The organism is Trichococcus sp. ES5 (assembly GCF_900067165.1).
Taxonomy (GTDB): Bacteria; Bacillota; Bacilli; order Lactobacillales; family Aerococcaceae; genus Trichococcus; species Trichococcus flocculiformis.
On the sequence record NZ_FJND01000016.1, the window covers coordinates 1 to 57,671 of the forward strand.

Annotated in this window: 53 protein-coding genes, 1 rRNA gene, 1 riboswitch and 1 other annotated feature (1 of these 56 running past the window's edge); of the genes, 10 read left to right on the forward strand and 44 right to left on the reverse strand. The window is 47.9% G+C overall.

Annotation, left to right across the window (positions count from 1 at the left end):
* The 14 genes from TES5_RS11205 to TES5_RS11275 all read right to left on the reverse strand — a co-directional run.
* Window positions 1–191, reverse strand: a 16S ribosomal RNA gene (locus TES5_RS11205); the annotation flags it as partial.
* A gap of 517 nt (window positions 192–708) precedes the next feature.
* A complete protein-coding gene (gene msrA, locus TES5_RS11215; RefSeq protein ID WP_218587628.1) occupies window positions 709–1,251 on the reverse strand; it encodes a peptide-methionine (S)-S-oxide reductase MsrA in 543 nt (180 codons plus the stop codon).
* A gap of 74 nt (window positions 1,252–1,325) precedes the next feature.
* Entirely contained in the window at window positions 1,326–2,627 is a 1,302-nt protein-coding gene (serS, locus tag TES5_RS11220) for a serine--tRNA ligase (RefSeq protein WP_068562088.1), read from the reverse strand.
* A gap of 52 nt (window positions 2,628–2,679) precedes the next feature.
* Window positions 2,680–2,912 (reverse strand) — a binding site (T-box leader).
* Between the two features lie 99 nt (window positions 2,913–3,011).
* Window positions 3,012–4,355 (reverse strand): serine hydrolase, encoded by a 1,344-nt coding sequence (locus TES5_RS11225; RefSeq protein WP_083546512.1) that lies wholly within the window; start codon window positions 4,353–4,355, stop codon window positions 3,012–3,014.
* 116 nt (window positions 4,356–4,471) lie between these two features.
* Window positions 4,472–5,611, reverse strand: a complete 1,140-nt coding sequence (locus tag TES5_RS11230; RefSeq protein WP_072763777.1) for a sensor histidine kinase — start codon at window positions 5,609–5,611, stop codon at window positions 4,472–4,474.
* A gap of 49 nt (window positions 5,612–5,660) precedes the next feature.
* Complete coding sequence (locus TES5_RS11235; RefSeq protein WP_068562090.1) at window positions 5,661–6,353, reverse strand: response regulator transcription factor; 693 nt, start codon at window positions 6,351–6,353, stop codon at window positions 5,661–5,663.
* 180 nt (window positions 6,354–6,533) lie between these two features.
* Window positions 6,534–8,018 (reverse strand): IMP dehydrogenase, encoded by a 1,485-nt coding sequence (gene guaB / locus TES5_RS11240; protein WP_068562091.1) that lies wholly within the window; start codon window positions 8,016–8,018, stop codon window positions 6,534–6,536.
* A 274-nt stretch (window positions 8,019–8,292) separates the two neighbouring features.
* Window positions 8,293–8,979 (reverse strand): DUF1129 domain-containing protein, encoded by a 687-nt coding sequence (locus TES5_RS11245; RefSeq protein WP_083546513.1) that lies wholly within the window; start codon window positions 8,977–8,979, stop codon window positions 8,293–8,295.
* Window positions 8,980–9,680: 701 nt separating this feature from the next.
* Window positions 9,681–10,781, reverse strand: a complete 1,101-nt coding sequence (gene ychF, locus TES5_RS11250; protein ID WP_068562092.1) for a redox-regulated ATPase YchF — start codon at window positions 10,779–10,781, stop codon at window positions 9,681–9,683.
* A 51-nt stretch (window positions 10,782–10,832) separates the two neighbouring features.
* A complete protein-coding gene (locus TES5_RS11255; RefSeq protein WP_086988996.1) occupies window positions 10,833–11,039 on the reverse strand; it encodes a DUF951 domain-containing protein in 207 nt (68 codons plus the stop codon).
* Window positions 11,040–11,076: 37 nt separating this feature from the next.
* Window positions 11,077–11,970, reverse strand: coding sequence for a ParB/RepB/Spo0J family partition protein (locus TES5_RS11260; protein WP_068562094.1), 894 nt, complete (start codon window positions 11,968–11,970; stop codon window positions 11,077–11,079).
* On the reverse strand, window positions 11,960–12,724 hold the full coding sequence (locus TES5_RS11265) for a ParA family protein (protein ID WP_068562095.1): 765 nt from the start codon (window positions 12,722–12,724) through the stop codon (window positions 11,960–11,962). Before TES5_RS11265 ends, TES5_RS11260 begins: the two co-directional genes overlap by 11 nt.
* A gap of 316 nt (window positions 12,725–13,040) precedes the next feature.
* Complete coding sequence (gene rsmG / locus TES5_RS11270; protein ID WP_068562136.1) at window positions 13,041–13,757, reverse strand: 16S rRNA (guanine(527)-N(7))-methyltransferase RsmG; 717 nt, start codon at window positions 13,755–13,757, stop codon at window positions 13,041–13,043.
* A 135-nt stretch (window positions 13,758–13,892) separates the two neighbouring features.
* Window positions 13,893–14,555 (reverse strand): HAD family hydrolase, encoded by a 663-nt coding sequence (locus TES5_RS11275; protein WP_068562096.1) that lies wholly within the window; start codon window positions 14,553–14,555, stop codon window positions 13,893–13,895.
* A 351-nt stretch (window positions 14,556–14,906) separates the two neighbouring features.
* Between TES5_RS11275 and TES5_RS11280 the strand changes: the two genes are divergently transcribed.
* Window positions 14,907–15,263: a GIY-YIG nuclease family protein gene (locus TES5_RS11280; protein WP_068562097.1), complete on the forward strand. Its 357-nt coding sequence runs from the start codon at window positions 14,907–14,909 to the stop codon at window positions 15,261–15,263.
* Window positions 15,264–15,299: 36 nt separating this feature from the next.
* Here TES5_RS11280 and thiD read toward each other — a convergent pair whose 3' ends face one another.
* From thiD to TES5_RS11310, 7 genes are all read right to left on the reverse strand, one after another.
* A complete protein-coding gene (thiD, locus tag TES5_RS11285) occupies window positions 15,300–16,082 on the reverse strand; it encodes a bifunctional hydroxymethylpyrimidine kinase/phosphomethylpyrimidine kinase (RefSeq protein WP_068562098.1) in 783 nt (260 codons plus the stop codon).
* Between the two features lie 7 nt (window positions 16,083–16,089).
* Window positions 16,090–16,731, reverse strand: a complete 642-nt coding sequence (locus TES5_RS11290) for an HAD family hydrolase (protein WP_068562099.1) — start codon at window positions 16,729–16,731, stop codon at window positions 16,090–16,092.
* A complete protein-coding gene (thiE, locus tag TES5_RS11295; RefSeq protein WP_068562100.1) occupies window positions 16,728–17,369 on the reverse strand; it encodes a thiamine phosphate synthase in 642 nt (213 codons plus the stop codon). Before thiE ends, TES5_RS11290 begins: the two co-directional genes overlap by 4 nt.
* Window positions 17,356–17,904, reverse strand: a complete 549-nt coding sequence (locus TES5_RS11300; RefSeq protein ID WP_232309365.1) for a hydroxyethylthiazole kinase — start codon at window positions 17,902–17,904, stop codon at window positions 17,356–17,358. Before TES5_RS11300 ends, thiE begins: the two co-directional genes overlap by 14 nt.
* On the reverse strand, window positions 17,876–18,181 hold the full coding sequence (locus tag TES5_RS15615; RefSeq protein WP_232309366.1) for a hydroxyethylthiazole kinase: 306 nt from the start codon (window positions 18,179–18,181) through the stop codon (window positions 17,876–17,878). The genes TES5_RS11300 and TES5_RS15615 overlap by 29 nt, the downstream gene beginning before the upstream one ends.
* 73 nt (window positions 18,182–18,254) lie before the next feature.
* Window positions 18,255–18,361, reverse strand: a riboswitch (TPP riboswitch).
* Window positions 18,362–18,424: 63 nt separating this feature from the next.
* The gene (locus TES5_RS11305) at window positions 18,425–19,972 is read right to left on the reverse strand and encodes a prolyl oligopeptidase family serine peptidase (protein ID WP_068562101.1); all 1,548 of its coding nucleotides are present in this window, start codon (window positions 19,970–19,972) and stop codon (window positions 18,425–18,427) included.
* Between the two features lie 169 nt (window positions 19,973–20,141).
* Window positions 20,142–20,990, reverse strand: coding sequence for a helix-turn-helix domain-containing protein (locus TES5_RS11310; RefSeq protein ID WP_068562102.1), 849 nt, complete (start codon window positions 20,988–20,990; stop codon window positions 20,142–20,144).
* 335 nt (window positions 20,991–21,325) lie between these two features.
* Between TES5_RS11310 and TES5_RS11315 the strand changes: the two genes are divergently transcribed.
* Window positions 21,326–21,730 (forward strand): hypothetical protein, encoded by a 405-nt coding sequence (locus TES5_RS11315; protein WP_068562103.1) that lies wholly within the window; start codon window positions 21,326–21,328, stop codon window positions 21,728–21,730.
* A gap of 73 nt (window positions 21,731–21,803) precedes the next feature.
* On the opposite strand, the gene mnmG is transcribed toward TES5_RS11315, so the two are convergent.
* The 15 genes from mnmG to purE all read right to left on the reverse strand — a co-directional run bounded on the left by mnmG (window position 21,804) and on the right by purE (window position 40,216).
* Entirely contained in the window at window positions 21,804–23,699 is a 1,896-nt protein-coding gene (gene mnmG / locus TES5_RS11320) for a tRNA uridine-5-carboxymethylaminomethyl(34) synthesis enzyme MnmG (protein ID WP_068562104.1), read from the reverse strand.
* A gap of 192 nt (window positions 23,700–23,891) precedes the next feature.
* Complete coding sequence (gene mnmE / locus TES5_RS11325; protein ID WP_068562105.1) at window positions 23,892–25,283, reverse strand: tRNA uridine-5-carboxymethylaminomethyl(34) synthesis GTPase MnmE; 1,392 nt, start codon at window positions 25,281–25,283, stop codon at window positions 23,892–23,894.
* A gap of 255 nt (window positions 25,284–25,538) precedes the next feature.
* Window positions 25,539–26,531: a zinc-binding dehydrogenase gene (locus TES5_RS11330; protein WP_232309367.1), complete on the reverse strand. Its 993-nt coding sequence runs from the start codon at window positions 26,529–26,531 to the stop codon at window positions 25,539–25,541.
* A 96-nt stretch (window positions 26,532–26,627) separates the two neighbouring features.
* Window positions 26,628–27,902, reverse strand: coding sequence for a phosphoribosylamine--glycine ligase (gene purD, locus TES5_RS11335; protein WP_068562106.1), 1,275 nt, complete (start codon window positions 27,900–27,902; stop codon window positions 26,628–26,630).
* A gap of 300 nt (window positions 27,903–28,202) precedes the next feature.
* Entirely contained in the window at window positions 28,203–29,744 is a 1,542-nt protein-coding gene (gene purH / locus TES5_RS11340; RefSeq protein ID WP_068562107.1) for a bifunctional phosphoribosylaminoimidazolecarboxamide formyltransferase/IMP cyclohydrolase, read from the reverse strand.
* A gap of 374 nt (window positions 29,745–30,118) precedes the next feature.
* On the reverse strand, window positions 30,119–30,691 hold the full coding sequence (purN, locus tag TES5_RS11345) for a phosphoribosylglycinamide formyltransferase (protein ID WP_068562108.1): 573 nt from the start codon (window positions 30,689–30,691) through the stop codon (window positions 30,119–30,121).
* Window positions 30,688–31,737: a phosphoribosylformylglycinamidine cyclo-ligase gene (gene purM, locus TES5_RS11350; protein ID WP_068562109.1), complete on the reverse strand. Its 1,050-nt coding sequence runs from the start codon at window positions 31,735–31,737 to the stop codon at window positions 30,688–30,690. The genes purN and purM overlap by 4 nt, the downstream gene beginning before the upstream one ends.
* On the reverse strand, window positions 31,737–33,197 hold the full coding sequence (gene purF, locus TES5_RS11355) for an amidophosphoribosyltransferase (RefSeq protein ID WP_068562110.1): 1,461 nt from the start codon (window positions 33,195–33,197) through the stop codon (window positions 31,737–31,739). The genes purM and purF overlap by 1 nt, the downstream gene beginning before the upstream one ends.
* On the reverse strand, window positions 33,173–35,401 hold the full coding sequence (gene purL / locus TES5_RS11360; protein WP_068562111.1) for a phosphoribosylformylglycinamidine synthase subunit PurL: 2,229 nt from the start codon (window positions 35,399–35,401) through the stop codon (window positions 33,173–33,175). Before purL ends, purF begins: the two co-directional genes overlap by 25 nt.
* Window positions 35,401–36,081: a phosphoribosylformylglycinamidine synthase subunit PurQ gene (gene purQ / locus TES5_RS11365; RefSeq protein ID WP_068562112.1), complete on the reverse strand. Its 681-nt coding sequence runs from the start codon at window positions 36,079–36,081 to the stop codon at window positions 35,401–35,403. Before purQ ends, purL begins: the two co-directional genes overlap by 1 nt.
* Window positions 36,081–36,332, reverse strand: coding sequence for a phosphoribosylformylglycinamidine synthase subunit PurS (gene purS, locus TES5_RS11370; protein ID WP_068562113.1), 252 nt, complete (start codon window positions 36,330–36,332; stop codon window positions 36,081–36,083). Before purS ends, purQ begins: the two co-directional genes overlap by 1 nt.
* Window positions 36,333–36,398: 66 nt before the next feature.
* Window positions 36,399–37,109 (reverse strand): phosphoribosylaminoimidazolesuccinocarboxamide synthase, encoded by a 711-nt coding sequence (gene purC / locus TES5_RS11375; RefSeq protein ID WP_068562114.1) that lies wholly within the window; start codon window positions 37,107–37,109, stop codon window positions 36,399–36,401.
* A gap of 192 nt (window positions 37,110–37,301) precedes the next feature.
* Entirely contained in the window at window positions 37,302–38,600 is a 1,299-nt protein-coding gene (gene purB, locus TES5_RS11380) for an adenylosuccinate lyase (RefSeq protein WP_068562115.1), read from the reverse strand.
* Window position 38,601: 1 nt separating this feature from the next.
* Window positions 38,602–39,744 (reverse strand): 5-(carboxyamino)imidazole ribonucleotide synthase, encoded by a 1,143-nt coding sequence (gene purK / locus TES5_RS11385; RefSeq protein ID WP_068562116.1) that lies wholly within the window; start codon window positions 39,742–39,744, stop codon window positions 38,602–38,604.
* Entirely contained in the window at window positions 39,728–40,216 is a 489-nt protein-coding gene (gene purE / locus TES5_RS11390) for a 5-(carboxyamino)imidazole ribonucleotide mutase (protein ID WP_068562117.1), read from the reverse strand. Before purE ends, purK begins: the two co-directional genes overlap by 17 nt.
* A gap of 355 nt (window positions 40,217–40,571) precedes the next feature.
* On the opposite strand from purE, the gene treR reads away from it, so the two are divergent.
* A complete protein-coding gene (gene treR, locus TES5_RS11395) occupies window positions 40,572–41,288 on the forward strand; it encodes a trehalose operon repressor (protein WP_068562118.1) in 717 nt (238 codons plus the stop codon).
* Between the two features lie 328 nt (window positions 41,289–41,616).
* On the opposite strand, the gene TES5_RS11400 is transcribed toward treR, so the two are convergent.
* Complete coding sequence (locus TES5_RS11400; protein WP_068562119.1) at window positions 41,617–42,747, reverse strand: GerMN domain-containing protein; 1,131 nt, start codon at window positions 42,745–42,747, stop codon at window positions 41,617–41,619.
* A gap of 183 nt (window positions 42,748–42,930) precedes the next feature.
* On the opposite strand from TES5_RS11400, the gene TES5_RS11405 reads away from it, so the two are divergent.
* Complete coding sequence (locus TES5_RS11405; RefSeq protein ID WP_083546514.1) at window positions 42,931–44,439, forward strand: DUF438 domain-containing protein; 1,509 nt, start codon at window positions 42,931–42,933, stop codon at window positions 44,437–44,439.
* Window positions 44,440–44,600: 161 nt separating this feature from the next.
* Window positions 44,601–44,762, forward strand: coding sequence for a hypothetical protein (locus TES5_RS15255; protein WP_157080410.1), 162 nt, complete (start codon window positions 44,601–44,603; stop codon window positions 44,760–44,762).
* Here the strand turns inward: TES5_RS15255 and treC are convergent.
* The 7 genes from treC to rpmH form a co-directional block, all read right to left on the reverse strand.
* On the reverse strand, window positions 44,755–46,410 hold the full coding sequence (gene treC / locus TES5_RS11410; protein WP_068562120.1) for an alpha,alpha-phosphotrehalase: 1,656 nt from the start codon (window positions 46,408–46,410) through the stop codon (window positions 44,755–44,757). The genes TES5_RS15255 and treC overlap by 8 nt on opposite strands.
* A gap of 79 nt (window positions 46,411–46,489) precedes the next feature.
* Entirely contained in the window at window positions 46,490–47,935 is a 1,446-nt protein-coding gene (treP, locus tag TES5_RS11415) for a PTS system trehalose-specific EIIBC component (RefSeq protein ID WP_068562121.1), read from the reverse strand.
* 229 nt (window positions 47,936–48,164) lie between these two features.
* Entirely contained in the window at window positions 48,165–49,175 is a 1,011-nt protein-coding gene (locus TES5_RS11420) for an oxidoreductase (RefSeq protein ID WP_068562122.1), read from the reverse strand.
* 158 nt (window positions 49,176–49,333) lie between these two features.
* Window positions 49,334–50,155, reverse strand: coding sequence for an RNA-binding cell elongation regulator Jag/EloR (gene jag, locus TES5_RS11425; protein WP_068562123.1), 822 nt, complete (start codon window positions 50,153–50,155; stop codon window positions 49,334–49,336).
* A 35-nt stretch (window positions 50,156–50,190) separates the two neighbouring features.
* Window positions 50,191–51,021 (reverse strand): membrane protein insertase YidC, encoded by an 831-nt coding sequence (gene yidC, locus TES5_RS11430; protein ID WP_068562124.1) that lies wholly within the window; start codon window positions 51,019–51,021, stop codon window positions 50,191–50,193.
* Window positions 51,022–51,052: 31 nt separating this feature from the next.
* A complete protein-coding gene (rnpA, locus tag TES5_RS11435; RefSeq protein ID WP_068562125.1) occupies window positions 51,053–51,397 on the reverse strand; it encodes a ribonuclease P protein component in 345 nt (114 codons plus the stop codon).
* Window positions 51,398–51,622: 225 nt separating this feature from the next.
* Complete coding sequence (gene rpmH, locus TES5_RS15025; RefSeq protein ID WP_072763781.1) at window positions 51,623–51,757, reverse strand: 50S ribosomal protein L34; 135 nt, start codon at window positions 51,755–51,757, stop codon at window positions 51,623–51,625.
* 570 nt (window positions 51,758–52,327) lie between these two features.
* On the opposite strand from rpmH, the gene dnaA reads away from it, so the two are divergent.
* The 5 genes from dnaA to gyrB form a co-directional block, all read left to right on the forward strand.
* Window positions 52,328–53,659: a chromosomal replication initiator protein DnaA gene (dnaA, locus tag TES5_RS11440; protein WP_068562126.1), complete on the forward strand. Its 1,332-nt coding sequence runs from the start codon at window positions 52,328–52,330 to the stop codon at window positions 53,657–53,659.
* Between the two features lie 177 nt (window positions 53,660–53,836).
* The gene (dnaN, locus tag TES5_RS11445) at window positions 53,837–54,988 is read left to right on the forward strand and encodes a DNA polymerase III subunit beta (RefSeq protein ID WP_068562127.1); all 1,152 of its coding nucleotides are present in this window, start codon (window positions 53,837–53,839) and stop codon (window positions 54,986–54,988) included.
* A 363-nt stretch (window positions 54,989–55,351) separates the two neighbouring features.
* Window positions 55,352–55,618, forward strand: coding sequence for a S4 domain-containing protein YaaA (gene yaaA / locus TES5_RS11450; RefSeq protein ID WP_068562139.1), 267 nt, complete (start codon window positions 55,352–55,354; stop codon window positions 55,616–55,618).
* A complete protein-coding gene (gene recF / locus TES5_RS11455) occupies window positions 55,615–56,736 on the forward strand; it encodes a DNA replication/repair protein RecF (protein WP_068562128.1) in 1,122 nt (373 codons plus the stop codon). Before yaaA ends, recF begins: the two co-directional genes overlap by 4 nt.
* A 4-nt stretch (window positions 56,737–56,740) precedes the next feature.
* Window positions 56,741–57,671, forward strand: the start of a protein-coding gene (gene gyrB, locus TES5_RS11460; protein WP_068562129.1) for a DNA topoisomerase (ATP-hydrolyzing) subunit B. Its footprint extends 1,007 nt past the window's final position; 931 of the gene's 1,938 nt are visible here — the first part of the coding sequence; the start codon lies at window positions 56,741–56,743; its stop codon lies off the right edge, out of view.

Here is a 57,671-nt window from a genome sequence, read left to right on the forward strand (position 1 = left end):
AAAACTATGCGGTATTAGCACCCGTTTCCGGATGTTATCCCCCTCTTATGGGCAGGTTACCCACGTGTTACTCACCCGTTCGCCACTATCTTCTCAGTGGAAGCAAGCTTCCATAGAAAAGACCGTTCGACTTGCATGTATTAGGCACGCCGCCAGCGTTCGTCCTGAGCCAGGATCAAACTCTCATGTAATGTGGGCTCTTGTACAGAAACCCTCATGAAAAGCTGAATAGCTCTTAATTTCTTGCTGACTTTATGTTTGCGATACGATGTATCGCCTTCGTTTGCTTCGACCGAAGTCTAAGCTCCCTGCACATTTGGTTCGTTCATTCTTCATTCAGTTTTCAAAGGTCTAATTATGTCGCACGTTCTCACATGACAACTTCTATATGATACCACTTGCGCAACCAGTTTGTCAACAACTTTTTTAAAAATGTTATTAATGAATTGGCCTGGAAGTTCATACTGTCATCAACGACCTTGGATACTTTTGCGGTTGTCCATTTGATCTGCCAACGAATAACAATCTTACCTGTTTCAGAGCTTTTTGGCAAGTCTTTTTTTGATTGAATATATTTTTTTATTGCATAATGACGGCAAAAGCTCTCTGCAATAGGATAAAACATTCATTTGCAGCAAAAAAGAAGGTTCACTCCAAAGTCATTTCTTCGGAATGGACCTTCTTTCCATTATAGTTTCAGCACATTTTCTACTTTTTCCAATGTGATTCGATATACGAATCTCGTCCTGAATGCGAACGGTATCCGTGATAATGCGCACTGCTTTTTTTGTAGAAATCCTGATGATATTCTTCTGCGGCATAAAACGGTTGTGCCGGTTCAATGGAAGTCACGATTGGTTTAGTGAATTTCCCACTGTCCTGTAAAGCTTGTTTCGATGCTTCCGCTATCTCTTTTTGTTCCGCTGTATGATAAAAAATTACCGGACGATAAGAAGTGCCGCGATCTACGAATTGACCCATGGCATCAGTTGGATCCGTCTGCTGCCAGTAGACCTCCACCAAGTCTTTGTACGGGAACAAAGCTGGGTTAAATGTGATTTGAACAGCTTCCGTATGCCCGGTCGTTCCGGAACACACTTCTTCATAAGTAGGGTTTTCTGTGTGTCCGCCCGTGTACCCGGAAACGACTGATTCGATGCCTGGTAGACTGTCGAACGGCTTGACCATGCACCAAAAACAGCCTCCAGCAAAAGTAGCTTTTTCCAATTTTGATTCGCTCACTATCCTCATTCCTTTCGTATGCGTTTACGTATGAAATGATTGTATCATATACCCAGAAGCTTACGCGCATATCTTGCTTATGATCAGCGTTTGTTGCTTGCGTTCTCTTTGGTTATTTTTGTGATGCCGCCCATATATGGCACAAGTGCATCAGGGATTGTGACGGAACCGTCTTCGTTTTGGTAATTTTCAAGTATCGCAGTTACAGTGCGGCCGACAGCCAGCCCTGAGCCATTCAACGTGTGCACAAATTCCAGTTTCCCTGTTTCTTCGTTACGGTAACGGATTTTCGCGCGGCGGGCTTGGAATGCCTCGGTATTTGAACAAGAACTGATTTCCCGGTAGGTATCTTGAGCCGGGATCCAGACTTCTATATCATACGTTTTGGCTGCGGAGAAGCCCATGTCGCCCGTGCATAACGTGATCGTACGGTGCGGCAAGTTCAAGCCTCTCAGCACCGCTTCAGCATCGTCCGTCATTTTTTCCAACTCTTCATAGGAAGTTTCCGGTTTGCTGAATTTCACCATCTCCACTTTATGGAACTGGTGCATCCTGATCAGTCCTCTTGTGTCGCGTCCTGCGCTTCCGGCTTCAGAACGGAAAGACGGACTCATCGCTGTGAAATAGACCGGCAAATCTGCTTCATTCATGATTTCATCGCGATAATAGTTCGTCAAAGGAACTTCCGCCGTAGGAATCAGCGTAAAGTTGCGTTCATCCGTCAATTGGAAAACGTCCTCTTTGAATTTAGGGAATTGTCCCGTACCGAACATGGATGCTTCATTCGCCATGTATGGCGGAATCATTTCCGTATAGCCATGCTCTTCGGTATGCAGATCCAGCATATAATTGTAGCAAGCGCGCTCCAAGCGGGCTCCCAGGCCTTTATAGAAGACGAAACGGCTGCCGGTCACTTTAGCGCCGCGTTCGAAGTCCAGAATATCCAATGCCTCGGCGATATCATAGTGGGCTTTTGGTTCGAAATCGAACGCGCGCGGCGTCCCCCATCTTCTTACTTCCACGTTATCCTCTTCATCTGCACCGACAGGAACGGAGGCATGCGGCAAGTTAGGCAATCTTGTTGCGATGAAAGTCGTCTTCTCTTCGATTTCATTCAGTTCTTCATCCAATGCTTTGATTTTGTCGCCGACTTCTTTCATTTCGGCAATCTTATCATCCGCATTCTCTTTGTTGCGTTTCAATTGCGCAATTTCCTGGGAAACGCCATTGCGGTATTGCTTCAGGTTTTCCGTCTCAACGATTTTCTCCCGTCGTTGCGCATCCAATTCCTTGAATGTCACCAACTCTTCCGTTTTAACGCCACGTGCAGCCAATTTCTCTGCAGTATCTTCAAATCCATCCCTCAAAAATTTTACATCCAACATATGCTTTCCTCCTCATTATTTGTACAAAAATAGCCACTCCATCCCTAGAATAATCTGGGACGAAATGGCTTTAACGTTCGCGGTACCACCCAACTTCAGCCAGTCCCGATCAGGTCTGGCTGCGCTTCATTGCGTTAACGGACGGATCCGGAACAATTTAGTCAATTTCTTGTTTTCATTGTTCGCTTCATGTGGGGATTCAACAGGTGAAGGGTCAGTTCTCACCGAACCACTGACTCTCTGGGGCGCTTCACATCATTTACTGGTCACATGCATGGCTTTCTCTATTCAATTGGTCTAAGCTTCGATACCCTCATTTTACTGAACAAACCCTGTGCTGTCAATAATGCGACGGTTTTCCGTTAAACCCTCAGCTCTTCAGGATCAGTCAAAAAACCCTCCGACAAAATCGGATACTGTTTGCCAAGCTTTTCCGAACAGGTCTCCGACAACACGACCGCCGCGCACAAATATATTGGCTTTTTCAACGCTGCTTGCCACTGCGACTTTGACACCCTCGGAGGTCGCGCCGTCCAGATAACCAAACTCATCACCTTCGACCGTCACAGCGACGGACCCGACTTCAGTTCCTTTTTCGATAGGCGCTTCAATCTCGCCGTCCTCATTCAGGCTCTCTTCCGCCGGTGTGAAAACAGTTGTGAGCGCGAGCTCTTCCGCACCTTTTTCGGTAACGGTCACCAGGTCTTCGTTGTAGACAAGCCCGACCTCTGTTTGCTTCCCTTTGGCCACGGTAATCGGTTCTTGCGTGGAAACAGCCTCGCCTTTTGTCGCTACCGTCGTCTTCTCAAAGGTTGAGAAGGCATAGTCCATCAAGCGCCCCGTTTCCTTAAAGCGCTTGGTGCTCTCATCAGCACCGATGACCACGGTGATGATCCGCATATCATCCTGAACGGCTGTACCAGTAAAGGATGCACCCGACTCCAGTGTTGTTCCGGTCTTCAGACCGTCCACACCTTCACGATAATAGAACATGCCAGGCAACATCAAGTTATAGCTGTGCATCATGATTTCGTCGGATGTTCCCGCTTGGAAAGCCAACTCCGGCACGGCAGTTGTTTCCAAAACTTCAGGGTAATCATCGATCAGATGATCCGCAACCATCGCTACCCCGCGCGCAGTCATTTTATTGTATCCATCAGACGATGCACCCGGATAAAGATGCTCTTCCGGCATATCGCTGTTCGACAAGCCTGTGACATTATAAAGTTCATAATTATCTACGCCCCACTCATCCAACTGAGCCTTCATCAAATCAACGAACTTCGCTTCCGAACCAGCCAAAGCTTCCGCTAAAGCGATCGTCGATCCGTTTGCGGAATAGATTAATGCGGACTGATAAAGTTCTTCCACGGAATACGTGATGTCCTGACGCAAAGGCACATTGGAAAAGTTGTAGTTCTGGCTGACTTTATAGACGTAATCGCTGACGGTGATTTGCTTGTCCCAAGCCAATTTGCCTTCTTCGATGGCTTCGAGTATCAAGTAGATACTCAGCATTTTTGTCATTGAGGCAATGCCCAGTGCCTCATCCCCATTTTGGTTCATAAGTACTTTATCTGTTTCATCTTCTATTACGAAAGCGGCTTTCGCATCGATAGAAGGTTGTTCAGCAGCCAAGGCAACCGGTGCAACAAACAAGCTGTTCACCAATACCGAGGCCGCCGAAATTGTTCCCATGATCATTTTTCTGTTTTTTATAGTTATCATTGTTTGTAGTTATCTCCAATCAGTCATTTCGTTCGGTTGATATACCCTTCTATGTTAGCGGAAATGGCATAAAAAGACAACCAAAAAAAGGAACGTACACAGAAAACGTACGTTCCTTATTCCTTGGCAACTGGAGTCTGTTTCAAGGGGAGATGCAGCACGAATTTGGTTTCCACCTCATCCGATTCCGCATAGATATATCCGCCGTGCAGTGTAACAATGCTTTGAGCAATCGCCAACCCCAGCCCGGTCCCGCCTGTCTCCTTCGAACGGGAATTTTCCACCCGATAGAAGCGCCCGAACAATTCCTGCAGCGATTCTTCAGGGATGCGCTCTCCGTTATTTTTTACGGCAACGATCACTTCAGAACCTATCTTTTCGGCTTCGATATGTACCCAAGTGCCGCCATGCGCATATTTCAGGGCATTGGAAATCAGATTGTTGAAGACACGGGCCATTTTATCGACATCCATTTCAATCATCAACGGATCCGTCTTCATGATAACCTCAATCTCCATATGGCGTTTGCGTGACTCCAGTTCATAATCCGCGACGATCTGCTCCAAAAAGTTCCCGATGTTGATCGTCTTCAACAACAGCGGTGTCGTCGGTTGTCGCACTTTCGTGTATTCGAAGAGATCATCGACAAGCACCTTCATCTGCAGCGCTTTTGTGTAAGCGATATGGATATATCGCAAAGCATCCTCTTCACTTGTGAATTGCTTATCCTCTATCAATCCCAGGTAACCGATGATGGAAGTCAAGGGGGTCCGGATATCGTGACTGACGTTCGTGATTAATTCATCTTTCGATTGTTCGATTTTCCGTTCCTCTGCCATCGCTTGGACCGTACTTTCCACCAGCGTATTGATGCTGTCCACAACATCAACATAGCTACCGGCATTGTTCGCATCGATCCGATGATCGAAGTGCCCCGCTGCGATATAATGCAATTCGTCCAGAATATGCGTCAGCTGCATCTGCTTGTATCTCCTGGCCAAACGCCAGCCAGTGAAGATGGCCGCAAAAATGGCCGCTATCCATTGAAAAACATCATCGTAAATAGTCAAGAACGCATCGACTACCATCACGAATCGCCTCAAGGAGGGAACTTCCCTCAAAATCATCGGAGGGTTTGCGACCAGTCGGTTGAACATCAGCTCCATCCCGATGTAGAGCAGATAGACGATACCCAGCGTCAACGCCCCTTCAAAAACGAGTTCACTCAGTTCTTTTTTTTTCAACTTGTTAAACAAAGCTGCAGCCTCCCAGCTGTTTTTTTTGCCAATGTGCCTACAGGCTTGCTTATTCGCCGATCTTATAGCCTACACCCCAAACGGTCTGGATGACCTTCTCGCCCCCTGTAGCCTCTTCAATTTTATCGCGGAGATGACTCACATGCACCATAACGGTCTTGGCCGATACGATACTCTCTTGTTGCCAAACACGTTCAAAAATTTCATCGGCACTGAAGACGCGATTCGGATGGCTCGCCAATAGGTGCAAAATACCAAATTCCAGCGCGGTCAACTGGATACTTTTCCCGTTCAGCGTCTTTACCTCATGGGAATCTTTCTTGATGATCAGCGGACCTATTTCGATCGAATCCACCTCTGCTGCATCTGCCTGCATAGTGGTCCTGCGCAAGAGCGATTTGATGCGAGCCATCACTTCCAGTGGATTGAACGGCTTGGAAACATAGTCGTCCGCACCTGTCGTCAACCCTTGGATTTTATCCATATCGGCGGATTTTGCGCTCAACATCAGAATCGGGATCGGATTGTTCTGTTCCCGCAGCTCCCTCACTACCGAGATGCCATCCTTCTTCGGCATCATCACATCCAAAATGATCAGTTGGATATCCGCATTCTCCTCAAGCTTGTGGAAAGCGTCCACGCCGTCATAGGCTTTTATCGGATCGTATCCTTCATTTTTGCAATAAATGCTCAACAAATCCACGATTTCCCTGTCGTCATCGACGATCAAAATTTTACTCATATCGGACAACCCTTTCCCCAAAATATGTATTTTTCCCCATCGTACCAAAGTGTTCTAAATTTTTGCTTAAGGAAGCATAAAGAAATTCCATTTTAATTATATCAGAAAGCCCCAGCAAACTGCGAACATAAGAAAAAACGCCCGAGAACAGTGTCCCGGGCGTTTTGGTTTCTTGCCTGTTTATCTATGGATGGAGTAGTTTGGTGCTTCTTTAGTGATTTGGATGTCATGCGGATGGGATTCGATCAATCCGGCACCGGACATCTTGATGAATTGTGCATTTTCGCGAAGCTCCTGCAGATTGCCGGCACCAACATAACCCATACCGGAACGGACACCGCCGAGCAGTTGGAAGATGATATCGCTGGCTGCCCCTTTATAAGCGACACGGCCTTCGATACCTTCCGGAACCATTTTCTTCGCTTCATTCACCCCGCCTTGGAAGTAGCGGTCGCTGGAGCCTTTTTCCATTGCCGCCAGACTGCCCATGCCACGGTATGTCTTGAAACGACGGCCTTGGAAGATTTCGAATTCGCCCGGAGACTCATCCGTACCAGCCAACATACTGCCCAACATGACGGCATGTCCACCAGCAGCCATCGCTTTGACGATGTCTCCCGAATACTTGATTCCGCCGTCAGCGATAATTGCTTTGCCGTATTCTCTCGCCACACTTGCAGCATCATAGATGGCTGTGATTTGCGGAACACCAACACCGGCTACGACACGGGTCGTACAGATCGAGCCCGGTCCGATTCCGACTTTGACTACATCGACTCCGACGTCAAACAAAGCGCGGGTTCCTTCTGCAGTCGCTACATTTCCGGCAATCAAGGTTGCGTCAGGGAACTGATCGCGGATTTCTTTAATTTTGCGGATAACGCCGGCGCTATGGCCATGCGCTGTGTCGATGACGATTGCATCTGCACCGGCATCCAATAAGGCTTGGGCACGTTCGAACGTATCGCTTGTCACACCTACTGCAGCCGCAACGATCAAACGGCCGTGTGCATCTTTTGCGGAGTTGGGAAACTCAATTACTTTTTCGATATCCTTGATTGTGATCAGACCAGCCAGACGGCCACTGTCATCAACTAGAGGTAATTTTTCGATTTTATATTTTTGCAGGATGGATTCGGCATCCTTCAAAGAAGTCCCTACAGGAGCGGTAACCAAGTGTTCTTTTGTCATCACATCGCCGATCGGAACTTGGTAGTCTGCAATGAAGCGCAGATCGCGGTTCGTCAAAATCCCTACCAACTTGCGATCTTCCATATCATTGACAACAGGCACACCGCTGATACGGTATTTACTCATGAGATTCTCTGCTTCAGAGACCAAGTGATCCGGGGTCAGGAAGAATGGGTCGATGATGACGCCACTTTCGGAACGTTTTACTTTATGCACTTCTTCAGCCTGCGCTTCGATGGTCATGTTTTTATGGATGACGCCCAACCCGCCTTGGCGGGCCATTGCGATTGCCATCGCCGAATCGGTAACTGTGTCCATACTTGCGCTTATGATAGGAATATTCAAGTGTAAATTTTTAGCTAAATCAATCGATAAATCCACATCGTTAGGTAATACATGGCTTTCAGCCGGGACTAATAATACATCATCAAAAGTAAAACCTTCTCTAGCGAATTTTGTTTCCCAATTTGACATTTTCGATGAACACTCCTTTTTATTTATGCTGATTTTTTATCATCTAAAATACCACCCTCAACAACCCACGTCAAGCGCAAAGCCCCCTTTATCATACAATTCTCATATAGCAGCGCTTTTTATCGAATGCTATTTATTTAAATCTGACGTAACGTTCGGAATTAACGCGTTCGGTTATGTCCTTTGATTCGTTTTCAGTTTTTTCTCTATCAATATACGAAAATAGCCGAGATACAAGTATTCCTTTGCATCTCGGCCTCCACCAATTGACGGGCTACAATATGCCGCCCATGATATGATATTTTTTCTTCAAATATACTTTTGCAGCAAAACCTATCCCAGCGATTCCAAGGTATATCCACGCAGGTAGCGCGATATTAATGCTTGCTGGAATAAGCATCATGGAAACAGTCATGATGAGCATCCAAAGCAGCATAGCACCTGTCGTCGCAAAGATATATTTCCCAAAGCCTTTTTCGCCTTTTGGAGCGTCTGGATTCGGCGTGTATTTAGAGATGACGAGCATGGCGATACCGCCCACAACAAAGTTCAGAATCAAGCTGATCAGACCCATTCCGATGACATCTTCGCCACTGTTGGTCAGCAAGGAAATCCCCGAAATCATCGCGAAAAGAGACCCTAGCAATAAACCGCCATCCAAAGCGATCAGCCAATCAGACGAACGTACTTTCACTTCGTTGTCTGACGGATTCACCAGGATATTCGAGGCGCACTCAGATACTGTGCCATATAATTGGCGGGCGGTTTTACCGGTTTTTTGGGCTTCCAGCAACTCCCGCATCATTTTATTGTAGATTTCCTCTCTTCGTTCCTCTTCCAGGTTTGCAGCTCTCAAGGTCCTGTCCAGCCCCATCATGTATTGTTCATTTCTTTTTGTCAAACTCTGCCATAAAGCTTTGTTTTCGACTTTCATTTGTGCAACACTCTTCGTTTCTTCCAATGATAAATCCTCCCTTGATTACATGCGGCACCCTTGTCAAACGTGTTGTGAATCCCTAAATCTGAAATAAAGAGAGATTCATCACACGCTCTTAGTTGAACTCTGAATCCCAGAAACCTCCGCCTAAGTTGCCAAACACACACGGACAAAAAGCGTCCGCTTTGTGCTTGGCCCCTTAGTGCTCGGTTTCTACCCGGGATTCATCGTATCCTTTTAGTTGAACTCTGAAATGCAGGGGATTCCGCCTAAGCTGACATTACGTCACGGCCAAACTGCGGCCGTTCTCGTAATATCCTCTTAGTGCTCATCCCCTCCCGCATTTCATCGTATCCTTTAGTTGAACTCTGAAATGCAGGGGATTCCGCCTAAGCTGACATTACGTCACGGCCAAACTGCGGCCGTTCTCGTAATATCCTCTTAGTGCTCATCCCCTCCCGCATTTCATCGTATCCTTTAGTTGAGTTCTGATTCGCAGATACCGCTCCCGTTTCACACCCAGCGTAGTGAACAAAAGAGGTTCACTTCGCTGGGTGCTCCAACGTCCGGGTATCTAAACGCGAATCATCACATCCTGTTATAGAACGGTTCTGAATCCTAGAGTTCTCCGCCTAACGCTGTTCAGGCCCACTCAGCCAAAACCGGGCTGCTTGGTCCTGAACAGCGTTAGTGCTCAAACTCTGAGCTCAGGATTCATCACACTCTTATACGTTAAACCTGAATTCCATTACGTCGCCGTCTTGGACTACGTAGTCTTTTCCTTCTAGTCTGACTTTCCCTGCTTCTTTGGCGGCTTGCATGCTGCCGTAAGCCAACAGGTCAGCGTAGGAAACTGTTTCGGCACGAATGAAGCCGCGCTCAAAGTCGGTATGGATGATTCCTGCCGTTTGTGGTGCTTTCATCCCTAGTCTGAAGGTCCAGGCACGAACTTCTTTTTCGCCTGCCGTAAAATATGTTCCCAGACCAAGCAACGTGTAAGCTTTACGGATCAGTTGATCCAATCCGGATTCTTTGATGCCCAACTCCGCCAGGAATTCAGCTTTTTCTTCGTCATCCAGTTCAGCCACTTCTTCTTCGATTCGGGCGCAAACGGTAACGACCTCCGCGCCTTCTGTCGCCGCAAAATCACGGACAGCTTGAACCATTTCATTGTCTCCGCCGGCTATTACGTCCTCTTCGGAGATGTTTGCGACATACAGAACAGGCTTTGTCGTCAAAAGGAATAAGCTCTTCACAAGCGGTTCTTCTTCGGGTGTGAATTCAATCGTACGCGCGGATTTGCCTTCTTCCAAAGTCGTCTTGATTTTTTCCAGGATTTCCAGTTCGCGCACAGCATCTTTGTCTTTTGTGCGGGCAATTTTGCTGATGCGTGTATAGCGTTTCTCGATGGACTCCAAGTCGGCAAAAATCAGTTCCAGGTTGATGGTTTCGACGTCATCCAAGGGATCCACTTTACCGCTTACGTGCGTGATGTTATCGTCTTGGAAACAACGGACAACATGACAGATAGCATCCACTTGGCGGATGTTGGCCAAAAATTTATTCCCCAAACCTTCCCCTTTGCTGGCGCCTTTTACGATGCCGGCGATATCCGTAAATTCAAAAGTTGTCGGGACGGTTTTTTTAGGTTTCACTAATTCTGTTAATTTATTCAAACGTTCATCGGGAACTTCGACTACTCCAACATTGGGGTCGATCGTTGCGAATGGATAGTTTGCGGCTTCCACTCCCGCTTTGGTGATGGCGTTGAATAAAGTGGATTTCCCGACGTTCGGTAACCCTACGATTCCTGCTGTTAATGACATTTCTTCACACTCTTTCCACTTATATTGCTTTTCATTTGTTCGTTCAAAGACCTATTCGACAGTTTCTTCTGCCTTAGTCAGTACTTTTTTCATTTTTTTCTCGAATTCGCGGCGCGGCATCATGACCATCTGCCCACATTTCAGGCATTTGATGCGGATGTCCATACCCATTCGGATGATTTCCCATGAGTTGCTTTTGCAAGGATGCGGTTTTTTCATTTCGACCACATCATGCAATCCATAATCTTGTTGTACCAAGGCCAAATGCACCTCTTTCTGATGTCTTCGTCTATTCTTAATCGTCCAGCGAAATTTGCAGGATATCCAAAATCCGGGTCAGGTCGGCTGGAGAAAGGTATTCGATCTCGATTTTGCCTTTTTCACCCTTACTGGATATTTGTACGGATGTCCCGAATTTGTCCATCAAACGTTCTTCACTCTCTTTGATGTATACCGGCTTCGTTTCTTTTTTCTTTTTATTTTTCTTTTTGGCGACATCACCGGGATTATTCAATTGTTGAACCAACAATTCCAAGTGTCGGACCGTGATGCCTTCTTCGGCAGCTCGTTTTGCCAGTTCGCTGATCAACGATTCATCGTTCAAACCCAAAAGCGTACGGGCTTGCCCCATAGAGATCACTCCCTCTTGCAGCATCCCCTTGACGTCCTGAGGCAGATTCAACAAGCGCAGATGGTTGGCGATGTACGGGCGGCTCTTGCCTAACCGTTGGGCGACATCCACTTGCGTAAGATTCAGCTTGTTCATCAAGGTTTGGTAGCCTTCTGCCTCTTCCAGCGGAGTCAAATCTTCCCGCTGCAGATTTTCCAGAATGGCGACTTCGATCATGGCTGTTTCGTCAAATTCACGGACGATTGCCGGGATTGTTGTTTTGCCGGCCAAACGGGACGCGCGGACGCGGCGTTCGCCTGCAATGATTTCATAACCCTTCACACTGGATTGGCGCAGGATGACCGGCTGGATGACACCGTTCAGCATGATCGAGTCAGCTAATTCCCGCAAAGTCGAATCATCAAAGGTTTTTCGTGGCTGATAAGGATTGGGACGGATCTCATCTAAAGGGATCTCCTGTACCTTCTCTGTCTTTTCATCGATTTTTTCGATATCTTCAAAGTTGCTGAAGAGCGCGTCGATGCCGCGTCCTAGCCCTTTGCTGTTTTTATTCGCCATCTGCTAACACTTCCTTTGCCAACTCAAGATAAACTTCCGCTCCTTTTGAACGGATATCATAGTCAACGATTGATTGTCCATAGCTTGGCGCTTCCGATAAACGGACATTGCGCGGAATGATTGTCTTGTATACTTTCTCTTTGAAATACTTTTTGACCTCATCCACGACCTCAAAGCCGAGGTTTGTCCGAGCGTCCAGCATCGTCAACAATACCCCTTCCAATTTCAGATCCTTATTGAAATGCTTCTGAACCAAGCGGAAGGTGTTCAACAGTTGACTCAACCCTTCCAAAGCATAGTATTCGCACTGAACCGGAATCAAAACCGAATCACTGGCGGTGAAGGCATTGATCGTCAAATGTCCCAGTGAGGGCGGGCAATCAATAAAAATGAAGTCGTATTCCTCACGCAATGACTGCACTGCCTCATAAAGGCGCGCTTCACGATGCGGCTGATTCGTCAACTCGATTTCGGCGCCTGCCAATTGGATGGTTGCCGGTACGACCCATAAATTTTCCCGTGAGGATTCTCTGATGACGTTCGCGATAGGCTCTTGGTTCACTAATACATCATATATATCTTTTTCAACATCCGCTTTTGAAATACCTAGTCCGCTCGTGGCGTTCCCTTGGGCATCACTATCTATCAATAACACTTTCTTGCCTAAGTAGGCCAAAGACGCTGCTAAATTGACGGTAGTCGTCGTTTTTCCGACGCCGCCTTTCTGATTTGCGACTGCAATAATCCGTGCCATCTGTTCTCCTCCACTTTCTGTCTTTCATTTGAAGCTACTGTGCCGCCGTTCTACTTTTTTGCCTAAAAAAAGAGAAAAAACGATACCTGCGCCTTTTCTCCTACGCATTTCTTCAAAATGAATCATCATTTATCGCTCAATATGTCTATTTATAAAAAAGGCTATAACTTTACCAGACTATTGTAACAAAAAAGTTCAGAAAAATATAGGATAGATAAAGTCTCTGCGGGAAAATCAATTCAAGATCGTCCTTCCCACTAAAAACGACCCGGCCATCCTGCAGATCAACAGGTGGCCGGGCCGTTCCTTTTCCGGTTTACAACGGATTCTTATTCGGTGTCCCGGCTTTTCTCGGGTAGGTTTTGGGTGTTTCTTTCGTTTTCTTGATTTTTACGATATGGCGTTCGCCTGCATCATTCGGCAGTTCAAAGAAAATATCCTCTTCGATTTTGCCGCCCAGTGTTGCGATGGCGCGATCTGCATCGCGAAGCTCTTCTTCCGTGCTGGCTGCTTTCATCGCGACGAAAGTGCCACCTTTTTTGACCAAAGGCAGACACAGTTCGCTCAAGACACTCAGTCTTGCAACCGCACGTGCCGTCACCACATCAAATTGGGCACGGAATTTCTTGTTCTGTCCGAAAGTCTCCGCACGGTCATGGAAGCAGGACACCCCCGTCAAACCTAATTCGGAAACCAAAGTCTCCAGGAAAGTGATCCGTTTGTTCAACGAGTCCACGATCGTCACCTGCAATTTCGGGAAAGCAATTTTGAGCGGGATACTCGGAAAACCGGCACCGGCGCCGACATCACAAAGGGTGACTTCCGCTTGGGTAAAATCCATATGGAAGCCCAGCGAAATGGAGTCATAGAAATGCTTCAGATAGACTTCATCCGGCTCAGTGATGGCGGTCAGGTTGATTTTCTCATTCCACTCGCGCAACAGGTGCAAATAAGTTGCGTATTGTTCGAGTTGCGTTTCATTCAAAAGGATCCCCTTTTCGGCAAGGGCTTGGGCAAATTGTTCTGGATTCATATTGTTTCCTTTCATCGTTGGCTTGGTGTGTTTTTCTACCTCTCTACTTTATCCTGAAAGTGCAGTCTGTACAAGGGCTAAATCAACTTTAAAGCCGCTGTCCAGAATAAAGGACAACGGCTTTTTCCAATCTATTTAAGCATCAAGCAGGCTTGTAAGAATGATTTCCAGTTCAACGAAGGAATTGGCGATGCGATTCGGATTTTCAGTACGCAAGGTTTGGGCGGAACTTCCCCCCCAAGTGATGCCGACGGTCTTAACGCCTGCCATTTTCCCCATCTGCATATCATAAATGGTATCACCGATCATCACGGTCTCTTCTTTCGCCATCGGGACTTTCTCGCAAGCGGTGAAGATGCCTTCCGGATTCGGTTTGTGTTGATTCATGTTATCCAATCCGATGACCACTTCCATCAGGTCCAACAGATCCACTGCAGCAAGGCTGCGCAACAAAGCCTTGGTTGCTTTGTTGGAAATCACGCCCAGATGATGTCCGTTCCCTTTCAGCTCCATCAAGGACTCCCGCGACAGATCGTATGGTTCCAACAGCATATTTTCATACTTCTCATATTTGTCCCAAAAAACTTCCATCAGCTTATCCAGCTCGACCGGAGATAGAGCATATTGCTTTAGATAGCCGGTAAACTTCACAAAATGGGGCTTTCCTCTATCCTCACGCAGTTGCTCAGGGGTTGGAGCGGGATAGCCGAAATGTTCAAATGTATCCATTGTAGCCATTTCGCTAATTTTGCATGTTTCTGCCAATGTACCGTCAAAATCGAATAATAGTAATCCCATCTTCCATCTTCCCTTCGATCGCAAATATGAACCGGATGCGGACCATAGAGGTGACCTCTACTTTCAACGCAGACGCTCAAAAATTCTGAATGTTCACTATAATCAAAATTATAACAAACAAAAACGACAGAATAATGAGGTTTTATTTAGAATTTGGAAAGAAATACCTATTTTTAACCCTATAAAACCAGATATTCACGAACATTAGAAGGAAAGATAATTATAAACGTACTGATTTTGAACCTCCAATGCTTACCCGTTGTGGTCTCCATCTGTGGACAGGGGTAATTGACGGAATATCAAAATTTGCGTATGCTTTTGAGTAAATCCAGAAAGGGAGTTGGAAGCGAAATGGCACAGAAAAAAGAACTGCGACGCCAATTTGAAGCGGTCCCGGTTGAAGCCGGTATCTACGAAGTAAAGAACACGGAAAATCAAAAGATTTTCATCGGCAAAACCCCGAACCTGAAGACCTTGAACGGCATGAAACATATTTTGAACATGGGGGCGAACAACAATAAGGAACTCCAAGCCGATTGGAACCAATTCGGGCAGGAAGCCTTCACCTTTACGATTTTGGAAGTGCTAGAAAAGAGCGAGGACCCTTCCTTCAACGAGAAGAAGGCCTTGGGACAACTGGAGGGAAAATGGCTGAGCGACAAGCAACCTTTCGGGGAACGCGGCTACAACCGCAAACCTAAAGCCTAAAAAAGAAAACAAGCGCGCTCGCGCCTGTTTTCTTTTTTAGTTGATGCGGTAAGCGTGATTGAGCGGGCCGCTGCCCTTGCCCAGATCCAGTCCGTCACGCAGTGCGCCGGTGATGTAGGCTTTGGCTTGGCGGATACTCGCTTCCATTCCGTGACCTAAAGCCAGATTCGCGGCGATGGCCGAGGAAAGCGTACAGCCGGTGCCATGCGTATTCGAGTTTTTGATCCGTTCCGACTCGAACCAACTAACTTTCCCGTCCATAAAGAGCAGATCGTCGGCGCTGTCCTTGAGATGGCCGCCTTTCAGGAGCACGCTAGTCCCCGCTGCTGAAGCGATGCGCTCCGCCGCAGCCAGCATATCCGCCTTCCTCTCGATTTTGACACCGCTCAATGCCTCTCCTTCCGGCACATTCGGGGTGATCACATCAGCCAACGGCAACAGCAGCGTCCGCAAAGCTTGGCTGGCATCGTCCTGCATCAGGCTGCTGCCGCTTGTGGCCACCATGACCGGGTCCACGACGATATTTTCCGCTTTGTATTCGAACAGCTTCTCCGCAATGACTTTGATGATTGCGGCGTTCGACACCATGCCGATCTTCACCGCATCCGGCCGGATATCCTTGAAGACGCAATCCAGCTGTTGCGCCACAAATTCGGGTGTCACTTCCATGATTCCGGCCACGCCTGTTGTGTTCTGTGCCGTCAGCGCTGTAATCACGCTCATCCCATAGACTTTATGCGCCATCATCGTCTTCAGGTCCGCTTGGATGCCCGCTCCGCCGCTACTGTCCGACCCGGCGATCGTCAATACTGTTTTCATGTTTTTATCATCCTTTCCAATCCGAAAATGAATAGATGTACTTCTCCGTCAACGCTTCGATGCGCTCCCTATCCTGTGCCGCCGTCTCATCATAGACGCCGACTACCCGAAAACCGGCTGCCGTTGCCGTTTCGATGGCGTGCAGGGCATCCTCAAAGATGACGGTCTTCGTGAGGGGAGCCCCGAGATGTTCGAACGCCCGCTGATAAATGAGCGGATTGTCTTTGCCCGTCTTTACTTCACTGCTGGTCAGGATAGTGCTGAAATAGTCCCGGATGCCCAAACGTTCCAAGGCGCTCTCGGCTAAATTTCTTTCGGTCGCGGTGGCGATGCACATTTTCACATTCTGCTCCTGCAAGGTCTGCAGATATTCCGCGGCGCCGGCTTTAAGCGGGACTTCATGACGGTAAAGATCCGCAATCAGCATCTCGATTTCCGTAAGGATCGTCGCTTCGGTTTCATGCAATCCGTATGCTGCACGAAATTGTTGTGCAGCTTGCGTGAGGCTCATCGTCTTCAAGGCATCCTGCAAGCCAGGAGCCGGCTGCAGCTTTTTCTGAAGCAAATACTTTTCTCCCAATCCTTGCCAAATCGGCATGGAATCCAGCAACGTCCCGTCCAGATCGAAGATGACTGCTTCCAGTTTCATGGTTGCACCATCGCTTCGGCTAACGGGCGCAGTCTCTTCACAGCCGCGGTTATATCCGGCTGCGCAAAGATGGCGGATACGACGGCAACCCCGTCGATGCCGCTGCCGTTCAGATTGAGGATATTCCCTTCAGCAATGCCTCCGATCCCCACAACGGGTATGCTCACCGCCTGGCAGATCTGCTGCAGCGTCTCGATCGATAGCGTATTGGCATCCGGCTTCGTTGCTGTACCGTAGATGGCACCGACGCCCAGATAATCGGCCCCGTTCCGTTCGGCTGCCAGCGCCTCTTCGACGGAATGGGCAGAAACACCCAGGATTTTCCCCTCGCCGATCCGGCTGCGGACATCTCCCGCCTGCATATCGCTCTGCCCCACATGTACACCGTCCGCGTCCAATGCCCAGGCCACATCGACCGCATCATTGATGATGAAGGGAATGCGGTGGCGTTTGGCCACAGCCTGCAGTTCCTTGCCAAGGGATACAAAGGCATCAAAATCCAGTTCCTTCTCGCGCAATTGCACGACAGTAACGCCCGCCTGGATGGCTTCTTCAAGCTGTTCCGCCAAGGATGCTTCCCCCAGCCATTGGCGATCGGTAACCGCATAAAGCAGCAAATCGTTCTTATCTATTCTCAATTTTAGCGCCTCCTTCCAGTTTTTTGGCCGACATCTTGCTGATTTCATCGATGAGGTAGCTGCGATAGGATGAAGTCCCTGCCCCATTGCGGATCATCCTTTCATAAGCCAGCTCGCCGCTGACTCCCATCAGGCATACCGCTGCCGCGGTAGCATCCAGCAACTGCTCCGAGTTGGCTCCGCAATAGGCGGCGATCAATGCCGACAGCATGCACCCAGTTCCGGACACCTTCGCCATCTGCGGATGTCCGTTGCGGATGATGTAGGCTTTGTCCCGGTCCGCAACGATATCGATTGCGCCGGTGATCGCAATGACCGTCTCATTGCGGTCGGCCAAGCGTTTGGCGAAAGCGACCGTTGCCTCGAGCGTCTCCTCGGTCACGGCATCGCTGATGTCTGCATCGACGCCTTTCGTCGTGCCGCTGCCGGAATGGATCGTTTTCATTTCCGAAATGTTCCCTTTGATCACGGTGAAGGCAATGTCTTCCAGCAAGTTGAATGTCGTTTCAGTCCTGAAAGGGGGATGCTCCCGCACCGACCGGATCCAAAACAACGGGATGGGCGAGCGCATTGGCTTGGCGCCCTGCCAGCAGCATCGACTCCACGGCTCGGCTGTTCAAGGTGCCGATATTCAGATTCAGGGCGGTGCAGATGCTTGTGATGTCCGCGACTTCCTCGGGGGCATCCGCCATGATCGGCGACCCACCGGCAGCCAAGAGGGCATTAGCGACATCATTGACGGTGACGTAATTGGTGATGCAGTGGACCAGCGGCGTCTGTTGCTGGACATTTTCGAATAACGTTTTGAACATGAGGTACCTCCAAATAGTTTTTTTGCGACAAAAAAAGCGAGAAATGTCCGGATAGGCATTTCCCGCTGAATACAATCATTCAATGTTATTTCCCTACGTTGGCATTATCCAAATCAGGTAATCGGTCGAAGTTGATTACTTCCTCTCAGCCTGCTGACACAAGCTCCCTTTTTCGTATGTAATTTTGTAACTATCTTAACATAAGCGCCAGCCTTACTCAAGAATCATTTTTGCTGATTCTTTTTATCTTGATTGCGCATTCAGCCACTCGAAAATATTTGTATAAGTGGTTTCACCGACTGTCGCTGCAGCTGTTCCTCCGCCGGCAGCGTTGCTTGGTTCTGATCCGAATGTTTCAGTGTCGGCAGCAGCCGCGATCGCTTCCTTATCCTGGACGCCTGTCACCTGGTTATTGAACAAGTAGATCCAGGAGAAGTGGCCTAGGTAAGTAGTGCCCGGGCTGTCCGTTCCTTCGACTGTTTCGTAGTAGGACATCCAAGTGTTTTCCGCTCCGGCCTGGATGAGCGCCTGGTAAGTAGGCAGCATGTAATTCGCAGGGATGACAACCGAATCATCCGCGGATTGGACAAGCCAAATAGGCAAGTCTTTGATCGCCTGGATTTTTTCTGCTGTGAACCAAACTTGCTCGGTCTTCACAAAACTTGATGTTCCGGTAGCTTCATCATTCGTTTTCACGTACGTGCCATCGCTGTTGCGCTCGTATTCATAGTAAGCATACGCCTCGCAGACCGGATAAGCCGCAGCAAAATATTCCGGGTATTGGATGACCATATTCATGGTCATGTAGCCGCCGTTCGAGCAGCCTCCCAAATAGATGCGATCGGTATCGACATCCGGATGCGCAGCTACATAATCATTGATGGTATCCATCAAGATTTCGGTGTATCTGGAGATGCCGCTGCCGTTGCCGTTCGTTCCGTCCCCTTCGTCCATCCAATAGGTAGGCGCTTGGACAGCCAACACGTAAGCTCCGGTCACGTCGTCAGTTTTGAAATAGGACTGGATCTCCTCTTTTGCCAACGCCGATACTTCATTTCCAAGGATTGCGATGTCGGGATCTGTTCCGCCTTCACCTTGACCGTGCAGCCAGATGACCAACGGGTTCGCTTCCCCTTCGGCAAGTTCTTCCGGTTCATAGGCAGCTATCGAAAGCGTCAATTCCTCTTCTTGATCCGTCATCGGATTCACGTAGGTGCCGCTGAAAGTTCCTCTGGCGGTGAACAAATCCGTATCCGGGGAGATGCGGTTGTTCACGGCATCCTCCGTGATGCTCAAAGAGTAGGTTTCATCCTCGATCGTGACGGAAGGAGCAGCGATTGCGACCTCATAAGCTGGAGACCACTCATTCATCGATGTCGTCGTATTGTAGGTGAACGGGGATCCGATCACACTGAAGGTTTCATCATTAAAACCGGTCTCCATATCGATCGCGATGAAGTTTGAATTCTCCTGCGGGTTCCCGTTTTCATCGGATGTATAGACGTCCGTCACCGTGCGTTCCGATCCGGCCGTCATGACCTGCCAGCCGCTAGGATCGACACTGTCGACCGCATCCTCCAGTTCGATGATGAGCTTCGGTACGCCCGGTCCTCCTTCATATCCCTTCACATAGATGCTGGTCTTCACGACGCCAGCATAGGCATCGGCTGATTGCACGCCTTCTTGCTGGTCTGAATCCTGTTGATCCACCGATTCTCCGGAACCGCAACCGGCAAGCAAACCTGCCGTTATCCCTAATGTAAAAATAGTGCTGAATGTCTTACGTCTCATTCCCTAATCCCTCCATATCCCTTTTGTCCATCCAAACAGGCAATACCCCACCCCTGCCGTAAAACGGTTTCATTCCATCCTAGGCTAAATGGGTAGCGCTTTCCCTATTTGCTATTTTAGGGAATTTCCAAAAAAAATAGGGGCGATTTGTACCCAAATTATGGGCGGATTATGCCTTGTTCTCGTCGCGGTAGCGCTTCGGCGTCAGGCCATATTTGTTTTTGAAGGCTGCAGAAAAGGATTTCTGATTCGGAAAGCCGCAAGCATCCACGATGTAACGGATGTTTTTATCCGTGAACATCAGCAGTTTCACGGCTTGGTTGAGCCGCTGTTCGACAATATAGCTGTGGATCGTGCTGCCGGTTTCCTTTTTGAACAACCTGCACAGATGCGTATAGGAGAGATGGAAAGCCACGGCCAATTGATCCAGCGCCAGATCCTTTTCCAGATTCTCATCGATGTGTTCCGTTATAGCCGATATCAGCGGCAACGAGGAGCTGCCTCTGTTCTGATCTGTTTTCGGGACAGAAAAGTGCGTGTCCAAAAGAAAGAGGATCTGATACAACATCCCTTTCAGTAAAAGTCTGGCTTTTTCGGCGCCGTCGCTTTCCATTACGACAAAGTACCGGTCCAACAAGCCACGCAGTTCAGCCAGTTTCTCTCTTTGCAGATCCGAATAGGCAAGCCGGTTCGTCAGGCGGAAGCTTTTGTTGTCGTAATCGGGTATCTCGGATTTGATGAAGGCATACGGGAAAATGAGCGACAAAGCTTTCGTCTGATTATGCTCGTCCCAGATGGAATGGACTTCATTTGAATTGATGACCAGGATGTCTCCGGCATTCGTTTCGTGGACGATCCCACCGATCGTGAATTCACTGATTTTTCCGGACATCGTATAGCTGATTTCCAGTGATTTGTGCCAATGGGCAAGGACGCCGGAATCCTTCCGCTCGTTGTGAAAAATGTAGAACACGGGGAGTTCCGGATCCGATTCGATGATTTCATGATGATAACGCATCTGCTGTGCCTCCTATCCTTGTTGATTCGGCTCCCAAAGACACTTGCTCTGTTTGCGCCTCTAAAGCTCAAGCTCCATTATACTATAATTTTTTATGCGGCAATTTCACTTTTTTGATAGTTCATTGAGGGAAAAAAAAACTGTAAACGCCGTTATGAGATTATTTTGCATAAAAATATACCAAATAAACATCAGCATATATATTTCACATGAATATAATTGTGATACAATCAACACAAGTCATTAGAAGTAACGGGTAGCACACTAATAAAAAAGCATTGTGGAAGTATATTTCTTTCTTTGTAGACTAATTTAGAGATGAGGGGCTGATTGGAATGAATTTTCTTAAAAATAATGTCATTTCCGTTATGTATTTAGTTTTGTTAAGCACTCTGTTTATGCCTTGGATTCTGGTTCCAGATTCAGAAACATTCACGGTTCTGCCTGTAACGGGTTTTCGCTTCCTTTCGGATAATCTTCTGATGTTGATTTTGATTTTTTTAATTATCTTTACCTATGTTTTTTCACTCAAATCCAATGGCCTGAGCATCCTGATTTTGTTGGAACTGGAACTCATCTTTCTGGCAGCACTTTTGTTGGCACCTGCTGTTACCCAGGGATTAGCATTTTTTTCAGGAGTGAAATATGGATATTTTATCATGTTAATCATTTTGATCACTCTTGCTTTTTACAACTACCTATTCATTGCAAAACATATTCAGAAAAGAGAGAATGGTTAGTCTATCCTTTTTTAGATTAGAGCAAAAAAAGAAGCAGAACGCCCATATTAATAGGCGTTCTGCTTCTTTAATTTTACTCTGAAACTTTGGCGATTTTCCCTTGGGTCACGTAGACCATCAATACGGAAATATCGGCTGGATTGACGCCGCTGATCCGGCTTGCTTGGGCAATTGTTTCCGGTTGGATCTTCTTCAGATTTTGTTTGGCTTCATTGGCGATTCCGTTGATTGCATCGTAATCGATGTTCACAGGGATGCGTTTTTCTTCCATCTTCTTCAGCTTGTCCACTTTTTCGACTGCTTTCTTGATGTAGCCGGCATATTTGATCTGCACTTCTACTTGCTTGATGACCTCTTTCGGCAAAGCTTCTTCAAGCGGAGCAAAAGCGATCAGACCTTCATATTTCAGTTCTGGACGCTTCAAAATATCCGCAAACAGAATGCCATCCTTCAGCGGAGCGGAATTTTGTTCCGCAAGGAAAGCCTGCAGCTCTTCAGTCGGTTTCAGGCGCGTACTTTCGAGGCGGGCGATTTCCTTTTCGACAGCCTGTTTTTTCTCAAGGAATGAGGCGTAGCGTTCTTCCGTCACCAAACCGATTTCACGGCTCATTTCGGTCAAGCGGAAGTCGGCGTTATCATGGCGAAGCAACAGACGGTACTCAGCGCGCGAAGTCAGCAAGCGATAAGGCTCCATCGTCCCTTTTGTGACCAAATCATCGATCATGACGCCGATATAGCCATCGCTGCGCTTCAGGATGAAAGGTTCTTTGCCTTGCACAGCCAGTGCGGCATTGATGCCGGCGATGATGCCTTGTCCGGCAGCTTCTTCATAACCGGACGTACCGTTCGTTTGACCGGCAGTGAATAAGTTCTTCACCAATTTTGTCTCCAAGGAAAGGCGCAACTGATGCGGTTTTACGACATCGTATTCGATGGCATAGCCTGTCCGCATCATTTGGGCATTTTCCATCCCCGGAACGGAACGGATCAGATCAAGCTGAACATCTTCCGGCAATGAGGTGGACAAGCCTTGCACATAGACTTCTTCGTTTTCGCGGCCTTCCGGCTCAAGGAAGAGCTGATGGCGCGGCTTGTCGCTGAAACGGACGATTTTGTCTTCGATTGATGGGCAATAACGCGCCCCTACACCTTCCACGATACCCGTGAACATCGGCGCGCGGTGGAGATTGTCGCGGATGATTTCATGGCTTTCCGGGCTCGTATACGTCAGCCAGCAGGATAATTGATCTTTCAGATAGTCTTCATCTTTGGAAAGGAAGCTGAAATGATTCGGCTCAACGTCACCAGGCTGTTCCTCGGTTTTGGAATAATCGATGCTCGAAGCCATCACCCGCGGCGGCGTTCCGGTCTTGAAGCGCGCCAATTCAAATCCCAGATCAAGCAGATTTTCGGATAACTTGATGGAAGGCTGCGAGTTGTTCGGTCCGGATGAATAAGCCAAGTCCCCGATGATGATTTTGCCTCGGGAAGAGGTTCCGGCTGTGATGACGACAGCCCCAGCGCGGTAAACGGCGCCTGTATGCGTCACTACCCCTTTGACTTCACCGTCTTCTACGATCAGTTCCTCAACGATGGCTTGCTTCAACAGCAGGTTCTCCTGTTTTTCGATGGTATGCTTCATATGGTGGGCATAGTCATCCTTATCCGCTTGTGCGCGCAATGCTTGGACTGCAGGGCCTTTCCCTGTGTTCAGCATGCGCATTTGGATATACGTCTTGTCGATGTTTCGTCCCATCTCGCCGCCTAATGCATCAATTTCTCTTACGACGACACCTTTCGCAGGTCCGCCGATGGATGGATTGCAGGGCATAAAGGCGACCATGTTCAAATCGATGGTGACCAGCATCGTGCTGCACCCCATACGCGCAGCGGCAAGCGCCGCTTCGGATCCGGCATGTCCGGCTCCTACAACAATCACATCAAAACTTCCAGCTTCAAATCTGTTCATTTTTCCATTCCTTTCATTTATGCTATCTATTTGTTCTTATCGTTTTAGTTGAACTCTGAATCCTTTTAGAACGGTTCTGAATCCTAGAGTTCTCCGCCTAACGCTGTTCAGGCCCACGCAGCCAAAACCGGGCTGCTTAGTCCTGAACCTCGTTAGTGCTCAAACTCTGAGCTCAGGATTCATCACACACTGTTATTTCCCTAAACAGAACTGTGTAAATAGTTGGGTGAGGAGTTCGTCCTGGACGCTATCGCCGGTGATTTCTCCGAGCAGGTCCCAGCAACGGGTGAAGTCGATCTGGACGAGGTCGATCGGCATGCCTGATGCGATGCCGCTCAGCACTTCATCCAGCGAATCCATCGCATCGTTCAAGAGCGCGATATGGCGGACATTGGATACATAGGTTGCATCCGTCTCACCGGTTTCCCCGGAGAAGAACATCTTCGTAATCTGGTTTTCCAGTTGGTCCAGGCCGGTTTCGCTCAGCATCGATGTTTCGATGATTCTTTCAGGATCGCTCCAAGGTTCCAACTCATCGGTTGTCATTTTGGCTTCCAGATCCATTTTGTTCATAAGGATGATGCGGTTCATGTCCTTCGTGTCTTCCAGAAGCTGTTTGTCCTCTTCCGTCAGCCCTTCATTCTGGTTGATCAACAGAAGAATCAGATCGGCTTCGGCCAAGGCTTTCCGGCTGCGTTCTACTCCGATCTTTTCCACGACATCATCCGTTTCGCGGATGCCCGCCGTGTCGATCAGCTTCAATGGAACGCCTCTGACGTTCACGTATTCCTCGATCGTATCGCGGGTTGTGCCGGCGATGTCGGTCACGATGGCTTTCTCTTCACGCAACAGGCGGTTCAGCAAACTGGATTTGCCTACGTTCGGGCGGCCGATGATGGCTGTCTGAAGACCTTCGCGCAGGATCTTCCCTTGCTTGGCGGTATCCAACAAGTGCTGGATGTGTCCGCGCACTTCAATGGTGCGTTCCTTCAAGAGCTTCGTCGTCACTTCCTCGACGTCATCGTATTCCGGGTAGTCGATGTTCACTTCGACTTCAGCCAAGGTGTTCAGGATGATCTGACGGATATCCCGGATCATACCGGACAATTTGCCGTCCAACTGATGTAGAGCCACATTCATCGCGCGATCGGTCTTGGCACGGATCAAGTCCATGACCGCTTCGGCCTGCGACAAATCGATTCGGCCGTTCAGGAAAGCACGCTTTGTGAATTCCCCGGGCTCCGCCATGCGGGCGCCGTTCTGGAGAATCGTCTGCAGAATCCGGTTGACGCTCACGACACCGCCGTGGCAGTTGATTTCCACGACATCTTCGCGGGTGAATGTCTTCGGTCCGTGCATGACGGACACCATGACCTCGTCAATCATGTCGCCTGTGCGCGGATCATAAAGGTGGCCGTAATTGATAGTGTGTGTGGCGACATCAGCCAAGTGCTTCGTACCGGATCGGTATAAGGCATCGGCTATCTGGATTGCCTGATCTCCGCTCAAACGCACGATTCCGATGGCCCCTTCTCCTGGCGGCGTCGAAATGGCGGCGATGGTATCAAATTCATTTGTAATCATTCATTTTCATCCTTTCTCGGTCATTTCAGCGTACTTCAGCGTACAAAAAAAGCGCCCACTCCTCCCCTTCGTTCAAGCGGGAGGAAAAGCACTTTGACTGCAGTTCACTTTGGATATTCTTTTCAGCTTACTTTAAATAGATTTCTAGCCGATTATACAAGCAATGCGGGCGCAATGCAAGCATTTGACGGATGTTTTTTCATTTCATCATCAGATACAAAGCTCCGCCCGCCAACAGGAGGATGCTGTTGCGGATCAGCCAATCTGCAGGGCGATTTTCCCTGTCTGTTCGGCACTTTCCAGCCGTTGGAAAGCCTCCTTGAACTGCTCTGCCGGGTAAACGGCATCGACCACTGGATGGAGATCATGTTCCTCAACAAAACGGATCATCGCTTCATATTCTTCAAAACTCCCCATCGTCGAACCTTTCAGCGTGTACTGTCCGTAAAAGAATTTCCGCAGATCGAAGGTGACCAGATCGCCCGTCGATGAGCCGAAAGTCACGATGGTGCCGCCTCTGCGCACCGCATCCAGCGATTTGTCGAAAGTGGCCGCGCCGACCGATTCGATGACGACATCCACTTTTTCGCCGCCCATCGCTTCCACCCAATCCTCATCTTGCAGCAAGCCTTTTTCGGCTCCGTGCTGCAGCGCCATTCCCAATTTTTCTTGGGAACGGGAAGTGACGTACACCATAGCTTCAGCTGCCTTGGCGAATTGCAGCAGATAGTTGGCTACTCCGCCGCCGATGCCTGGGATCAGAACTTTCATGCCTTCCGATACGCCGCCTTTTGTGAACAAAGCCCGGTAAGCTGTCAAAGCGGACAGAGACAACACGCCGGCTTCTTCCCAAGACAGATGGGCCGGTTTATGGACAGCATTCTCTTCGGAAACAACGATTTCCTCCGCCATCGCCCCCTGCTCCGAACTCCCGAGGATCGTGAAATTTTCCGGTGCCGTATCGCTGTTCTTGCGCCAACCACTGCCGGGATAAAGCATCACTTCATCACCGATTTTGAAACGTGTCACCTCTGCTCCGACAGCCACAACGACACCGGCAGCATCCGATCCGATGACAACCGGATGCTTCTCATGGACTTGGCTCAAGGCAAAAAGGTCGCGATGATTCAGTCCCGCCACTTTGACCTTTATTTTGATCTCGAAAGGTCCCGCCGGCTGTTCCGCACGGTCTTCCCATTTCAAACCTTCCAGTCCGACTTTTCCGCTGTGAATCAATGTTTTCACCATATCGATCACTCCTCAAATGGATAGTTCTGTCAGATTCAGTATAACTTTTCCGGACAGAAATACAAAGAGGGAGACCCGAAGCCTCCCTCTCACTTGCTATTTTTCGGTAAAACGGATCGCTTTTGCTCCGATATCGGAACGATAGAACGTATGCGCGATCGGATTTGCACTCAAGTAACGGTAAGCTTTGTCTTGCGCGGCTTGGAGCGTTTCGCCTTGGCCAGCGATCAACAGGATACGACCGCCGTTTGACAATAGTCCTTGTTCGCCAGCCTTCACGCCTGCTGCATAGACGATGCAATCCGCATTTTCCTTATCCAGATCAGGCAATGGGATATCTTTCATCGGCGCTTCCGGATAGCCTTCAGCGGCAACAACGACACCCAAAGTGTAACGATCGGTGTACATTTCGATGACCGGATCTTTTCCGTTCAGGATGTCATCGATGACTTGCGCCAAATCAGATGCCATCTGATTCATGATGACCTGTGTTTCCGGATCGCCGAAACGGGCATTGAATTCGATGACGCGCAGCCCTTTGGCGGTGATCATCAAGCCGGCATAGACAACTCCCTTGAATGGGATGCCTTCAGCAACCATCGCCTCTACAGTCGGTTTTACGACCGTATCCAGCACTTCTTGAATCATAGCTTCGGATACTTGCGGTACAGGCGAATAAGCGCCCATGCCGCCCGTATTCGGTCCTTTGTCGCCGTCGTAAGCCCGCTTGTGGTCCTGTGCGACGCCTGAATAGTAATACTTCGCACCATTCGCCAGCGCGAACAACGAGAATTCTTCCCCTTCAAGGTACTCTTCGATGACGACTTTCGGTTTGCCGGCTGCATATTTGCCTTGCAGGAGCATGTCGTTCAGTGCATCCAGAGCCTCCGTCATCGTCATCGCGACAACGACGCCTTTGCCGGCCGCCAGACCGTCCGCCTTGATGACGATCGGAACACCATTGGCTTCCACATAAGCAACAGCTGCCTCATAGTCTTCGAATGTCTCATAGGCTGCAGTCGGGATGCCGTATTTTTTCATCAGGTCTTTTGCGAATTGCTTGGAGCATTCCAAGTCGGCCGCTTTTTTGCTGGGTCCGAAGACTTTCAGGCCAGCCGCTTCAAATGCATCCGTAACCCCTTCAAACAAAGGGATTTCCGGTCCGACGAAAGTCCAAGCGATGTTGTTGTCTTTGACGAATTGGATCAATCCTTGGTGGTCGTTTTCCGCAATGTCTACTAACGTGATGCCGTCCTGGGCCATCCCTGGGTTGCCTTTGGCGCAGTAAACAGTCTCCACCAACGGGCTTTGCATTAATTTTTTAGCGATGGCATGCTCGCGTCCGCCACTGCCGATTACAAGAAGTTTCATCTTTGAGATCCTCCAACCTTTTATATGAAGCTTGATATTGCCTATTAATCGAGTTCTGAATCCTTAGCAAAAAGTGCGTCAATAGCCTCGATACTCAAAATGCTAAAGACCTCAAACGTCGCACTGTGACGTTTGAGTGCCTAAGCTGTCAACTGCACACGGACAAAAAGCGTCCGCTTTGCGTTTGTCCTCTTAGTGCTCAGGGTCTAAACGGATTTTGTCATGGCTCTTGCGATGTTAATCGCTTAGAGACATGATACACTTGGTCGCTTGCGACCACAGTGCTTCCATCTATTGTTTTTAGTGTCTGAAGTGTCTTACGCTTGTTTTCAGCATCGTGATGCCGTATTTGTTTGCCATTTCGATCGAATCTTGGTCCTTGATACTGCCGCCTGGTTGAACGATTGCTTTGATGCCGTGTTTGGCAGCATACTCTACGCTGTCGTTCATCGGGAAGAAGGCATCACTCGCCAATACAGCGCCTTCGATAGCGTTGGCCGCTTCGGCTTGCTCGATTGCGATTTTTACGGATCCGACACGGTTCATCTGGCCTGCGCCGATGCCGACTGTCTGTTTGCTGTTTGCCAATACGATGGCATTGCTCTTCACGTGTTTCACAACTTTCCAAGCGAAATCCATTGCTTTCATTTCGTCTTCAGTCGGTTGACGTTCGGTCATGACCTCCCAGTTAGCAGGGACGTCTTCTGTGTTGATGTCTTGCGTCTGTTCCAACATCCCGCCCAATACGGAGACAAATTCTTTTCCGCCTGCTTTTGCAGCCGAGAAATCCAAAGTCATGATGCGGACGTTTTTCTTCTTGGACAAAATAGCTAAAGCCGCTTCCGTATAGCTTGGCGCTAAAACGATTTCCAGGAACATGCTGTTCAGTTTTTCGGCAGTCGCCACATCCAAAGGACGGTTCGCAACCACGATGCCGCCGAAGATGGAGACAGGATCAGCTGCATAGCAACGATCGAAGGCTGCATCGATGTCGTCTGCGATACCGACGCCGCATGGATTCATATGCTTGACGGCAACTACAGCGGGCTCGTCGAATTCGCGTGCGATACGGATAGCTGCATCAGCATCTTTGATGTTGTTGTAGGACAATTCTTTTCCGTGCAATTGGACCGCGCTCGCGATCGAGAACGGTACAGCCAATGGTTCTTGGTAGAAAGTCGCTGTTTGGTGGCTGTTTTCTCCGTAACGCAGGCTTTGTTTCAGATCATAAGTCACTGTCAATTTTTCAGGTTCGGTTTCGCCGACCACATTGGTCAAGTATTGGGCGATCAAAGCATCGTAGCTGGCTGTATGACGGAACACTTTTGCAGCCAAAGCTTGGCGTGTTTCGAAAGTCGTTTCGCCGGCAGCTTCCAATTCGGCAAGGACTTTTTCATAGTCGATCGGATCGGTCAAAACAGTTACGCTCGCGTAGTTCTTAGCCGCGCTGCGGAGCATGCTTGGGCCGCCGATGTCGATGTTTTCGATGGCATCAGCCAAAGTCACATCGTTTTTGCTGATGGTTTCTTTGAATGGGTACAGGTTGACGACAACGAAATCGATCGGTGCAATATTGTGCTCTTTCATGGCTTGCATATGGTCCGCAAGATCACGTCTGCCCAAAAGTCCGCCATGGATCAGTGGGTGCAACGTTTTTACGCGGCCGTCCATCATTTCAGGAAAGCCGGTTACATCCTCTACGGAAATAGTCGGCACGCCTGCCTCTTCCAAAGCCTTCTTCGTTCCGCCAGTTGAGATGATTTCGATTCCTTTTGCTGCTAATGCCTGCGCAAACGCTACTACGCCTGTTTTATCTGAAACACTGATCAATGCTCTTGTCACTGTGTGTCACTCCTTAAATTTATGATGGATTCATGCGGTTTTAACAAAAGGAAGGACTTCCGCAAGCGCGGAGTCCTCATCCATTTTGTTAGGCTATAGGAATTTATAAAATTGTTTTCAACATAAAAGCGCATCACCGTAGGTGTTCCACACATTTGCAAAATGTTTCATGCACCTAATAATGATGGCTAGCTTCACGGGTTAGCCCTTCGGAAATTAGATAAATCGTACCTATTGCGCTCTACGATGCTCAGTTGCATGGGACTCTTAGGGATTCATCCCTTAGAGCCCCAGTACAAGGTGACCGTAGGGAACGTTGCGTGGACAGATTTCCTAAATTTCTTTCAGGGCTGAACGAACCCGTTCAGCTTTTCTTAGCCTTTATTCTTTTGTGCCAGTTGTTGGATCACTTGTGGGAAAATCCGGTGCTCCACTTGATGGATACGGGTCTCCAAAGTCTCCAGCGTATCCTCCGGAAGGATCGCCACTTTTTCTTGGGCGATGATCGGGCCGGTATCGACCCCCTCATCGACGAAATGGACGGTGACGCCGGTCTCCGGAACGCCTGCTTCGAAGGCATCCTGGATGCCATGCCGACCCGGGAAATCCGGCAGCAAGGACGGGTGGATATTGACGATGCGGTCGGCGTAGGCCGATAGCAAAGTCGGTCCGACAATCCGCATATAGCCGGCCAAGACAACCAAGTCGACATTTTCTTCAGCCAGATGCTTCAAAATTTCATTTTCGTAGGCGACCCGATCCGCGAAGCCTTTCGGCGTAAAGGAAATCACCGGGATATTGTGTTGTTTGGCGCGCTCGATCGCATATGCTTTCGGCTTGTCGCAGAACAGGAAAGCGATCGTCGCATCCACTTCGCCTGACGCGATGGCTTCGGCGATGGCTTGAAAATTCGAGCCGTTTCCTGAAGCAAAGACAGCTATCCTCATGCTTGAGCCTCTTTCAGGATAACCTCTTTTTCTGATGTTTTTGCAGCCACGGATCCGATCACGTAGGCTTTTTCATCGTTCTCGGTTAGAACGCCGAGCACTTCCGTCAAGTTTTCAGGAGAGACCGCCAGCACCATACCGATGCCCATGTTGAAGATTTCGTACATTTCAAGAGCCGGAATCTTGCCGATTTTTTCCATCACTTGGAAGATCGGCAAGACAGGCCAGCTGCCTAATTTGATTTCCGCTTGGACGCTCTCAGGAAGCATGCGCGGTACGTTTTCGACGAAGCCGCCGCCTGTGATATGGGCAACACCATGCAGCAGTTGTTTTTTGATCAACGGCAACAGGGCATTCACGTAGATTCTTGTAGGCGTCAATAAAACGTCGCCCAATTCTTGGTCTTCGATGCCTTCAACCTTGTCGGCCAATTTGTAGTCATTGTCCTTGAAGAAGATTTTGCGCACCAAGGAGTAGCCGTTCGAATGGATGCCTGATGAAGGCAAACCAACCAGCACATCGCCTTCTTTGATCAAGGCAGGTGTCAACAAAGCATCTTTTTCCGCAATGCCTACCGTAAATCCGGCCAGATCGAAATCTTCCGGATCGTACATATCGGGCATTTCAGCTGTTTCTCCGCCGATCAGGGCAGCTCCGGCCTGGACGCAGCCTTCAGCTACGCCAGCAACGATCTGTTCCAATTTTTCCGGACGGTTTTTGCCGACAGCTACATAATCCAAGAAATAAAGAGGTTCTGCGCCTTGCGCTACGACATCGTTGACGCACATTGCGACACAATCGATCCCGATCGTATCGAATTTTCCGGCTTCGATGGCCAGCATCAGCTTCGTGCCGACACCGTCCGTACCCGATACAAGTACAGGTTTTTTATAATTCAATTCAGAAAGGTCAAAGTTTCCGCCGAATCCGCCGACTTCGCCAAAAACGCCTGGACGTTTTGTGCGGTCGATGTGTTTCTTGATGCGGCTGACTGTTTCATAACCGGCTGTGACATCCACACCCGCTTTTGCATATGCGTTTTCCATCAAGCTTGCCCTCCCTTTAGATTCTCTTTTTGAATAGCTGTCATATTGTTCACGTAATCCGCTTCATAGTCGTATAGCCCAGTAGGATAGTCCCCGTTGAAGCTGTCCATGCATAAGCCTGAATACGGCATATCAAATTTCAAACCGATTGAATCGATCAGACCCTCTTGGCTAAGGAAAGCCAAGCTGTCCGCACCGATGTATGCACAAATTTCATCAACGGTCATTTTAGCAGCGATCAGTTCAGCTGACTTGCTGATGTCGATGCCGTAAAAACTCGGGTAGATCAAAGGTGGGGAAGAGATGCGGACATGCACTTCTTTGGCTCCCGCTTCTTTCAATAACGTCACGATGCGTTTGCTGGTCGTCCCGCGCACGATGGAATCATCCACCATGACGACGCTCTTGCCTTGGACAACCCCTTTTACGGCGGACAACTTCATTTTTACGCCCAATTCGCGCAGTTCCTGCGTCGGTTGGATGAACGTACGTCCGACATATTGGTTCTTGATCAAGCCCATTTCGTAAGGCGTTCCGCTTTCTTCCGCAAATCCGCTCGCTGCGGACAAGGAAGAGTTGGGCACACCGATAACGATATCGGCTGTCACTGCAGGTGCTTCGATGGCCAAACGCGTTCCCATCCGCTTGCGTGCAGTATGCACATTCACGCCGGCAATATTGGAATCCGGACGCGCGAAGTAGATATACTCCATCGCAGCGATGGAGATGGTTGTATCGTCGGTATATTTTTCGATTGTCAAGCCGTTGTCGTCAATGATCGCCAGTTCGCCGGCGTTGACGTTGCGGACAAAATCCGCGCCGATCGTATCGATGGCACACGTTTCGCTGGCCATCACATACGCGCCATTCGGCAATTGGCCGATGACAAGCGGACGGAATGAATTCGGATCGACGGCACCGAACATTTTCTCTTCGGTCAAAAGGATATAAGTGAAGCCGCCTTTAACCTGATTCAGGCTCTCTTTGATCTTTTCGATCAGGCTGTCTTTCTGGCTGCGTCTGATCAGATGCATCAGAACTTCCGTATCCGAAGTCGAATGGAAGATGGCGCCGTTTTCCTCAAGATTGCGTCGCAATGATTTGGCATTCACCAAGTTGCCGTTGTGGCAAATGGCGATGTCCATATCATAGAAATGGTACAAAAACGGCTGCACATTCTCGATGCTGTTCTGTCCGGAAGTCGAGTAACGCACATGCCCGATGGCACGGTTCCCTGTCAATCTTTGCAGATCCGCTTCGTCCTTGAACACTTCGCTGATCAGACCAAGATTACGGTGAACCAACAGTTTTCCTTCATCACATGAAACTATCCCTGCACCCTCTTGTCCACGGTGCTGCAAGCTGTGCAAACCGAAGTAAGTCAACTGGCTGGCATTGTCGTCTCCCCAAATGCCGAATACGCCACATTCTTCGTTTAAGCTTTTTGTTTCAGCAAGCATGGAATAGCCTCCTCCCATTTCGTTTGTACTTCTTTAATATCCAAAGTGATTGTTTCGTTCGCGGCAGCGATTTTTGCGACAGCGGCAGCAGTCACGGTTCCGATTTGCGCAGCAGCTGATCCGAAGATCGCTTCCACAGCGGCAACATTTTCAGGTTTTACGGTCAGGATGAAGCGTGATTGCGTTTCGCTGAACAGCAATGTTTTATCCATAGCAACCGTCACATCGAAGCCTAGACCGGTGTCAAAGACGCTCTCCATCAAGCCGACAGCCAAGCCGCCTTCTGATAGGTCATGCGCGCTTGCGATCAGACCCGCTTTGATTGCTTTCAGCACATTCGCTTGGTTCTCTTTTTCGACAGCCAAGTCAAAGTCCATCAATTTGCCTTCGATTTTGCCCAATTCCATTTTTTGCAGTTCGGAACCGTTGAAATCAGCTTTGGTTTCGCCGATCAGAATGATATGGTCGCCTGCAGCTTTGAAGGCTTGCGTTGTGATGTGTGCAAGATCCTCGATCAAGCCGACCATACCGATCATCGGTGTCGGATAAACGGCCACACCGTCTGTTTCGTTGTAAAGGGAAACGTTCCCTGAGATGACAGGCGTATCCAATTGGCGGCAAGCTTCAGAGATGCCGTCCGCGGAAGTGCTTAATTCCCAGAAAATTTCTGGTTTATCAGGGTTTCCGTAGTTCAAGCAGTCTGTGATCGCCAATGGTTTCCCTCCGCTGGCAACGATATTGCGGGCAGCTTCAGCGACAGCAATCTGTCCGCCGATTTCCGGGTTCAAATACAGGTAACGGCCGTTGCAGTCCGTTGTCATTGCGATCGCTTTTTTGGTGTCGCGGACGCGGACAACTGCAGCATCGCTTCCTGGGCCTACGACCGTGCTGGTGCGGACCATGGAATCATATGTATCATAGACGCTCTTCTTGGAAGCTAAAGTCGCTTGTTGCAATAAAGCCACTAAGGTGTCCTGCGCCGATGTGAAGACAGGTTTGTAGTCTTCCATAGCTGCGAATGCAGCGATGCGGGCAGGCACTGCAGTCGGTTTGTAGTAGACCGGTGCATCTTCAGCCAAAGCGTCAACCGGAAGTTCAGCCACCACTTTGCCTGCATGGGATAGACGGTACATGCCATCATCGGTAACTTCACCGATTACGACTGCATCCAATTCATATTTTTTGAACAGGTCGACAATGCGTTGCTCTTCGCCCTTCTTGATGCACAAAAGCATACGCTCCTGTGACTCGGAAAGCATCATTTCGTAAGGTGTCATTTCTGTTTCGCGCTGCGGAACGTCATCAAGGTTCAACAACAAGCCGCTGCCTGCTTTTGAAGCCATTTCCGAGCTGGAAGAGACCAAACCGGCAGCACCCATATCCTGGATACCGATCAAAGCGTCGGAGTAGTCATAAATGCATTCCAAACAAGCTTCCATCAGTAATTTTTCCATGAACGGATCGCCCACTTGGACAGCTGAACGCTGCGCTTCTTCCTCTTCCTTGAATTCTTCGGAAGCGAAAGTAGCGCCATGGATGCCATCGCGGCCGGTTTTTGCACCCACGTACATGATCGAGTTGCCGACTCCGGCAGCTTGGCCTTTTTGCATATCTTTTTGATCGATCAAGCCGACGCACATTGCGTTGACTAACGGATTGCCTTTGTAGCAAGGGTCGAAGACCGTTTCCCCGCCGACAGTCGGAATACCGATACAGTTGCCGTAACCGCTGATACCGGCAACGACTTCTTCGAAGATGTGTTTCGTACGCTCATTGTCCAATTCGCCGAAACGCAAAGAGTCCAGGATCGCAATCGGGCGTGCGCCCATGCTGAAGATGTCACGGATGATTCCGCCGACACCGGTAGCTGCACCTTCATAAGGCTCGACAGCTGATGGGTGGTTGTGGCTTTCCGCTTTGAAAACGACAGCTTGGCCGTCGCCGATATCCACGATACCAGCGCCTTCGCCAGGTCCTTGCAACACTTGCGGGCCGGTAGTAGGGAATTTTCTCAGGACTGGTTTTGAATTTTTATAAGAACAGTGTTCGCTCCACATAACGGCAAACAGGCCAGTTTCAGTATAATTCGGCAAACGATGCAAAATTTTATCGCAGATTGTACCGTACTCTTCGTCTGTCAGACCCCATTCACGATAAATTTTGGATTCTTTTACTTGTTCTGGCGTTGGTTCTAAAAATGCCATTATTTGTTCAGCTCCTTCTTATAATTTTCAACCATGGATTGGAACAAGCGCAGACCGTCAGCCGATCCCAGCAAAGCTTCGACAGCACGCTCCGGGTGAGGCATCATGCCGAGGACGTTGCCTTTTTTGTTGATGATGCCAGCGATGTCTTCGATGCTTCCATTCGGGTTACCGTTGGCATAAGTGAATACGATTTGGTTGTTGGCTTTCAGGTCAGCCAAAGTCTCTTCATCGCAGAAGTAGTTTCCTTCACCGTGCGCGATCGGAACAGAGATGATTTCGTCTTCTTTATAGAGGGAAGTGAATTGCGTATCGGCATTCACGACTTTGAGATCCTGCGGTTTGCAGACGAACTTCAAAGTATCATTGCGGCGCAAAGCACCAGGCAATAAGCCGGCTTCAGCCAAAATCTGGAATCCGTTGCAAGTGCCGAATACAGGCTTGCCTTCTTCAGCGAAACGGACGACTTCGCTCATGATGTTCGCAAAGCGGGCAATCGCACCAGTACGCAAGTAGTCGCCATAAGTGAATCCGCCGGGCAATAGGACAGCATCGAAACCTTCAAGGCTTGTTTCATAATGTTGCACATACTCTGCATCTTCTCCAAGAATATCTTTGATGGCTGCATACATATCTAAATCACAGTTCGAGCCAGGAAAAACGATGACAGCGAATTTCATTAAGCTTCAACCTCCTGGATTTCATAACGGTAAGTTTCCATGACCACGTTCGCCAGCAATTTGTCGCAGATCTCTTCGATGACTTGTTCAACGTTCTCTTCATCTTTGGAAACTTGGATTTCGAAATATTTCCCGATGCGGATATCTTCGATCGTCGGGTAACCCATACGGTGGACGGCACCCTTCACGGCTTCCCCTTGCGGATCCAATACTGAGTCTTTATACGTTACATACACGGTTACTTTATACATGTCCAAATTCCTCGCTTTTGTTTTTTTATTTTTTGTTTTTTTTTAGTTGGTTTTGTTCCGGTTGGCTTACATTTTGTTCAGGCGGTCCAGCACTTCCACGTAGACCGGAATCAGATCTCCCAAGTCACGGCGGTAGATGTCTTTGTCCAAATGTTCATTCGTTTCGAGATCCCAAAGGCGGCATGTATCCGGTGAAATTTCATCAGCCAGGATGATTTCTCCCTCAGCTGTCTTGCCGAATTCGATTTTGAAATCGATCAGGCGGATGCCGATTGCCTTGAACATCTCGATCAAGGCTGCATTGATCTTCAGCGCTTGCTGCTTGATTTCGGCAACTTCTTCTTCAGTCGCTGCTCCGAGAACTTGTACGTGGGCATCATTGATGAAAGGATCATTGAGCGCGTCGTCTTTGTAGTAGAATTCCAAAACAGGGAACGGCAAGTCGATGCCTTCCTCCATGCCGAAACGTTTCGCGAAGCTTCCAGCGGCTACATTGCGGACAACCACTTCCAATGGGAACATATTGACTCTTTTCACTGATTGTTCGGTTTCTGATAGTTCTTGGATGTAATGGCTCGCGATACCCTTTTCAGCCAGATACTCGAAGATGCGGCCGGTGATCTGGTTATTGAGTCTGCCTTTCCCCTCGATAGTATCCTTCTTTATGCCGTTTAATGCCGTAGCTTGATTTAGGTACTCGGCCCAAAGAACATTCTCCTGATCTGTAGCATACATCTTTTTAGCTTTCCCAGTATAAAGCAATTCTTTTCTTTCCATCTTCCCCGTCCCTTTCCAAAACCGAACATTAATTTATAAAAACGCCTTATTCATTCGTTTATATTGTATCATCTGCCCTCTACTTGTCAATGGCATTTTCATGAAAATTGAAATAATTCCCGGTTTTTCCTCAGTGCCTTTCAGTCATCCGGTGAACAGAAAAAGGCCGGAACCGTAGTCCCAGCCTTTCCATTAGTCTCCTAAACCAAGTCTTGCGAATACTTCGTCGACGTGACTCAAGTGATAGTTATAGTTGAAGGCATCTTCGATGTCTTCTTTCGTTAATTTTGCCATGATCGCTTCGTCCGCTTCCACCAATGGACGGAAATCGGTCTGATTATCCCATGAAAGGGCAGTCTTCGGCTGTACCAAGTCATAAGCTTCTTCACGGCTCATACCTTTGTCGATCAATTTCAACAGAACGCGTTGGCTATAGATCAATCCGAACGTGGCATTCATGTTGCGGAGCATATTCTCAGGGAACACAGTCAAGTTCTTGATGATGTTCCCAAAACGATTCAACTGATAGTTCAACAATGTCGTTGCGTCCGGAAGGATGATCCGTTCCGCTGAAGAGTGGGAAATGTCGCGTTCATGCCATAAGCCTACATTCTCGTAAGCAGTTACCATGTAACCGCGGATGACGCGGGCAAGGCCAACCATATTTTCGGAACCGATCGGGTTGCGCTTGTGCGGCATAGCGGAAGAACCTTTTTGGCCTTTCGCGAAGAATTCTTCCACTTCGCGGGTTTCCGATTTCTGCAGTCCGCGGATTTCAGTTGCGAAACGCTCGATGCTTGTCGCGATCAAAGCGATCGTTGCCATATATTCGGCATGCAGATCGCGCGGAAGAACCTGCGTCGAAATTTCTTGCGGTCTTATACCTAATTTTTCACAGACGTACTCCTCCACGAATGGCGGGATGTTTGCGAAAGTGCCTACTGCACCGCTTATTTTTCCGGCTTCAACGCCTTTTGCTGCGTGTTCAAAACGCTCGATGTTGCGTTTCATTTCTGAATACATCGTAGCCAGTTTCAAGCCGAATGTCGTAGGTTCTGCATGTACACCATGCGTACGACCCATGCAGACAGTCTTTTTGTGTTCTTTTGCCTTGTTGCCGATGATTTCCAGCATATTCTGCAGATCCTTGCGCAGGATATCATTAGCTTGCTTTAATTGGTAACCGTAGGCAGTATCGACCACATCGGTACTCGTAAGGCCATAGTGGACCCATTTTCTTTCTTCTCCCAAAGATTCGGAAACGGCGCGTGTGAACGCCACTACATCATGTCTGGTCTCTTTTTCGATTTCAAGGATACGGTCGATGTCAAAAGTTGCATTCGCGCGGATTTTAGCCACGTCTTCCGCAGGGATTTCACCTAGGGCAGCCCAAGCTTCATCAGCCAGGATTTCGACCTCCAGCCAGCATTTGTAACGATTGTATTCGGACCAAATCTCGGCCATCTCAGGGCGTGTATAACGTGTAAGCATTTTAAATTGTTCCTCCGTTCCAGATTCGGGTATTGTCTATTTCTGTTAAGGTTGCTTCTTGATCATCCGTCAAAATGGTGATATGGCCCATTTTTCTGTCTGTGCGCGATTCCGCTTTGCCGTAGTAATGGAATGACCAATCCGCTTTTTCTTCCCGCAGCGCGATTGTGCCTTCCATATGCTGTCCCAAGATATTTACCATGATGGCAGGCGACAATTGGCGCGCTGTCGGCATTGGCAATCCGGCGACTGCTTGGATATGGGCATCAAATTGAGAAACGTTCATTGCCTCGATTGTGTAATGGCCAGAATTATGCGGACGCGGCGCCAACTCATTGATGAAGATCGTATCATCCGCAGCCAGGAACATTTCGATGCCCAGCGTACCTACCAACTGCAGCGCATCGGCGATTTGATGAGCCGCCTTATTGGCCTTTTCGGCTACACCTGGCGTGACGCGGGCCGGTACGATCGATTCGTGCAGAATATTATTGATGTGGATATTTTCGGAAACCGGGAATACCGTAGCTTCACCTTTTTGATTGCGTACGATCATGACCGAAAGTTCTTTCGTGAACGGAACCCAAGCCTCCAAAACGCAGATGCTGTCCGCTGCCAGTTTCATGGCTTCCGCTTTGTCCGCTTCCGATTTCAGGACAACCTGTCCCTTACCATCATACCCGAAACGGGTCGTTTTTAAAACACTCGGATAACCGATTTTAGCGATGGCCGCATCCAATTGTTCCGCATTTTCCACTACCGCGAATTGCGCAATCGATACACCGGCGGATTGAAGGAATTCCTTCTCCTTGATGCGGTCCTGCGTGATCGTCAAAATTCCGCTGCCTTGCGGAATGCTGGACAGTGTTTCCACTTCCTGCAGCGCTACTGCATCGATGTTCTCAAATTCGAATGTCACGACATCGGATTTTTCGGCCAATTGACGTAATGCCACTGCATCAGCGTATGCCGCCTGGATGTGCCAATCCGCAACTTGGGCTGCCGGGCAATTTTCTCCCGGATCCAAAATTCCGACAGTGAATCCCATCCGCTTCGCAGACTGTGCCAGCATACGTCCTAATTGTCCCCCGCCGATGATACCGATTACGTCGTTCGGTTTCAGTATTTTATACAAGTTCTTCACTACTTTCCAATACTTTTTGTTTTAAATCTTCCCGTCTCTTTTCCAATCGATCGGCCAAATCCTGATTTTCGATCGAAAGGATCTGCACGGCCAGCAGACCGGCATTGATTGCCCCTGCTTTACCGATTGCTACCGTCGCAACCGGAACGCCGCCGGGCATCTGGACGATGGACAACAAAGAATCCATTCCGCTCAAAGCGCGCGATTGGACCGGAACACCGATGACCGGAAGCGTCGTTTTCGCGGCAATCATGCCCGGAAGGTGCGCTGCGCCACCCGCACCGGCAATGATGACTTTCGTTCCCGCAGCCCGTGCTTGCTCAGCAAAAGTGAACATCAGATCAGGCGTCCGGTGTGCCGAAACGACTTTCTTTTCATAAGCAATACCGAATTCATCCAGTATTATGCAAGCTTCTTTCATAGTTTCCCAATCAGAAGTACTACCCATTACTACAGAAACAACCGTATTCATCCATTTTCCCCCATTATCGATTTTTCATTTTTAATATAGCACATCACCTGCAATTATTCCAAACAATTTTGGATAATTCATACCTGTTCGTTCGGAAATAATCTATTTTTTTTCAAAAGAGAAGAAATAATGACCTCATTTCACATTAAAAAAGTGAAAATTTTTCACCATAAATAGCAACAATATGATAAAATAACGATATGCAAACCCTTACAAATTAAAATAATGCTGATTCTCTTTTTATTTCCGTGGTTATAATATAGAATAAACGGGAATAATATTATTAAACACGATTATTTCAACTTATTTATTTTATTTCCAATAAACCCATCCACTTACAGAAGGAGTGATGATTATGAATAAATTCTTTGATATCTATATGGATTTGAGAAAAAAAATCGAACATGCTGAATTCGAAACAGGATCTCTGTTGCCCAGCGAAAAAACACTTTCGGACCACTATCATGTTTCGCGGGAAACAATCAGAAAGGCTTTGGCCCTGTTGCTGGAAGGTGGCTATATCCAAAAGAAACAAGGTAAAGGTTCCATTGTACTTGACATCAGACGCTTCAATTTCCCTGTTTCCGGGCTTACCAGTTTTAAAGAGCTTCAAGACTCACAACAAATCCCAAATGAAACAATCGTCATCAAAAATAAACTAGAGACGCTTCCGGAGTTCCTTGCAGAAAATCTGAAGATAGATCCAGGCCGCGAAGTAATTTCCCTTGTCCGGCTTCGCAAGATTGCCGGGGAAGTTGTCATCATGGACAAAGACTATCTCTTCCATGATATCGTCGAACAAATCCCTTCCGAAGCTGCTGAAAATTCCATTTATGCGTATTTGGAGAATGAACTTGGTCTGAATATCGCTTATGCCAAAAAGGAATTCGTTGTGGAGCCTGCGACACGGGAAGATCACAAACTGATGAATTTAAAAGATGACACGCATATTGTTGTCGTAAAGAGCGAAGTCTATCTGGAGGATACGCGTCTTTTCCAGTACACCGAGTCTCGCCATCGTTTGGATCGCTTCCGCTTCGTCGAATTCGCCCGCAGAAAACACAGCCTATAAAAGAAAAGCGGGACAAGCCCACTTTGCCTCGAAAGAAATTTAGGAAATCTGGCCTCGCAACGTTCCCTGCGGTCACCTTGTACTGGGAGTCTAAGGGATGAATCCCTAAGACTCCCATGCAAATGAGCATCGTAGAGCGCAATGGGTCAGATTTATCTAATTTCCGAGAGGCAGGCTTGGACCGCTAGCCATCATTTTAGATGCATAAAACGTTGTGCAAACCTATAAAACACCCATGGTGATGCGCTTTTTAGTTAATAACATGCTACAAATTAGAAAAAAGATGAAGCCGGCATGGCCTCATCTTTTTTGGTTGTGCAGGGACTGATCATTCATTGACTTTCGTATAATCAACAGTAAAATAGGCACCTTCAGCCATCAGGATATGCCCTGATTCGTACGGGTTTCCGGCCACCGTAAGGTAGACTTCCTGGACTCCGTAATATTCCCCGATCGTATTGACGACTCCCTGCAAAATCAACGATTCCGCTGATGTTCCGGCATTCATTTCAGAAACAAATTCCTGCGAGAAGTCCACATAGACACGCCCATCGTCACTCAAGGACAAGCTGTTGATGGAGACATTCGGCCCAATCAGACTTCCCCCCGGAGCATCCGGAACATTCTTCAGCGTTTCCGCCAGAATGGTGCGGGTAATATCATTGGTCGTATAAGATAAAGCGATGCTTGTTGCATTCAATCCCATCAGCTCGCTGTCCGGATAAAAAACGCGCAACTGTTGCGTTTCCGGAACGTCCTCGTTGCGGGCTTCCAGACTGGAAGAGACAACCATGTCATCCCCAAGGTCCGTCACCCGTTTCACCAAACCCATATCTTTCACATAGTAATCCTTGGTAGTCGAAGCTTCATAAGTTGTCGTCACTTCAAGCGCTTCAAAATTACCCATTGGTGTTTCGATCTGTGCCGTCAGATTCGTGATTTCGGAAGGGACTCCGCTCGCATTCATCCAACTGTTCCCGACTTCCAAAGGCTCCTTCAACAGAATATCCAACTGGTTTGCCGCATCGCCGCTTGCTGTTTTTTCAAGCATATTTTCCCTGAAGTAGGTTTCCGGACGCGTGAATACTTCTCTGAGTTCCCCGTCAGCCAGTTCCAATACCGTCACAACCTGCGTGCCACCGTTGTTGGAAGTGATTTGCATCCGGTTACCCTCGATGTATTGCGGATAGACCGTGAAGGAAGCATACTCATTCCCCTCGCCCAAATATTTAGTGAATACGGATGCGCTGAACGGATAATAAGCTTCGATTGTCACTGCTTCTACATTTTCGGAAGAGGACGAGGAAGCCGAGCCGCTGTCTGTTGAACTGGACACGGAAGAAGATACACTGCTGACAGCCGAAGAATCGGATGAGGAATCGGATCCTCCAAAGAGACTGCAAGAAGCTAATAAGGGCACCACTAACGCTACCATCAGATTCGGAACTTTCTTTCTCATATTTTTTTCCCACCTTCTGCCTTAGTTGTCTTCATTATATCACAACCGCTTTCTAAGGCATTACCCTAACTATTGCTGCCGTGCACGAATGCTGTGGCACTGAGCAGCTCCTTTCAAGTATAATGAAGTCAGCATGAAACTAAAAGAAACATTTCACAAATTTTAAATAGAGGTGGAAAAAATATGAAGGAAATCAGTTTGAACGATACCGTCTACAATCTGGTAAAGCAGTACCCTGAAATCAGGGAGCTCATCATCAGCCTGGGCTTCGAACCATTGCGCAGCGACAAAATGCTGAACACCGCCGGCCGCATCATGACTATAGGGAAAGCCCTCAAGCGCAATGATGTGCCGGAGGAGCTATTCGTTGAAACGCTGGCGGAAAACGGATTCAGCGTGAAGGAATTGGCAACATCAGCCGTAACGGTTGCCCCAAGCGAATCGGTAGAGCCCTCTGCTCCAACCGGTGGAATTGCCCGCATGGGTTCAACGGAATTCCAGGAGCGCCAGGACATTCTGCAGAGCCTCATCCTGCGTTTGCATAGAGGGGAGGACTGGGATGCGGTGCAAGCCGACTTCAAGAAACATTTCACGGGCGTCAGTGCCTACGAAATTTCCGTCATGGAGCAAGGCCTGATGGGCAAAGGGATTGACGCCGAAGACATCCAGCGCCTTTGCAACGTGCACGCCTCGCTCTTCGGCGGATCCATCGAAGCGGTCTACACCACTTCAGCAGAACAGCAGCATGCCGGCCATCCAATCCAAGTTATGAAACTCGAAAACTTAGCCATCGAAAATACGCTGGAAAAAATCAGCAAATTACTGGCTGTCTATCTTGAAACAAAAGAGCCGGAAATCAAAAAAGGTATCCAAAACCAATTGAATTTGCTCGGCGAATTCGATAAGCACTATGCCCGCAAAGAATACGCCATCTTCCCGATTATGGAGAACAAAGGCATCACAGCCCCGCCGAAAGTCATGTGGGGTGTCGATGATGAGATTCGCAGCATGTTCAAGGAATTCCGAACACTGTTGCAGAACGAGGACTTCGATGCGATCCCGAAAGCATTCTCCGACCTGAAATACGAAATGACGGAAATGATCACAAAAGAGGAAGATATCCTCTTGCCGATGATTATCGACATCTTCAACGAGGACCATTGGCTACAGATCGCCCAGGAGTCTGATGAAATCGGCTACTGCATCGTAAAACCGGAAGCAAAATGGGTGCCGGAACGGACCCTCCCAGAAAATGTTTCACATGAAACATTTATAACTGAAGAAAATTCATACATAAATTTCCAAACCGGACATCTGACTCCGCACCAGTTGGAAAAGATGCTGAATAATATCCCTTTGGAATTGACTTTCGTCGATGCCGATAATATCGTGCGCTACTACAACGACAATGGCGAAGAAAAGTTCTTCAAGCGCACAAGCAGTGCAATCGGCCGAGATGTGCTGAATTGCCATCCACCAAAGAGCTTGCCGATTGTCACAAAACTGCTCGCTGACTTGAAATCAGGCGCGAAAGAAAGCGAATCGATGTGGTTCCGCGCGATGGGCAAATTCATCCTGGTAACCTATCGCGCCGTCAGGGATGACGACGGCAGCTACATGGGAACCCTTGAATATGTGCAGGACATCCAGCCGATCATCGATCTGGACGGCGAAAAACGGACACTGTCCTGAACCACTGTGAAGTGCAGGAGCGATTGCCAAACAACAAAAATACCGAGCGGCCCCATTTTGAGGCCGCCCGGTATTTTTGGCGTTAGCCGGTAACTTTCTGTGTAATCATCCTTCATCGTCTCCTTTCACCGTTCTGCTCCGGTAATAGGAGGCCTCGCCGGATGCCGGCCAACATTTTTCTTGCCAGCTCCTATGAGCGCCGCTTCGTCGGTGTTCACATCGATAGTTGCCGGTTTTCTCCTGTGAGCATGCGTCTTACCGGAGCAGGGCACCAAAAAATGGCCCTCTCTAGTGAGACGACCATTTCTTTTGTGTTTATTTGATTATCCTGAAAGCGATGGTTTCGTACGGCTTCAGCGTGAAGGAAGACGCAAGCTGCCTTTCCCCATAATTGCCGACCAAGAAACTACTGGCCTTGCTTGCCCATTCTTCCGGTACGCTGATTGTGTACTCACCGGCATAGAAATGATTCAGAACCAACACTTTTTCTTCCTCGTTCTCCCGGATGTAGGCGAACACTTCCGAATCATCCAACAGGATACCCTCGTAGGAACCATCCGCAATGACTGCATGCTCTTTGCGGATACGGATCAACTCCTGGTAGTAACGGAAAATTTGGCCCTCAGCGCATTCTTTTTCGACGTTTACTTCTGGATAATTGGCCGCGACCTGCAGCCACGGTTCGCCGGTCGTGAAGCCTGCGTGCCGGCTGCTGTCCCATTGCATCGGCGTCCGACTGTTGTCGCGGGATTTTTGTTTGATGATCCGCATGGCCTCCTGATGCGTCAATCCGGCAAGTTTCAGCTCGCGGTAGGCATTATGCGATTCGATATCCCGATAACTGCTGATGTCATCATAATCCGGATTCGTCATGCCGATTTCCTCGCCTTGATAGATGTAAGGCGTTCCCCGCAAGAGATGGATTGTTTGCGCCAGCATGGAGGCTGTCTCGAAAGGATACCGCTCCGGATCACCGAATCGGCTGTTGGCTCGCGGTTGATCATGATTGTTCCAGAACAGTGCGTTCCATCCGTTTCCGTCCGACATCCCTGCCTGCCACTCATTCAGAATTCGCTTCAGTTCAAGAAAATCGAATGGCTGATCCGTCCATTTTTCACCATCTTTGTAATCAACTTTCAGATGGTGGAAACTGAAAATCATCGAGAGTTCGTTTCTGTCCGGTTTCGAATAAAGAATACCATTTTCGACAGTGGTCGAGGACATCTCGCCGACCGTGATGATATCCTCCAGCGTCCCGAACGATGCTTGGTTCAACTCACGGATGTACTCATGGACGATCGGTCGATCCGTGTAGAGGCTCTTTTCGTTGCTTCCTTCACTGTCGACCAGCGCGACATCTTTTCCGATCAGGTTCAACACATCGAAGCGGAAGCCCTTGATGCCCTTTTCCAACCAGAAATTGACGACTTTCTGCAGTTCCTCGCGCACTTTCGGGTTACGCCAGTTCAGATCCGCTTGCGTGACATCAAACAGATGCAGGTAGTACTTGCCGGTGTCCCCGAATGGCGCCCACGCCTCGCCGCCGAATTTCGAACTCCAGTTGGTCGGCCGGCTGCCGTCTGCTTTCGGATCGCGGATGATGTAATAATCCTGGTACTCTTTGTCCCCGGCCAACGCTTTCCGGAACCACTCATGTGTGGTCGATGTATGATTGAACACCATGTCGAACATAATTTCGATGCCATGCTGCTTCAGCTTGCCGATCAGTTCTTCAAAATCCGCCATCGTGCCGAAAACAGGATCGATGGCATAATAATCAGTGATGTCGTATCCATTGTCCATCTGCGGGGATACGAAGATCGGATTCATCCAAATCATATCGATGCCTAACTCCGCCAAATAGGGCACTTTGCTGATGATCCCTTGGAGATCACCGATACCGTTGCCATCGGAATCCTTGAATGATTTTGGATAAAGCTGATAGATCACTTTTTTTTGAAAGTCTTTCATTGTAAAGCCCCCTGTCTTCTTACTATGACTGAAGGCAAAAAGCTTCAGTCACAGCTTTTTGCCTTCAGTAATTTACTTTTTATTTTTGCGTTTGGATAACCGGTGCGTCCTCGACTTCGCCTTTAGGAGCGAAAAGTTGTTTCTTTTCGAACAAAACCGTCAACAGGAACGGCACGACAATCGCGATGGCCATACATACGATGAACATTGCCATCGAATCGGTCTGGATACTCAAGAAACCTGGAATCCCACCTACTCCGATACTGTTCGCCATGACGTTGAAGGTCGTAGCCACCAATCCGGCGATTCCGGATCCAATCATGGCTGCAACGAACGGATAGATGTATTTGATGTTGATCCCGAACATGGCCGGCTCGGTTACGCCCAAGTAACAGGAAATGGCAGCAGGGATGGAAACTTGTTCCTCTTTTTCATTGCCTCTGTGCAGGAAGATGATTGCCAGCACGGCCGAGCCTTGTGCGATATTCGAAAGGGCGATCATCGGCCACAGGTTCGTGCCGCCGAAATCAGCAATCAGCTGCAGGTCGATGGCATTGGACATATGATGAAGCCCTGTGATGACAAGCGGAGAATACAGCGTACCGAAGAACAGACCGAACAACCATCTGAAGTCCCCAGTCAATCCGGCATAGACGACTTCGGAAACCCATTGTCCGATCGTCCAACCGATAGGGCCCAGCACCGTATGCGCAATGATGACAGTAGGAACCAGGGCCAACAATGGGACAACAATCATCGAAATATATTGCGGAACCCATTTACGCAGCCAAATCTCCAGATAGGCCAGCACAAACCCAGCCAACATGGCGGGAATGACTTGTGCTTGATAGCCGATCTTGTTGATCGTGAAAGCACCGAAATCCCAGAACGGAATCTCTGTTGCACCAGCGACACCATAAGCATTCAATAATTGCGGTGATACCAATGTAATCCCGAGAACGATACCCAGAATCTGCGTAGTGCCCATCTTTTTCGTGATGCTCCAAGTAATGCCGACTGGCAAGAAGTGGAAAATCGCCTCACCGATCAGCCAAAGAAAATCATTGACGCCTGTCCAGAACTGCGAATTGGAAACGATCGTGCCGTTGGCGAAATTGATCCCTTCAAGCACATTCCGGAATCCGAGGATAAGACCCCCTACTACGATCGCCGGAATCAGCGGCGTAAAGATTTCAGCCAGCACAGCCATGGCACGCTGCACTACATTTTGGTTCTGCTTGGCTGCAGCTTTTGCCTCATCCTTCGAAACACCTTCTTTGCCTGATACCTTCGCGAACGCATTATAGAATTGTGGCACTTCATTACCTATGATGACCTGAAATTGTCCAGCTTGCGTGAAGGTTCCTTTGACTGCGGGTATGTCTTCGATTTTCTTGATGTTGGCGGCAGCAGGGTCATTCAGGACGAAACGCATCCGAGTGGCACAGTGACTGACGGCAGAAATATTATCGGACCCTCCGATATACTCCAGCAAATCTTTTGCATCTTTGTTGAAATCCACCATTTTTTCTCCTCCTTAACTTGTATATACATGTTCCTTACAATTCTATTTTACCGTGAATGGATGGGCAATGCAAACGTTTTCCATCCGCTATTCTTTTTCTTATATAGACAAGTTCATGGTTTTTACTGTTTCATTAACCATTAGAAAGCTGGACAATCACACTAAAAAAAAAACGGCAAAAGGATCGAATGACCGGTTCCTTGCCGTTTTTTTGATTATGCCAAACCGATCATATCCCTTGTTTCACTTTCACCAACGTACGCCCGTGCATCTTTCCTTCCATGATTTTCTCGAAAGCCACCGGTAAATCCTCCAGCGTGATTTCCTGTTCCACCAACAGATCCAGATTTTCCGGCTTCAGATCGCTTGCCATCCGCCCCCAAAGTTTGATGCGCTCTGCGTAAGGATGGCTCACCGAGTCGATCCCCACAAGCTTGACGCCCCTCAGGATGAATGGCAGCACGGTCGCCTCGAATGCGATTCCGCCAGCATTCCCGCTTAAAGCCATACAGCCGCCGTAGTGCAGCTGCGCCAGCAAGTCAGGCAACATCGGACCGCCGACCGGATCGACGATCGCCGCCCAACGTTGCTGTGCTAATGGCCGCTTCTTCTCCAGTGCTACTTCATCGGGATGGAGGACCGCTTCAGCACCGAGTCCCTTCTTCAGGTAATCCGTGCAGTCCGCTTTTTTGCGGGACACAGCTTCGACCGTATAACCTAGGCGCTTCAGCATCGCGATCGCCATCCCGCCGACACCGCCGGAAGCACCTGTCACCAATACGTTCCCCATTTGCGGCTGGATGCCTTGCTTCTCCAAAGCATCCACCGATTCAGCCGCTGTGTACCCGGCCGTCCCGAAAATCATTGCTTCCCTTAAACTCAACCCTTCAGGCAACGGCACGACCCAGACTGCAGGGACCCGGGCATATTGGCTGAATCCGCCGAAATGACTCACACCTAAACCGTAGCCAGTCACGATCACCTTATCCCCTGCCTGGAAAGTTGGATCGAGCGATTCCACAACCACGCCGCTCAGATCGATCCCCAAAATCATCGGATAGTTGCGGATGACCCCGCTTTTCGGATTGGTTCCGGCCAGCCCGTCCTTGTAGTTGACGCTCGAATAGTGCACTTCGATCAGCACCTCCCCATCAGGTAAGTCCTCTTCGTTGAATGTTCTGACCGTCGTTTCCACTTTCGCATCTATATTTTCCGCCCATAAAGCTTTGAACTCTTCCATACTGCATTTCCCTCTTTTCAGCGTGTATTTTCTTAAGTTTAGTCCATCTGCCCATAATTTGCGACCTCTTCCCCGCAACCCACATGAAAAAAGAGCCAAATAAAAAAACCTTCACCGAGAATCAAGCTGATCCCCGATGAAGGTTTTAGGATATTCGATTAGTCCGCTATCTCAACAACCAAATAACGATGCGGCTCTTTGCCTTCGGAATGGGTTTTGATGCGTTTGTTCTGGCTCAAGCGCGCATGGATCTGTTTTCTTTCGAAAGCAGGCAGCGGCTCAAGGAACACGGGCTGTCTCGTTTTGAGGACGCGTTCTGCAGTACGGTCAGCGATGCTTTCCAAAACGGAAGCTCTGCGCTCACGGTAGTCACCGACGTTCACGATTACGGACAAGCGGCGACGCACATAACGTTGCACCAGCGCTTGGGCCAATATCTGCAAAGCATTGACGATTTTTCCGTATTTGCCGATCAATAAGCCTGGCTTTTCGCTTTCCATTTGGAAAATCAGCATGTTGTTCTTCTCTTCGACCGTCACGGTGGCGGGAGCCCCATACGCTTCAGCTACAGAAGTAAGATATGCACTCACTTCGGCAATCGCTTCATCGCGACCGGATTCTTCATCATAATCTTCCGGGAAAGATTCCACGTTCTCGTCCGAATAAATCACCTTATCGACTTCAGGTTGATCAGCCAATATCTTTTCCGCAGCTTCCGGATAATCCTCTTCAAGATCTTCTACGATATCTTCGACTGTCTCCTCGATTTCGGCTAATTGGATATCGCCGGCTTCATCAAAGTCCCTGATTTCTTTGCGCGTGATTTCCACGACAGCCTCTTTTTGTCCGAATCCGAAAATCCCTTTTTTTCCTTCAGAGATTATGACGATATCGGCCTCATGGCTATCGACGCCCAACATATCCAGACCTTTGCGGATGGCTTTGTCAACAGTCGTATCTTTCGCAATTACTTTATCCATAATAGAATGTCATCCTTTCCTACTTCAAAGTCTAACTAGTTTTTCTTTTTCTTTTTAGGATTTTGGGCTTTCTTCAATGCTTTTTCGCGCGCCTTTGCCTGAGCTTCAGCTTCTTCGCGTTCACGGATGGCCTTATACGGATTGTTCAACAACATTGTCTGTCCTACCGAGAAGGCATTGCTGGCTACCCAGTACAACGACAGGGCACTCGGGAAGTTGATACCCATCATCAAAATCATAATCGGCATCGTGTAAGTCATCGATTTTGTCGCAGAATTCGCTTCTGCTTGTGACATCATCGTCAGCTTACTGGTGGCATACGTCAGTATCGCGGCCACTACTGGTAAAATAAAGAATGGATCGCGTTCTCCCAAGTTCATCCAGAGGAAGCTACCGCTCTTCAAAATTTCAGTCCGGCTGATTGCTTGATACAGTGCCATCAATACAGGCATCTGAACCAAAACAGGCAAACATCCCATATAAGGATTCACATCATTATCTGCATACAGCTTAGAAACTTCCTTTTGCAGACGTTCCTGCGTCTCCCGATCTTTAGAGGCATATTTTTCCTGCAACGCTTTTACCTTTGGTTGAACAGCCGACATCTTTTTCGTGCTCTTCGTCTGGAAATGATTGAGCGGCAACAGGATAACCCGGATGATGATCGTAAAGGCAATGATTCCCAGACCATAATTACTGAAAAATAGATTGGACAACCACACAATCATGTTTGAGAAGTTTAAAACAACATACCGATCCCAAAAACCGGTACTTTCTGAGGTGATAGGTTCCGTTCCACATGCTGATAGAACCATCATAACAGCAAATAAGCTGAGTGTAAAAAGTAATCGCTTACGCTTTGACAAGAGAACTCCTCCTTAATAGGAATAATATAGTTTATTTTTTTTTCAAAAGGTTGGAAAGCTTAAGAACATGGATCAGGCTTTTCTTTACTTCCGCAGCCGACATTTCAGCAACCGGCTTGCGTGCGATAACGATGAAGTCAATATCCTGAACCAGCTCTTCCTTCAATTCCGTGAGTGCCTGGCGGATTTTTCTTTTGACGGCATTCCGCACTACGGCGTTGCCGATTTTTTTGCCGACGGACAACCCTACCCGGAAATGCGGTTGTCCTTTTTTATCGAGCACATAAATCACGAATTGGCGATTCGCTTTGGAAACACCATTATGAAATACTTTTTGAAATTCTTTCTCTTTCTTAACACGAAAAGATTTCCTCATGTTTCTTCCCTCAAATCTGCAATCATAACATACAAAAAAATCTCCCGAAAATGGAGAAAAACAGAAAAATTTCTCTCTCCGTTCTCATCACAAATGCAAACCCACTCCCGAAGCTTTACAGCTTTCGGTTCTGTCGGACACATTTGTCACACTCTCCATTTAAGAAAGACATTTTTGCATTTTTCGAAATACTTAAAAAAAAAGACCACTGAAACGGTCAGTGATCTATGCAGAGATAACTTTTCTGCCTTTAGCGCGTCTTCTTGCTAATACTCTACGGCCGTTTTTTGTGCTCATACGTTTACGGAAACCATGAACGGATTGACGGTGACGTTTTTTAGGTTGGTATGTTCTTTTCATTGATCTTTACACCTCCTGATAAACTATCTTTCAAATAGGTTATATTTCACTGTTTAGACAGTCCAATACATTATAAAGAGACAGAATGTGACCTGTCAAGTAAAATTGGTTCATTTTTATTGAACTCACTGAGATATAATAGCACAAAACAATGAAAGATTAAACACCTTTCTTGAAAAAAATTTGATTTTCATCGAAATAAAATTATCCACAACCTTTTTTTTAATGCACAATGCCCATGGATAACTCCTGCAATCCCCTCGCTTGCGCACACCTTCGAACCGACTTGTCCACATTCTTACAGGGTGTGTATTTCCGTGGGATAACCACCTTCGGAACTTGTGGATAAGTGTTCCAAAAGCTGTAACAATGGCGTTTAAACCCGAATAAAAACACACAAAAAACCGTGGATAACAACTTCGCCCACAAACCTTGTCCACATCCTAAATTAACCTGTGGACAACTATTTATACACCGGTTAATTGTTTTATTCACAGCTTAAAAGAGTTGTGGAAAACTTTTTGATATAATGCTAAAATAAAAAGGACTCACTAAAAGGAGGTGTCCCATTTGGATGACATCTATTCATTATGGCGTTATCTGCAAGAAAAATTTCAAGAATCACTGTCAAAAGTCAGCTACGATACTTGGATAGACAGCGCAGTCCCGGTCCGACTGACTGATACGAATATCATCATCGAAGTTCCCTCTTCTTTACATAAAGATTATTGGCAAAATAATTTGATGAGCAGAATTGTTGAAGGCATCTACGAATTCAGCGGCAAAGAACTGACTCCCATTTTTATGATCAAGAACGAGGAAATGCCCGATATTGCAAAACCGACCATCAAACGCACCAACAACAATCGTCTCTTCAAGGATGCCCAACTGAACAGCAAGTATACCTTTGACACCTTTGTTATCGGAAAAGGAAACCAGATGGCTCACGCAGCTGCCCTCGTCGTGGCAGAAGAACCCGGAACAATCTACAACCCACTCTTCTTCTATGGAGGCGTCGGTTTAGGCAAGACCCATTTGATGCACGCCATCGGCCATCAAATGCTGCAACTGCGCCCAACCGCACGGGTAAAATATGTCAGCAGCGAAACGTTCGCCAATGATTTCATCAATTCTATCCAGAATCGGACGCAAGAGCAATTCCGCAATGAATACCGTAGCGTCGACTTATTGATGGTCGATGATATTCAATTTTTTGCCGACAAAGAAGGAACGCAGGAAGAGTTCTTCCATACTTTCAATGCGCTTTATGATGAACGCAAGCAAATCGTATTGACGAGCGATCGCTTGCCGAATGAAATCCCTAAACTGCAGGAACGGCTCGTCTCGCGTTTTGCTTGGGGCTTATCGGTTGATATCACGCCGCCGGATCTGGAGACGCGCATTGCTATTCTGCGCAAAAAAGCCAATAGCGAACGCCTAGAGATTCCGGATGACACTCTCAGTTACATCGCTGGACAGATAGATTCCAACATCCGGGAATTGGAAGGTGCACTGGTCCGCGTTCAAGCCTATTCTGCTATCCAAGGGACCGACATCACCACCAGCCTGGCTGCGGATGCGCTGAAGAGCATCATGCCTTCCGAAAAACCAAAAGCATTATCCATCTATGCCATTCAACAAGCGGTAGGGAAATATTACCATGTGACCGTCGAGGAATTGAAAGGCAAAAAGCGCACTAAGGGAATCGTGGTGCCAAGACAAATCGCCATGTATCTTTCCCGGGTCATGACGGACAATTCCTTGCCGAAAATCGGTTCTGAATTCGGCGGCAAGGACCACACAACCGTCATCCACGCCCATGACAAGATTGCCCTTTCCGTAAAAAAAGACCCTGTTCTGCAACGCGAAATCGAGACGATCCAAAACAGTCTGAAAAAATGATCCTCTCTCGCATTGTGGATAAGCCAATAACTAAGACGCCATTTACGAACACGTTATCCACAAGTGGAAAACGATTGGTTTTATCAGCTTCTTTCACTTATCCACAGTATGAACAGGCCCTACTACTATTACTAATATTATTTAATTTATATGAATAACCATCGGAGGTCCCTTATTATGAAATTTTCCATTAATCGTCAGGTTTTGATCAAACACTTATCTGACGTACAAAGAGCTATTTCCAGCAGAACGACAATTCCTATTTTGACAGGGGTAAAAATCAGTGCTGATGAAAATGGGATCGTATTGAGCGGAAGCGATTCGGATATTTCCATCGAAACGCTGATTCCTGTGTCGGAAGAGAATAACCAGATCGAAATCCACACACAAGGCGGCATTGTCTTGCCAGCTCGTTTCTTCAGTGAAATCGTAAAAAAATTAGCTGATGAAAAAATTACGATTGAAGTCAAAGATCACTTTCAGACAAACATCACTTCGGCAAAAGCTTCTTTTACCATCAACGGAATCGATGTAAACAACTATCCAAATTTTCCGGTCATCGATTCGAATGAAGTCATCACCTTGCCGACAGCCCTGTTCAAACAAGTGATCCAACATACGGTAATCGCAACGTCGACACAAGAAAGCCGTCCGATTTTGACGGGAGTGAACATGACCATCAAAGATGGCAAATTGACGGCTGTCGCTACGGACAGCCATCGATTAAGCCAACGGATGATCTCGATTGCCGCGCCGGAATCACAGCTTGAAAAAAACTACAATGTCATCATTCCAGGAAAAAGCCTGGTAGAGCTGTCACGGATCGTTGAGAACCAACCAACCATCGAAATGATGATCACGGAGAACCAGGTCCTTTTCAAAGCCGAAAATGTTTATTTCTATTCACGTTTGTTGGAGGGCTATTATCCCGATACAAATCGCTTGATTCCAGCCAGCTCAAGTACACAGATTGTCCTGAACGCTTACGATTTGCTGCAGGCTACCGACCGTGCCTCCTTGCTTTCGCATGAAGGAAAGAACAACGTCGTCAAATTGTCCATTGACTCCAATAAAGTCGAGCTTTCAGGAAACTCACCTGAAGTCGGTAATGTGGAGGAATCCCTAGCCTATCAGTCCGCCAGTGGCGACCCGCTGATCATATCCTTCAATCCTGATTACATGAAGGATGCGCTGCGCACATTCGGCCAACAGGATGTCCAAGTCAATTTCACATCAGCTGTACGGCCATTCACAGTTGTACCGGCGGATCGTGAAGACGAAAACGATAATTCGTTCATCCAGTTGATCACGCCTGTAAGGACTTATTGATCCCACCGCTTAAATCCAAAAAGCAAGGAAACGTATGCTTTCGTTTCCTTGCTTTTTGTTTATCTGAAAATGAAAAATTTTGGATCTGCTGTTTTCCTATAGGAAGAAAGTTAGCATTCGGTCCTTTTGTTCAGATAAAGATAAAATGAATAAAAAACGCGAATTTTTAATTTATAAGCCTATAGACGCTTTCGTTTGGATATAGCCAATTTGTATTGTTTTCTAAAAAAATTGAAATAAGGGCCTTTTTTTTCGCGAAAATTTGAAATTGATCAAAAAAAATAGTATAATAAACGTATTAATCAGCATGGTCGCGTGGATTTTGTTTTCCACGCTTATTTTATTGGAAAATAGGTGAATTTCTTGAAAAATATTGTGAATATTGACGCAGAGTTCATTACTCTTGGTCAACTACTGAAACATGTCAATCTGATTTCCAGCGGCGGTATGGCCAAATGGTTCCTTTCAGAATATGTGGTGTATGTAGACAACGAAAAAGAAGACCGCAGAGGCCGCAAATTATTTCCTGGTACGATGATCGACATCCCTGGTGAAGGCACTTTCTTCATTCAGTCAACAAAATCGGATAAAGAAGAGGCTGAGCAAGACAACAGTGAGTCCGAAGCATGATCCTGAAAGAAGTGACGCTGCAAAATTTTCGGAATTATCCGTCTCTTTCTGTGTCCTTTTCAGATGGCATCAATGTGTTTTTAGGTGAGAATGCACAAGGTAAAACCAATCTCATGGAAGCTATCTATGCATTGGCTTTGGCAAGAAGTCCGCGTACGTCAAACGAAAAAGAAATGATTCGATGGCAAGAAGATTCCGCCAAGATAACCGGAAAAATCCAAAAAAGGGTTTCAACATTCCCTTTAGAAATCATTTTTTCCAAAAAGGGTAAGATCGCTAAAGTCAATCATTTGGAGCAAAAAAAGCTGAGTCAATACATCGGTCAACTGAATGTTGTGTTGTTTGCTCCGGAAGACTTGAATTTAGTCAAGGGCGCACCGGCCAACCGGAGAAAATTCCTGGACATGGAGCTGGGCCAGATGAACCCGGTCTACCTGCATGATCTTGTGCAATATCAGCGGATACTGAAGCAACGGAATCTTTATCTGAAGCAGTTGGTGACCGGCAAAGCCAAGGATGAAGTCTATTTGGATGTGCTGACTGAGCAATTGGCCATTTTGGGTGCCGATCTGCTGGTCTACCGTCTGCAGTTCATCAAAAAATTGGAAGCCTGGGCCCAACCGCTTCATAAAGAGATTTCTTTGGAGCGGGAAGAACTGACGATCGCCTACAAATCCAATGTCGAGTTGTCGGATGAGATGGATAAGGACGCTCTTTTTTTGAAACTGATGGAAGCTTTCAAGCAAGGGAAAAGCCGTGAAAGAGACCAAGCAGTCACCCTTTTCGGCCCGCACCGTGATGATCTGGTTTTTCAGGTGAACGGGCGCAATGTCCAAAACTTTGGCTCTCAAGGGCAGCAAAGAACAACTGTCCTCAGTCTCAAACTGGCGGAAATCGAATGTATGAATGAGGTTCTGGGGGAGTATCCGATCCTCTTGTTGGATGATGTCCTGTCAGAATTGGATGATGAACGCCAGACCCATTTGTTGAAAGCGATCGAGAAGAAGGTTCAGACCTTTTTGACGACAACCAGTTTGGATGGCATAAAGAAGAATAAGATAGACGAACCGACTATCTACCATATAAAAAACGGTGAAGTAGAAATGGAAGGTGTGTAACAGAATGGTAGAAAACGAAAAGAACAAAGCTGAACGAGCTAAGGAATATGATGCCAGTCAGATCCAGGTTCTGGAAGGACTGGAAGCAGTCCGTAAACGTCCCGGGATGTACATTGGTTCCACCAGTGGCGCAGGTCTGCATCATTTAGTCTGGGAAATCGTGGATAATTCCATCGATGAAGCGCTGGCTGGTTTTGCGACAAAAATCGAAATCGCAATCGAAGAGGACAACAGCATCACTGTAACCGATAACGGACGCGGCATTCCTGTCGATATCCAAGCCAATACCGGTCGTCCCGCTGTGGAAACAGTCTTCACTGTTCTTCACGCAGGCGGTAAATTCGGCGGCGGAGGCTATAAAGTATCCGGCGGTCTACACGGTGTTGGAGCTTCCGTCGTAAACGCCCTTTCCTCCAAGCTGTCCGTCAGTGTACATAAAGACAACAAAATTTATACGCAGACATTTGAGCGCGGGGACATCACTTCCGAATTGACAGTGACCGGCGATACGGATAAGCACGGAACGACCGTAAATTTCCTTCCGGATCCGGAAATCTTCAGGGAAACGACTGTTTTTGATTATGAAAAATTAGCTGTGCGTGTGAGGGAATTGGCCTTTTTGAATAAAGGACTGAACATCTCGATCGTCGACAATCGTCCGGAAGAACCTTTGAAACAAGAATATCATTACGAAGGTGGGATCAAGAGCTACGTCGAATTCCTGAACCGCAACAAAAAAGTCCTTTTCGAAGAACCGATTTATATCGAAGGCGAACAGGACGATATTCAAGTTGAAGTAGGGATACAATATACGGATGGCTATCATACAAACTTTCTGAGCTTCGCCAACAATATCCATACTTATGAAGGCGGAACCCACGAATCCGGCGCCAAAACTGCTTTGACGCGTGTCATCAATGACTATGCAAAACGTA

Coding starts and splice junctions, on each gene's coding strand:
- purC (WP_068562114.1), bottom strand. CDS start 37,109: ATGGAAAGAAAAGAATTGCTTTATACTGGGAAAGCTAAAAAGATGTAT.
- serS (WP_068562088.1), bottom strand. CDS start 2,627: ATGTTGGATGTAAAATTTTTGAGGGATGGATTTGAAGATACTGCAGAG.
- TES5_RS11330 (WP_232309367.1), bottom strand. CDS start 26,531: ATGGTGAAAACATTGATTCACAGCGGAAAAGTCGGACTGGAAGGTTTG.
- guaB (WP_068562091.1), bottom strand. CDS start 8,018: ATGTCAAATTGGGAAACAAAATTCGCTAGAGAAGGTTTTACTTTTGAT.
- TES5_RS11225 (WP_083546512.1), bottom strand. CDS start 4,355: ATGATAACTATAAAAAACAGAAAAATGATCATGGGAACAATTTCGGCG.
- purQ (WP_068562112.1), bottom strand. CDS start 36,081: ATGAAATTCGCTGTCATCGTTTTTCCTGGCTCGAACTGTGATTTAGAT.
- TES5_RS11260 (WP_068562094.1), bottom strand. CDS start 11,970: ATGGCGAATAAAAACAGCAAAGGGCTAGGACGCGGCATCGACGCGCTC.
- treR (WP_068562118.1), top strand. CDS start 40,572: ATGAATAAATTCTTTGATATCTATATGGATTTGAGAAAAAAAATCGAA.
- TES5_RS11265 (WP_068562095.1), bottom strand. CDS start 12,724: ATGGCACGGATTATTGCAGTCGCAAATCAGAAAGGCGGCGTCGGAAAA.
- TES5_RS11420 (WP_068562122.1), bottom strand. CDS start 49,175: ATGGAAGAGTTCAAAGCTTTATGGGCGGAAAATATAGATGCGAAAGTG.
- purD (WP_068562106.1), bottom strand. CDS start 27,902: ATGAAACTTCTTGTAATCGGCAGTGGCGGACGCGAGCATGCCATCGCT.
- dnaN (WP_068562127.1), top strand. CDS start 53,837: ATGAAATTTTCCATTAATCGTCAGGTTTTGATCAAACACTTATCTGAC.
- rpmH (WP_072763781.1), bottom strand. CDS start 51,757: ATGAAAAGAACATACCAACCTAAAAAACGTCACCGTCAATCCGTTCAT.
- TES5_RS15255 (WP_157080410.1), top strand. CDS start 44,601: ATGCCGGCCAACATTTTTCTTGCCAGCTCCTATGAGCGCCGCTTCGTC.
- TES5_RS11235 (WP_068562090.1), bottom strand. CDS start 6,353: ATGAGTAAAATTTTGATCGTCGATGACGACAGGGAAATCGTGGATTTG.
- purE (WP_068562117.1), bottom strand. CDS start 40,216: ATGAATACGGTTGTTTCTGTAGTAATGGGTAGTACTTCTGATTGGGAA.
- mnmE (WP_068562105.1), bottom strand. CDS start 25,283: ATGATTACAAATGAATTTGATACCATCGCCGCCATTTCGACGCCGCCA.
- purL (WP_068562111.1), bottom strand. CDS start 35,401: ATGGCATTTTTAGAACCAACGCCAGAACAAGTAAAAGAATCCAAAATT.
- purF (WP_068562110.1), bottom strand. CDS start 33,197: ATGCTTGCTGAAACAAAAAGCTTAAACGAAGAATGTGGCGTATTCGGC.
- TES5_RS11315 (WP_068562103.1), top strand. CDS start 21,326: ATGAATTTTCTTAAAAATAATGTCATTTCCGTTATGTATTTAGTTTTG.
- msrA (WP_218587628.1), bottom strand. CDS start 1,251: ATGAGGATAGTGAGCGAATCAAAATTGGAAAAAGCTACTTTTGCTGGA.
- treP (WP_068562121.1), bottom strand. CDS start 47,935: ATGGTGGATTTCAACAAAGATGCAAAAGATTTGCTGGAGTATATCGGA.
- purS (WP_068562113.1), bottom strand. CDS start 36,332: ATGTATAAAGTAACCGTGTATGTAACGTATAAAGACTCAGTATTGGAT.
- rsmG (WP_068562136.1), bottom strand. CDS start 13,757: ATGAATCCAGAACAATTTGCCCAAGCCCTTGCCGAAAAGGGGATCCTT.
- mnmG (WP_068562104.1), bottom strand. CDS start 23,699: ATGAACAGATTTGAAGCTGGAAGTTTTGATGTGATTGTTGTAGGAGCC.
- TES5_RS11310 (WP_068562102.1), bottom strand. CDS start 20,990: ATGCGTTATCATCATGAAATCATCGAATCGGATCCGGAACTCCCCGTG.
- treC (WP_068562120.1), bottom strand. CDS start 46,410: ATGAAAGACTTTCAAAAAAAAGTGATCTATCAGCTTTATCCAAAATCA.
- purM (WP_068562109.1), bottom strand. CDS start 31,737: ATGGAAAACGCATATGCAAAAGCGGGTGTGGATGTCACAGCCGGTTAT.
- TES5_RS11405 (WP_083546514.1), top strand. CDS start 42,931: ATGAAGGAAATCAGTTTGAACGATACCGTCTACAATCTGGTAAAGCAG.
- purN (WP_068562108.1), bottom strand. CDS start 30,691: ATGAGGATAGCTGTCTTTGCTTCAGGAAACGGCTCGAATTTTCAAGCC.
- jag (WP_068562123.1), bottom strand. CDS start 50,155: ATGGATAAAGTAATTGCGAAAGATACGACTGTTGACAAAGCCATCCGC.
- TES5_RS11400 (WP_068562119.1), bottom strand. CDS start 42,747: ATGAGAAAGAAAGTTCCGAATCTGATGGTAGCGTTAGTGGTGCCCTTA.
- recF (WP_068562128.1), top strand. CDS start 55,615: ATGATCCTGAAAGAAGTGACGCTGCAAAATTTTCGGAATTATCCGTCT.
- TES5_RS11280 (WP_068562097.1), top strand. CDS start 14,907: ATGGCACAGAAAAAAGAACTGCGACGCCAATTTGAAGCGGTCCCGGTT.
- TES5_RS11305 (WP_068562101.1), bottom strand. CDS start 19,972: ATGAGACGTAAGACATTCAGCACTATTTTTACATTAGGGATAACGGCA.
- TES5_RS11290 (WP_068562099.1), bottom strand. CDS start 16,731: ATGAAACTGGAAGCAGTCATCTTCGATCTGGACGGGACGTTGCTGGAT.
- purB (WP_068562115.1), bottom strand. CDS start 38,600: ATGCTTACACGTTATACACGCCCTGAGATGGCCGAGATTTGGTCCGAA.
- rnpA (WP_068562125.1), bottom strand. CDS start 51,397: ATGAGGAAATCTTTTCGTGTTAAGAAAGAGAAAGAATTTCAAAAAGTA.
- TES5_RS11275 (WP_068562096.1), bottom strand. CDS start 14,555: ATGGGATTACTATTATTCGATTTTGACGGTACATTGGCAGAAACATGC.
- ychF (WP_068562092.1), bottom strand. CDS start 10,781: ATGTCATTAACAGCAGGAATCGTAGGGTTACCGAACGTCGGGAAATCC.
- thiD (WP_068562098.1), bottom strand. CDS start 16,082: ATGAAAACAGTATTGACGATCGCCGGGTCGGACAGTAGCGGCGGAGCG.
- TES5_RS15615 (WP_232309366.1), bottom strand. CDS start 18,181: ATGTTCAAAACGTTATTCGAAAATGTCCAGCAACAGACGCCGCTGGTC.